Source organism: Nostoc sp. (assembly GCF_036917275.1).
Lineage (GTDB): Bacteria > Cyanobacteriota > Cyanobacteriia > Cyanobacteriales > Nostocaceae > Nostoc.
Window position 1 is genome coordinate 1 of record NZ_JBALDF010000042.1, and the last position, 57,671, is coordinate 57,671.

Genomic DNA, 57,671 nt, shown 5'->3' on the forward strand with positions numbered 1-57,671 from the left:
CTTATGGGTTTAGAAACTTTAATAATTTTAGAGTAAGATGCTTATTAAATTGGCATTTTTATTATTAGTTTGGCATAACAAGTACTGAAGAACCATCATTGTTAACCAGAGGGAAGCCGCGAAATTTTAAAATTGGCTTTGCTAATCTCCCCCTTGCGATTGGAATAAATGGTTGAGCGCATCTCATAATAAATTAATTCAAGTTTTCCATAAACCGTTGTGAGCAAGTTCTAAAGTCTCTAAAGCAACAGTGTTGACGTCAGCTTTCAAATCAGGGCCAGCCCATTTAACTGGATAGGCATTAGAGAAATTCCAACGCCACCTTTCAGTGCAGGTATTGTCCAAGAGAACGACAGAACCGTTTTGTCGCTGAAATTGTCCAGCAATGACATTTTGATGCCACGTCCAAAGCTCAAATGAGTACGGTGATGCCGCGTTTGAGGACTAAATTCGGAAATTTTGTCCCCTTTGGTAGCCGATGTACAAAATTATTCACACCGCCTTCGTGATAGTCTTCTGTTTCTGCTTGCAAACCAGAGACTTCAGAAAAGCCTCCGATTACTAGACCCTGAATTTCAACCAAAAAGTTAAAGGCTGCATACGGGTTTATTGTTTGTCCTACAACCATGAATTTTCCCTTGACTACAAACTTTATTGATTGTTTACATTACTATTTAACTTACGATTTATCTTGGATATTTCCTCACACCAAATTTGGCGATCGCGATGTTCCATTTGCATGATGTCGTCATAAGACCACGGAAAATGATATGCAATAAAAGCTACCTCTTCATACAACTTGTCTAAGGGGTAGCCAACTATACTTCCCCCAGGTTGTTGTCCTCCACTTCATACTCATGTCCGCACTTCGGGCAGACTGTCTTAATATTTCCTGTGCCATCTTCGTTAATCCGACGGTAGAAGTCTTGCAGAAAAGCCATATCAGTCGCAAAAATCCCTTCAACAATTTTCGGATTGATTTGCTCCACCGAACCCAAACGGGTAATCACCCTAGATAAAAGGATGATAACTAAATAATTAGGGTTGCTCTGCACGCGGGGATCTTTCGTTGGTGCAATCTCGTCTAAGGCAGTTGCTAAACGCATCACCCCATCTCGGTGGAGATTGCCATCCGAGTCTACATAGCCACGAGGCAGAGAAAAAGCAAACTCTGTTTGTAGCATTAGCCTTTAGCTACTCCCTCGTGAGCAATTTCTAAAGTTTCAATTGCGACTTCGTTCGCTGTAGCATTGAAGCTAGCACCAGTCCATTTAGTGGGCCAAGCTTCCCGAAAATTCCAGCGCATCTTTTCTTCTCCGACATCATCTAAAAGAACAATCGACCCGTTTTTGCGCTCTACAGTGCCCTCTACAGCTTTAGTTCGCCATTGCCAGAGTTCTTGGTCATCAGTAATCCCATATTTTAGGGAAATATTTGAATACTTTACCAAACCAGTCAACTTGCGGACTGTGAGAAATTTCTCGTTACCTTCACGATATTCGATTGGATCTTGGGCAGAATCCAACCCGGAACATTCGCGAAAACCAGCACGAGTAATACCATCAATTTCAACTAAAAAGTTATATCCCTTCAATGGATCTTTGCGAACACCAGTTGCCATAATCAAACTTCCTTAATCTGTGATAGTGATGCCGTTAGCACTTTGGATAATCCGAACAATGATGAATTCACCCGGAACGGCTGGAGCTAAAGCAATTTCAATTGCCACGTTTCCTAAATCTCTACTTTCTGGGGGGTTAGTTTCTTCGTCGCACTTGACGTAAAAAGCTTCTGTAGGTGAACCACCCTTCAGCACCCCCTTTTGAAACAAGTCATAGAAATAAGCGGTCAATTCCCGCTCTATATTTGCCCATAACCTGGTATCGTTGGGTTCAAATACCACATCTGCCATATTCATCTCTAACCATCGCTCGACTGTCACGAACAGTCTACGCACGTTGACGTAGACCCACTTCTGCTTTGAACTCAGTGTCCTGGCTCCCCAAACTCGAATGCCGCGTCCAGGAAATGCCCGCAGACAGTTGATATTTTGGGGATTGAGTTTATCCTGCTGGGTATTGGTCAAGGTAATTTCTAGGTCGAGTACACCTGCTAAAATTTCGTTTGCAGGTGCCTTGTGAACGCCAATGCGCTCATCACTACGGGCATACACACCAGCGATATGGCCGCAAGGCGGAACAAAACAACCGCTCTCTTGGGGACCGTCGGCGATGCGAATCCAAGGGTAGTACAAAGCACCGTAGTCTCCAGTTAATCTTTGCCGTTGTGCCTGAACTTGTTCGAGGTTCGCTCTCGGTAGGGAGTCCAGAATCGCAAAGCGATCGCCTAAACGACTACAATGACTCAAAATGGCTGACTGCATAACCCGTACCCGATTAGGGTCAATTTTTTCCGGAGGCTCAACCATAATATCCGGCGCACATACCAAATCAATGGTCTTGAGAGTTTCCAGGGCAGCTAGTCCCTCAGAGAGTGCATTTAAATCAGCGTCTTTGAGCCGCACCAGATAACACAAGCTACCCCCATTTTGGAAAAATCCCCGCACGACATAAGCCAAATAACTATTGGGCAAAGGTTTCTCAAATAACTGCTCGAACTCAGACCAATGCGTTAAAGGCTGAGGCTGATTAACGGCAATTTCAGTATTTTCACAGAGTCCCAAAAACGCTGGTACACCTGTAGGTAATCTAACCTTCGGCTCTGATAAAATATATTTATAGACACCTGGGGCTTTGTACATAGTTACCTTGCCATCTGATGTGGGGTTGCGATCGCATAGTGTGCCTTCTCTACGAGACGCTTCGCGAACGGCATCGCCTGCTCAAGCGCTGCTTTTTATTTGTCAGTCCCTTATTAGCCATTAGCTTTTGGGCCAGCCCACTGACTGATCCGGAAGATGACAAACTCGGCTGGTTTGACAACTGCCACACCAATTTCTGTCACAACCTGACCTAAATCTCTAACTTCCGGCGGATTAGTTTCTTCGTCACACTTGACATAGAAAGCTTCTTGTGGAGTCTTGCCAAATAAAGCTCCATCATGCCAAACATTAGTCAGAAAGGCTGAAACATTGCGTCGGATTTTAGCCCACAGTTTAAAATCGTTAGGCTCAAAGACTGCCCACTGAGTACCTTCGTCAATGGATTCACGCAGGTAAAGAAACAAACGGCGAACGTTGATGTACTGCCACTCTGGGTCTTCTTTGCTTGCGAGAGTCCGGGCACCCCAAATTAGGATATTGTTGCCGCTGAATTTGCGAATCACATTGATCCCATCTGGATTTAGCCCTGCCTGATCTGCCTTGGTGACATCAATTTCAACTCCTTCGGCACCGCGAATTACCTCGTTAGCTGGTGCTTTATGTACTCCGCGCTCGGTGTCCACACGGGAATAGACTCCAGCAATGTAACCACTGGGAGGGACATAAATATTCTTGTCAGTGATCGGGTCGAAAACCTCGATCCAGGGAAAATAGATAGCACCATAGCTACTATCTCTAGTTCCTCCTTGAATAGCCTCTTTAGTGAGATTAAAATTAGTAACTTCTTCATGCCGACCATCTAAAATTGCAAAGCGGTCTTGCAAATATGTGTCTTCGCAATGATCCAAAATAGCATTCTGGACTTCATCACTAACCGCACCAGGTACGACAACTATGGCAATTTCATCAATAGGCTTGAGAGTTTCTAAGGCTACTCTGACATTTTCAGGATTGATTTCATCAGCGATGCGAGTTACCCAACAACGGGTGCCACCATTGTTGAAAAAGCCGAATAGAGCATGAGCTAAGGTTGCATTACCTTCTTGAAAGTCGCCAAACCCCGTCTTGAACCTTTCCCAACTAGTAATCAATTGTGACTATTTTTCAATCCTAATAATATTTCTTCGTATTCAGTTTTTTGTGCTGCTAATTTTGTTGTTTTAATTAAATTTTCTATATTTCGTTTTTCGGTTTTTCTTCGTGCATCTAATTCTTTATTTATCTGTGTCATTACATGAAATCTATCTGCTACTACCTGAGCATTCGGCATTAATTCTTCTATTAAGCTTTTATACCCACGCCACAAATCTATACTTACTTCTTTTATTTGCTCTAATAGCTCAAGTTCCCATCCTAAAAGGGTTTGTTTGATGATTTCTTGTCTGCGTAGGCGTAGCCCGTCGTAGACATCGCTTAAAATCGCAATTAGTTTAGATGTATCTAAATTTACTAGTACCGCACAGTAATTACCCTTTCGTTTAATCAGAGCTATCTCATCAAGCCCAAGTCTTTTTAAATTTAAAGGTTTTAAATTGGGTAATTCCTCAGATGCATCTTTTAACATCCGTTCTATCTCTTCCGTTGTAACGATTATGTCTGGAATTTGAAACAGGCTACGAGTTTTGACAAGTTGCGTCCTTTGCGGGTCAAGGAAAACAAGTATCGCTGAAATGCTTTTGTGATATGGGTTTCAGCCTTAGCGTACAATTTTCCCGTTTTGGCACGGTGATGCCTAGTGCCATTCGTCCTGAAACCCTGAAACCTACGGAGGTGGGTTTTGCCTGTGTAGTCGAAGTTTCTAACCGCCCTTTTAACTTAAGTTCATTCATAACGTGTAGATCGTAGCTGGTAAAGATGGGTCAGAAGCAAAATAATATGAAACATACAATTTCTCTTATTTAATGCCACATACTACAATGAGGAGGCAAAAAAAGTGCGTAGGCGTAGCCCGTCGTAGACATCGCACAGCATCTGATAGAAAGCATTTTGATTCTGACTCACATTATTCAAATTTGATTGCTAAGTGCGTATGCAAAAATATTTATGTCATTGCGAGCGGAATGAAATGTAGCGAAGCAATCCCAAGACCTTGCGATTGCTTCATTCCGCTTTGCTCCATTCACAATGACAAATGTATATTTAATTTTGCATTACTACTTATAGATGTAAAAACTATTGTCCTTGCATGAATACTTTCACCAATTGGAAAACCCTAAACTGGCCTGAATATGGTGCAGAATTGCTGGGAACTGCTTTCAATCTATTGGTTGGATTCAGTATAATCACCTTCAATTTTGGCAAAGGCTTGCCGATGGAGCATCTTATCCCTGCTGTGAGTCCTCGTTTATTAATTAATGGTCTAATTTTCGCTGGCAGTGGCGCAATTTATAGTATTTCACCTTTGGGAAAGCTGAGTGGTTCGCACCTCAATCCCTGCTTATCATTGGCATTTTGGGTGCAAGGCAAAATGCATAAACGTGACTTAATTGGATATATTATTAGTCAATTTATTGGCGCAATTATTGGCACATGTTTAGCCTTAGCTTTGTGGAAAAATTATTTTATTGGCGTCAATTATTGTATTACTTTACCTGGAATAGGTTATCCTTTATGGTATGTATTTCTGGCTGAGGTTTTTATGACCTTTCTGCTAGTATTATCTATCTTTATCTTCTTAAGTCATCATCACCTATTGCGCTGGACACCTTTAATGGTGTGGCTTTTAGTAGCAACTATGGTATGGTTGGGAGCGCCAATTTCGGGTACTAGTATGAATACAGCACGCAGTATTAGCCCTGCTTTCTTAGCATGGTCTTGGCAATACCAGTGGATTTATTGTATTGCGTCCCCATTAGGAGCATTAATTGCTGTCAAAGTTTTTCAACTTCTAGCTATGGGTGAACGCGAAGTTTTGACAGGCAAACTTTTTCATGTTCCCAACTATCGTTGTATTTTTAAAAATGTGAAAGTATCACATATTCAAAAACATCAATAGATTGACTATTTTAGCATCTACCTAAACCTAAAAATTTCCTTGAGTCCTTTTTTAATCTAATAGATAGATCAGTGTCAGAAAACAATGTGCGTTTAATTGAGAGCCATTTATCAAATTCAAAAAATATCAAAATACTCTAGAAGGATAAAATCAATGAAGAAACTAGAAGGTAAAATAGCTTTAGTCACTGGTAGCAGTGGAGGAATAGGTCAAGCGATCGCTGTACGTCTTGCTGAGGAAGGTGCAGATGTTGTGATAGACTACCGTTCTCATCCCGAAGGCGCTCAAGAAACTTTGTCGAAAGTGGAAGCTGTGGGATGCAAAGGCTTAACTGTTAAAGCTGATTTAAGTATAATCAGCGACATTCGCCATTTAATAGACCAAGGTATTCAACACTTTGGAAAGCTAGACATTCTGGTAAATAATGCTGGAATCGACGGTAGAAATGCTGACTTCTGGAACCTCACCGAAGCCGACTATGATGCCGTGATGAATCTAAACCTCAAAGGTACATTTTTCGCAACTCAAGCGATCGCCCAGCACCTAATCGAAACCAAGCGAACTGGTAAAATCATCAATATTAGCTCTACCCATGAGGAAATAGCATTCCCCCACTTCACTCACTATTGTGCCAGCAAGGGTGGTGTAAAAATGATGATGCGTAACCTTGCAGTTGAGTTTGGCCCTCTGGGAATTACAATTAACAATGTTGCCCCAGGAGCGATCGAGACACCAATCAATACTAAACTATTAAATGACCCAGAAAAATTGGGAGCGCTATTGAAAAATATTCCCTTGGGTCGTTTAGGCAAAACGACAGATATTGCCCCCATAGTTGCCTTTTTAGCTTCATCAGATGCCGACTACATCACAGGCGCAACTTTCTATGTAGATGGAGGATTAAGCCGAAATTATCACGAACAGTAGATAGATTGTGTTGGCTCTACCATTCAAATAATAAACCAGTGTTTCCAATTTGCGAGATCCACGACAAAAGTACTACAGCAACAGTCAAAAGACGAAACAGTACTTTGTGCAACAATACCGGACAAGGTGTGGTGTACAACTCACTTGTATGGATGCCAAGGTTGGTGATTGGGATGGTGCTTATCATCAAGGAACAGTTTGGGGCTGGCTGATTGGGCCATTTGTTTTAGCCCATTTGCGTGTTTTCAATTATCCAGCCCAAGCTCGGAGTTTCCTTGAGCCAATGGCTAATCATCTATGCGCTCACGGGGTTGGTAGCCTCAGTGAAATTTTTAATGGCGATGAACCATTCACCCCACGCGGTTGTATTGCTCAAGCTTGGATAGCAACATCCTAAATGCATACTCTGACTAATTTGTATAGTCCGTAAGTCCTAATTTAATCCCAAATCGCTATGACTCAAGAAGAAGTAAGATTAGCAGCAGACCGTGATCGCACAGCCTACTGGAAACGATGGGGTTCCTATCTGAGTGAACGCCAGTGGGGAACAGTGCGCGAAGACTATAGCCCTGATAGTACTGCCTGGGAATTCTTTCCCCACGACCATGCTCGCTCTCGCGCCTATCGCTGGGGAGAAGATGGGATTGCGGGAATATCCGACAATCATCAGCGACTATGTTTTGCGATCGCTCTCTGGAATGGTGAGGATGCTATTCTCAAAGAAAGGCTTTTCGGTCTGACCGGAAAGCAGGGAAATCACGGAGAAGATGTTAAAGAATACTACTTCTACCTGGATAACACCCCGACTCATTCCTACATGAAATATCTTTATAAATATCCCCAAGCAGCTTTCCCATATAACCAACTAGTAGAAGAAAATCGCCGCAGAGATCGCCAAAGTCCAGAGTTTGAATTAATCAACACAGGTATATTTGACCAAGACCGCTATTTTGATGTATTCGTTGAATACGCTAAGGCTTCACCCGAGGATATTTTAATTGAAATTAGTGTAATTAACCGAGGCCCAGAAGCAAAAACGCTGCATTTATTACCAACACTCTGGTTCCGCAACACTTGGTCTTGGACTGATAGTCAAGAAGAAAAACCGTGGTTGAAAATTAGCCAATCTAACTCTCAACTCAGCACCATCGAAGCTTATCACCCCTCCTTAGAAACCCGATGGTTGTACTGTAATGAAACTCCAGAACTACTATTTACCGAAAACGACACTAATAATCAAAGATTGTTTGGAGTTAATAATGCTTCCCCATACGTTAAAGATGGAATTAACAATTATCTGGTAAATGGGCAAAAAACAGATGTCAATCCAAATCGCATTGGTACTAAGTTTGCTGCTTGTTATGAATTAAACATTGGTGCAGGTGAAACCAAAAAAATCCGATTGCGATTAAGTAACGCGCAAGATTTAACTGCACCATTCGGGGCTGAATTTGATACAGTTTGGCAACAACGCCAGCGCGAAGCAGATGAATTTTATCAACGAATTTGCCCGTTGCCAATGTCAGAAGATAAGCGAAATGTGCAGCGACAGGCATTTGCTGGGATGTTATGGAGCAAACAATTTTACTATTATGTAATTCAAGAATGGCTAAAAGGCGATCCGGCTAGCCCAATGCCGCCAGCATCCCGACTTAGTGGTAGAAACCATGAATGGTTTCATGTATTTAACGACGATATAATTTCCATGCCCGACAAATGGGAATATCCTTGGTTTGCGGCTTGGGATTTAGCTTTTCATGTAATTCCTCTCTCAATGATTGACCCCGAATTTGCCAAGCTGCAACTGAGTCGCTTGACACGGGAGTGGTATATGCATCCCAACGGTCAGCTACCCGCTTATGAATGGGCTTTTGGTGATGTCAATCCGCCTGTACACGCTTGGGCTGCATGGCAAGTTTATCAGATTGAGCAAAAAATCTATGGTCGTGCAGATAAAAAATTTCTGGAAAGTGTTTTTCAGAAATTATTACTAAACTTTACTTGGTGGGTTAATCGGAAAGATTTAGAAGGTAGAAATATCTTTCAGGGTGGCTTTTTGGGTATGGATAATATTGGTGTTTTCGACCGTAGCGTTCAACTACCAACGGGGGGATATTTACAACAAGCAGATGGCACAAGTTGGATGGCGATGTATTGTTTAAATATGCTGACCATCGCCTTAGAGTTAGCAAAAGATAATTCTACCTACGAAGACATTGCCAGCAAGTTTTTCGAGCATTTTTTATATATAGCTGATGCGATGAACGGCGTAGGCGATGCCGAAATAGCATTATGGGATGAAGACGATGGTTTTTACTACGATGCCCTACATTCACCAAATGGCCATCAATTCCCGATGAAAGTGCGATCGCTCGTGGGGTTAATCCCATTATGTGCCGTAAGCATTTTAGAATCAAAAACCTTAGATCAACTTCCAGGCTTTCACCAACGCACGCAATGGTTTTTGCAAAATCGTCACGATTTGACTAGAAATATCGCTTGCATGCACACACAAGGTATGGGTGAAAAGCGACTTTTAGCGATCGTTTATCCAGATAAACTCCGTCGTATCTTAGAAAAGATGTTAGATGCAACCGAATTTTTTAGTCCTTATGGTATTCGCTCTGTTTCTAAAGTTCATGCATCCCATCCTTACGTTTTAAAAGTTGATGGACAAGAACATCGAGTCGATTACGAACCTGCTGAGTCTACCACCGGAATGTTTGGCGGTAATTCTAACTGGCGCGGGCCAATTTGGTTTCCGATTAATTATCTCCTCCTAGAATCGCTGGAAAAGTTCTATAGCTACTTCGGCGACGATTTCAAAGTTGAATGTCCCACTGGTTCAGGTCAAATGATGACCCTCAAGGAGGTATCAATTGCATTAGGTGAAAGACTGATCGAAATTTTTCTGACTGATGCTTCTGGTCAGCGACCCTTTTATGGCGGAACAGAAAAATTCCAAACAGATCCAAATTGGCGCAATCTGATTCTGTTCAATGAATACTTTCACGGAGATAACGGCGCTGGTATTGGTGCTAGTCATCAAACTGGATGGACAGGTTTAATCGCAAAATTAATTCAGGAATGTTCAGAACAGGCGTTATCAGACGATATCTGAAAAGTTTTTTGTATATACCAAGCCTAAAAAAAAATAGGTATTGTATGTCAATACCTTCGCCAATTTCCGAGGCTGAGTTGATGTATTAACGTCCTGTTCTCCAGGGTTTGACAAAAACAATAAGTCCTAAAAATTCCTTCAAGGTTTCCCTTAAGCGTTTTTTAACGTATTGACCGCAGTATCAGGGGTTTTAGCTTCCAAGCTACCCTGTAAGCTAAACCCTTATTTATGAATTATTTTGCCGTTTTTGCCAAAATTTTTGTAGGCTCTTATTTTGGTAAAGGTATTGATTAAGACTACTTAATTATGGAACATTCCAGCACACATAAATACTTCATAAGCATAAGAAAAATCACTTCGTTCGTATTCATCTGTGGAAAACTACTACTGCTGACCTCTTGTAGTTCTACTAAATTGGACATGTCATCTAACTTGTCCCATACAGCAAGCGCGATCGCAGATGTGTCTGGTGCAGCTAACTTGTCTAATACAACACTGCCACCAGCAGATATTATTAAGCCAATAGAGGTTTTGAGAAGCCAAAAATACTCTGAAGGAGTTGTTGTAGACGGTGAAGGCAACCTCTACTTCTCTCAAACCAAAGCCGGAACCATCACCATTTTACCTCCTAATGGCACTCCTCGACTTTGGGCTAAAGTTGAAGGCGCTAATGGACACAAGATTATGTCTCAAGGTATTCATATTGTCGCAGCCAAAAACTCGGTTGTGAAACTAGATGCCAATGGTCAGATTATAAAAGTGGTTGCAAAAAAATTTAATGGCAAAACTCTACAGTATCCCAACGACATCACCATTGATCAGCAAGGAGGATTTTACTTTACTGACTCCGGCAACTCAAATTCTCAGACCCCCAATGGTGCAGTTTACTACGTGTCTCCAACAGAGAAAATCAGCCAGGTTGTTAACGGATTAGCCTTTGCCAACGGGATCGTCCTTACCCCAGATCGCAAGCATCTCTTTGTGGCCGAGAGCAATAAAAATCGGATTTTAGAGTATGATGTGCGATCGCCAGGAAAGGTAGAATCTCAGAAAGTGTTTGCTGAACTCCCTCTCAAACAGGGAAAACAAATCGACAATAAGCCTGACGGAATGAGCATAGACGCACAGGGAAATCTATACGTGGCTCACTATGGCATGGGTCAAGTACAAGTACTCAATACTAAGGGACAACTGCTCCGTCGATATTCCAGCGGCAACCTGACTACCAGCAATTGTGCTTTTGGCGGTTCAGATATGAAGCATCTGTTCGTCACTGGTGGCGTGGAAACGGAAGAAGGTCAAGGAGGAATCTTCCGTCTAGACTTGGGCGTGCGTGGGTTGGACATTCGCCCCAATTAGCTTGTATTACCTTCAGTTTTGATATAGCAGTTCTCGCTTTAGTGAGGTATTCAAGTTACCAACCCCTACCCGCAAGCGAGGATGGAACTGTGATGTACCTCATGTAATTAGGAAGCGCTGTAAACCAATGCTTGATAACAAGTCCAAATGTTTCAACAACAATATTAGTGTAGTTTATGAACTTGTATTCCAAAAAGATAGTGAGGAAATTGTAGTTATCAAGGGAGCTATACCAAAAGCTTTAAAGCTTCAATTTAAAGTTATTTGTGTAAAAAAACACCTGGAAATGAGTGAAGTATTGGATAATTTAATTAGAGAATGGATACAAGCAGATGCACCTCTTACCAAATTATCTCTAGATTGCTTAAACGAAGAGACTGAAGATGTTAAAGCGTATGTCCCAAAACCCTTAAAGCATGAATTTAAATTGATTTGCACTCAGAAACGAGTCACTATCCGTTCTATTTTATATCTACTCATTAAGCAATGGGTAGATATAGAATATCCATATTAATTATTCCACACTATGAAGAAAAAAGATCGTTGGAAAATTGGAATTGCTAATTATTTCCTCTCTTTTTTGCATAACATTAATATGTCACACTGATTGCGGGTTGGAAAAAATTACTGAAGCAGCGATTAACGACCATTAGACATCTCCATAAATTAAATATCCTTTATGCAGAACCCTTGTAGAGACGCGATATATCGCGTCTCTACATTCTTTTTCACCAGATGTCTATTAGTTCAAGCGTTCGTGTAGCGTCTTGTAGAGAGGGGATTTATAGTGAAATTCCTAGCTGGTAATGACCTTAAATTTCTGGATTTACCAAGCGGGTAGTAGGACGACTCTGATACAAGTCCTGAATGACTTGGAAAACAGAAACTACAGCTACAAGCGTAATGACTACAACAGGTAACAAACCTTTGCCTAAGATAGCGATCGCTAGCAGCACAACTGCACCCCAAAGTCGATACCGGGAACGGATTTTACAATAGCGGATCACTCCATATCTATGAAGAATACTGATTCCCAAAGAGCATAATCCTACTGAACCACAGATCAGCCATCGCTGTGAATCGGATAGTACTTCGGTTGGCTGGCTCAACAAGATTGTTTCTACACCAACTCCAGCAGCAGCAATCCCAATCATTAACGGTAAATGGGTGTAGAGCCAGATATTGACGACACCAATTCTTCCATGTGTGCGCGCTATCTCAATAGGCGCACCACCCAGGTTGTCAAAATAGACCCACCACCAACTAAAAGCGATAAGTAGACCAAACACGGCAGCAATCACGGTTAAAGTTTCCCATTTCTGCTGAGAAACACCATTTACCACGGCCGTAATTGCTTCGCCTAAGACAATGATGGTAAACAGTCCGAAACGTTCTGGTAAGTGGGAGGCGTGGGGAAGTAACCCAATCTGGAATTTAGATCCTGTTAATGGTGTAACAAAGTCAATAATGATTCCTAATGTCCAGAGTGCGAACCGCCAAGGAATAGGTACAAATGCCGAAACCAACCAACAAAAGGCTGCGATCGCAAAACCAATAGCGTAGCGACTCGTCAAAGGACGGGCTGAAGGAATATGTATTCCAGCCCGGACGTATTCTATAACCAGCACAGCCCTACCAAGAGCATAGGAAAGGGCAAAACCAGGCGAACTCTCACCTAAACCGTGGTGGATGTTGATCGCCATTGCTGCTGCTGTCAGCATTTGCAAACCAATCAGTAACCGATGTCCAATATCATCGCTATCAAAGCGGTTGGCATACAGTGTGGTACCAATCCATGAGAACCAAATAGGTATAAATAAAACTACAAAGTTAAAGTAGCCAGATAGCGATATATCTTCTTTGAGGTTGTGAGCCATTTGAGAAATAGCAACCACAAATACCAAATCGTAAAAAAGTTCTAGCCAAGTGGCGCGCCGCTCTTCTTCCATGTCTTGACCAACGCGTAACCTTGGCGGTTGGAGAAAATTAGTCGTCATATCCGTAATTATTGCTAAGTAACGTGGATTAAATATAAAGGAGGCTAGAGGCTAGAGACGATGTCGAGCTATGGAAAGATGATTTTTCTGCCAAAATCTAATCAATATTTCCGGTTTAGTGTTAATTTCTGTACAATTACTCATCCTTATCCTTACTATCATCTCTGATGTTTATTCTTTAGCAACTAAATTATTTGGCGCATATAATTTGCTACTTTATAAACCTAGTTTACCTGCATGAACTAACAAAAAATTAAGGTTTTAAAATTAGCACAGAGTGTCTTTATATCCGAGAAACCGCTATGTATCTAGTCTGTGTAGCCACGACTTGCGATCGCTAAGTTAAGTATGAAATAAGATTTATTTAACATTCTCTAAATTTTAAGTCTTTAAGGCTTTAAGGACTTTTTGTGATATATTCTTACTTGCGTGTGTTTGCTGCTCTTATGTTAAATATCCTTAGCTAGAGGAGAGAATAAGTAACAAATTTATAATTCCAAAATAGTTTTCTTCAAGATGCATAAATCACAAAGCCAAGCCAGTTATGTTTTATAGCTACAAAGGTAATAGGTTTTATGAAACTTTCAAAGCAGAAGCGTAAACGTGGTCTTATTCTTACTCCAGAAGGATTACAAAAACTTCAGTCTGCTAGACTTACTGCCGAATTAAACGAAAACTATGGCAACAGATATACCTTTGAAGATTTAAGTGAGCGCATTGGCATCAACACAGCAACAATTTCTAAGGTGCTGTCTCGTGAAGACGGAGTTGATAAACGAACAATTGAACTTTTCTTCCAAGCTTTTAATATCCAGCTGGATAAGGATTGTTATACCAATTCTGACCAATCTCAGCGTCAAGATTGGGGAGAAGCGACTAATGTATCAGTATTTTATGGGCGGGCAGAAGAAACGTCCACATTAGAACAATTGCTCCTTGAAGATCGGTGTAAGTTAGTGGCTGTTTTGGGAATGGGAGGAATTGGTAAATCGGCTCTGGTTATAAAGCTGACAGAGCGCATTAAAGATAATTTTGAGTATATCATATGGCGATCGCTGCGAGAAGCCCCGCCCATCAAAAATATTTTAGCTAGCCTGATCCAGTTCTTATCCGACGAGCAAGAAACAGAAGTTTCTTTACCAGAAAGCGTAGGCGAAAGAATATCCAGACTTATTGATTATCTACGGCAGCATCGATGTCTATTGATACTAGATAATATCGAGTCAATTCTGCAAAGTGGTAGTCGAGCCGGACTTTACCGAGAAGGATATCAGGGATACGGGGATTTGCTCAAACGAGTCGGGGAAGTAACTCATCAAAGCTGCTTGCTGCTCACAGGTCGGGAAAAACCTCAAGAAGTGGCATCCTTAGAAGGAGAAACACTATGTGTCCGTTCGTTTATTCTTGGTGGTTTACACGCGCCCGATGGACAGGAAATTTTGAAAGTCAAAGGAGTCTTAGCTTCCGAGTCAGAATCTAGCAGACTGGTAAAGCGTTATGCAGGTAACGCCTTAGCTTTGAAGGTCGTTGCTACTACTATTCAAGATGTATTTTGTGGTGACATATCTAAGTTTTTACAACAAGAGACAACTGTTTTTGGTGATATTCATGAGCTTTTAGAGCAGCAGTTCTTACGCTTATCAAATTTAGAAAAGGATGCAATGTACTGGCTAGCCATCAATCGCGAGCCAGTTTCACTATCAGAAATCCGCAATGATATTGTATCACCAATCCCACCACAAAAAGTATTAGAGTCTTTAGAGTCTCTGGTGAGGCGATCGCTAATCGAAAAAAGTGAAGCACTATTCACACTCCAACCTGTAGTGATAGAGTATGTAACTCAGAAGTTGATAGATCGAGTTTGTCAAGAAATTGCCACTGAGAATATAGATTTATTCAGGTGTCATGCTTTAATGAAGGCAATGGCGAAAGACTACGTCAGGGATATTCAAATTCGGCTGATTGTCCAACCAGTTATAGATGGATTACTTGGTATTTTTAGAAGCAAAAAAAACCTAGAAAATCAGCTAACCAAAATCTTGGTAAATCTCCGAGAAACATCACCTCTAGAACAAAGTTATACAGCTGGAAATATCCTGAATCTGCTTTGTCATCTGGGGACTGACCTCAGCAACTATGATTTTTCTTCTCAAACTCTTTGGCAAGTAGACCTGCGGTGTATGAAATTGCGCGATGTAAATTTTCAAAACGCTGATTTTGATCGGTCTGTCTTTGCTGAAACCTTTGGCGGTGTTTTCTCAGTAGCTTTTAGCCCTGATGGAAAACTTTTGGCTTTAGGTGATACCAATAGTGAGATTCGCTTATACCAAGTCTCAGATTGGAAACAAATTTTTACTTGTAAGGGACATACGAACTGGGTTGTATCACTTGCTTTTAGTCCAGATGGTAGAACTCTTGCAAGCGGAAGTGCTGACTCTACTGTAAAACTGTGGAATACCAGTACAGGTCAAGGCATCCAAACCTTTCGGGAACATAATAATACTGAGGTTTGGTCGGTTGCTTTTAGTCCCGATGGAAACACCCTAATAAGTGGCAGTAATGACCATCTGGTGAGGCTATGGAATGTTAGCACCGGTAAATGCCTGAGAATTTTTCAAGGGCATACAAGTTGGGTAATCTGTGTGATTTTCCATCCGAATGGTCAAATGTTACTGAGCGGCAGTGATGACGATACTATTAGATTGTGGGATGTCAGCACTGGTGAATGCCTGAAAATTTTCCAGGGTCATCGTGATGGCATCCGGTCAATCAGTATCAGTTCTGATGGTCAGACAATAGCGAGTAGCAGTGATGACCAAACAGTGAAGTTGTGGTGCTTGAACACTAGTGAATGTATCGCAACTCTTCAGGGGCATGATAGTGCGATCTGGTCAGTTGCTTTTAGTCCTCAAGGTAATGTTATCGCTACAGGCAGTCACGATCAAACAGTGAAGGTATGGAGTGTTAGCACAGGTGAATGTCTTAAAACTCTTCAGGGTCATTCTGGTTGGGTATTATCCGTCGCTTTTAACCAGCAAGGGGATCTTCTTGCCAGTGGCGGTGATGACCAAACAGTGAAGATATGGAATGTCACTAATGGTCAATGTCTCAAAACCCTTAGCGGATATACCAGTCAGATCTGGTCAGTTGATTATAATTCCGATGGTCAGATATTAGCAAGTGGTAGCCATGACTGCATGGTGAGGTTGTGGAATGTTAATACAGGTGAATGTCTCAAAACTCTCCAGAGCCATCATGCCGCAGTTCGAGCGGTTGCCTTTAGTCCAAATGGACAAATAGTGGCAAGTGGTAGCGACGATCGAACAGTGAAGCTGTGGAATGTCAATACAGGTCAAGTCTTGCAAACTTTTCAAGGACATCATGCTCTAGTCTGGTCAGTTGCTTTTAGTCCAGATGGTCAAATACTAGCAAGTGGTAGTGGCGATCAAACAGTGAGATTGTGGAATGTCAATACGGGTCAAGCTTTGCAAACTTTCCAGGGACATTGTGCTGTAGTTCAATCAGTCGCTTTCAGTCCTCAAGGAAGAATCTTAGCAAGTGGCGCTTGGGATCAGACAGTCAAGCTGTGGGATATTAGTACTGGTGAGTGCAAAGAAACATTAGAGGGTCATAAGAATTGGGTTTGGTCAATTGCTTTTAGTCCAGATGGTCAACTATTAGCCAGTGCCGGTTACGATGGAAAAATCCGGTTGTGGAATATTAGGACTGGTAGCTGTCTTAAAACTTTCGAGGTTTGTGCAAATGGTATCGTTAAAGCAGTTATTTTTAGTCCCGATGGTCAGACTCTAGCCAGTAGCAGTCCCGATTACACAGTAAAATTATGGGATGTGAATACAGGCGAATGCAAAAAAACACTGCGTGGACATTCAGCTTGGATCTGGTCAGTTACCTTTAGCCCAGATAATCAAACTTTAGCTAGCAGTGGCGCTGATGAAACAATTCGACTTTGGGATTTGACGACAAGTGAGTGCTTAAAAACCTTAAAAGCTGAAAAATTCTATCAGGGAATGAACATCAGGGGGATTACAGGCTTAACGACAGCAATGATTGCGACGCTGAAAGCATTGGGTGCTTGTGAAAAATAACTTCTTCGCGTCTCTACAAAGATTTCAGGTGACGTATATTTACAGCTATTTTTAGGTAAATAGACCATAGACCACACCTGTCGTAGGGGCAATTCATGAATTGCCCCTACGACAGATGTGGTTCAAATACTTGAATTCTGCTGTAATTTCTGGAGATGTCTATTATATAAGTAAGTCAGGGTGAAAATTTCAATGTATGTCATTGCGAATGTAACGAAGTGGAATGTTCGCGGAGCGTCTCCAAGAATTGCAATCGCAAAGGTCTTGTGGTTTTTACATTCTGTTACATGGTTATGTTTATTTATAGCGACTTACTTAGTTTTCTTGTGTTGCCTTGTTCCCAGCCTCCAAGCTGGGAACAAGTAAGGTCAAAAGTTGAGGGAAAAATTAAAAATCAGCACTGTCGAGATCGCTTGGCAATCCTTGTGGAAATTCCTTGTTCATAATGTTCTCTAACTCAAAGTCGGGATCGTTTAAGACATCTAAGCTGTTCTCAAAGAGGCTGGTAGGAAAATAGTCAGAGCTTAAAGATTGTTCGTCGATAGCGATAGTTGCGATAGTATTCATTGTTATGTCCTTGTAGTTGTTCTGAATTGGATAGTTGAGGCTGTATCGGATGAGTTAGTCTTAGTTGTTGGGTTACTGCATGAACAGTTAATAACCAAGTCTCACCTTTAGTTGTTTATAGGTTCTAGTAGTTTGAACGGTTTCAAGACATTTTGAATTTCCTCATCTGATATGTAGTCTTTTATCGGTGGGCTAAAGCGCAACAATGCGGCTTGGTAACAGGCTTTTGCCACACGGGTCTGCTCATTCGGAGTAAGTTCTGCAATCATCTCAACTGCCTCCTCTACATGCTCTACGTCAGTACCAATAGCACTGTGTACGCGTAGGCAGCGAGTGGCATTTTTACCTGATGGTAGCAATATTTCTATCCTCTGAATGTATTCTAATCCTCTGCATATTGCTAGGCGTTCGGCCGTATAGGAATAACCTACACAATCAATGGGATCTGAGTTTTGCACAGTTCGGGTGAAGTGATCCACTAAAGCCTTTGCAGATGGAGGAACAAGTGCTTCCACAACTGCTTGAGCTTCATATCCCATCGACTGAATATCAAGGAGAGCGAGTTGATCGTGACCTGCTTCCTCTTTAGCTTTTTTTAAAGCCCACTGTGCCAAACTTTGGCGATTTGCTGAAGCAAAATGTTGAGCAGCTTCTTCCATTAACTGGGGGGTGGAGTGGCACAGATGGTAAAGACCTGCAAGCCGCCATATCCATCGGATGGGAGTCAAGGCTGGTGGTCTGCGATCGCTCTTGACTGTGTACCAAGCAGATGCGATCGCTCGATCTAAAAGCTTTTGAGTTTGAGCTACCCTATCTGCATGATTCATATTTGAATCGGTGCGATCGTCACTCCCCGCAGAATCGGCTTGCTCTACCCTATTGCGGTTGGCAGTTTTCACCACTACTTCATCAAGCACAATACCCGCTGATTTAGTATTAATTAAAAACTTGTTACGCATGGTTTTTTCCTCGGTTGTAGTTATGACAAACAGAATGAGAAAAAGTCATTTGTGGCAATGATGAAACTTGTTAAGAACAACCTCAAAATCACTAAAATTGACGATATTTTCTTGACAACATGTGTTTGCCTTAGAATCAAAACTAACCTTACATCGCAAATAAAGAAGCTAAAGCAATACAGCATACAGACATATCAGAGGTTGGCTAGGGAATTATGCAAGTTCAAAATTAATTTATTTTTCATAATTTTGCTACATAATTCACCAACAGTAAATTAAAGTTTCAGTTTCTAAGTAAGTAGGCGCAAAGAAATTAAAGTTTGTAGTCGGAAATTTAGTCCTGATAATCCTTGTTTTGAGAGATGAATCGCTCAATACGAACTAGGATATTATTTTATGTTTAATTATACCTACCTAGCTACCTACCTAAAGCTATTAAAAAAGTACTTTGGTTTTTTCTTCAAGCCTTTAGGTCAAAAGTCAGAAAAACCATAAAGAAAGACTTGAGTCGAAAAGGACTTTTTTAACCTTTTTAGTCAAAAAGCAATTTTGCGGTTACTACAAACCTTTACTGGCAAGTAAAAGATATTAATCTCAATAAAATTTTGCCAATATCTAAAGGTTGCACATCGCTTTTCAGGTTTTGCCAATAAGGTCTATTTCCAATACTTACAAAACCTCTAAACAATTTCAGGCATTGTTAAGCTTCATCAAGTTTACTAACGCTCCCTAAGTGTTGTATTATATAATGATATTCTTCGTAATTGTAGTAGCGAACTGAATAAAGTCTGTTGATACTGAGTTTTGCAGCACTATGAATTTTTGTAAAATGAAGATCGATAACTTAAGGACAAACTTAACAACTTAACTGTATAAGAAAAGCGCTGAAGCACTTAGTTTATCTGTGCATTCTTCAGATTAAACTACTACATCCGATATTTTTACGACTTTTGGGGCGTTGCTGAATTTAGGTATGAAAATGATTCTGCATGATTTCAAAATCCTTGTAGAGACGCGAAACTGCTTTGGGATTCTCTTCAAGACACTGCGCGAACGCAAATCAAAGCGGATTCCTATATAGCGGTTTTCATTTATGTGAGTTACACCCGTAAGGGCAATTCATGAATTGCCCCTACACCTTACGAGATGATGTTGTACCACATTTGAATAGAACCGCTATATAACCCAATTATAATCAAATGCAGTTCTGTTAAGGTTAGCAGTCTTTGTAAGAGTCATTTATTAACGTAGACGCGAACGCGAACAGCGTCTCGTAGAGAAGCGAGTTCCCCGACTTGTAGCAACTGGCGCAACACACAGAGAGAAGAAAGAGAAGGAAAAATTTTCTTCCACGGTATCGACTTTAAGAAGATATTTTTTGTAAAACTTATACCGTAATAGTATAAAAGCTTAAATTTAGTCTTAACTCAAAGATTTTACCTGGTTCATACTTGGCAAAATTGTTAAAAATAAATTAAAGAAACGAGGTTGATAAAGCTATCAAAATACATTGCAAAAAATAATTATTGCAATGATTGCCCAATCATTTTGATGGAAAAGCAAAGCAAGTCATTCATCAAAGATTTTAGTCGATTACACAAGCAAAGCACTTAGTAACTTTTTCTTTCAAAACAATTTGGGCATTATAAAAGTTAATTCTATGTAAGAATTGGAGAAAATCCATGATTCAGCAAGATTATGCTACAATCAAGCAAAATTCCCAGACAACAGTATATAAAAATGCTGTTTTAGATGATGTAAAACTTCAAGATGCTTTAAAAAGTATCAATCCGAAATTTGGGGATTTTTGTACTCGCGTAGCGGGTGAAGCATGGGGTCTTCCGTTAATTGACCAAAAGACTAAGGCTTTAATCACAATTGCTATTGATGTTGTCAATCAAGATCAAGTTGGCACTGGTAGTCCTTTTGCTGCACATATAAATATGGCTATGCAACAAGGTGCTACCCGTGCAGAAATAGAGGAGCTTTTGTTGTTCATGTGCGTTTACGCAGGATTTAATAAAGCTGCGGGGTGCTTTGGTACTCTGAATGACATTTTCAATTCAAATGAATAGCCGACTGATAGACTGCAAAATTGAAGATGAATAAAAGCCTGTTGTAAATAGGCATAGGAGAAAAAACATGGTAACTAATGCTAAAAATCAGGGTAAAATAGCTGTACTAATCGAAGAACACTTTGACGAAATTGAATTTCGAGCATTTAATAGATTTTTCCCAAAAAATGGATACGAAATAGAGTATGTTTCTCATCTTTGGAACCAAGATAAACTGACATTTAAGGGAATTGATCTAATACAAGAAGTGACTGTCACAGTAGAAGTAAATGATGTTGAACCTACCGATTATCAAGGTATTATCCTCATTGGTGCTTATGCAATGGATCGTCTTCGTTATGAAGAGTATCCTAAACAAGGTCAACCAAATCAATCTCCTGCTGTCAGATTTCTCCGAAAAGCTGTTAAGGCTATGGATGCTGGAAAATTAAATATTGGAACTATCTGTCATAGCCTTTGGTTGTTTTGCGCCGATGCTGAACTCCTGAAGAATCGGGAAGTGACTTGTGCTCATAACATTCTTTGTGATGTACAAAATGCTGGAGGGATCGTTATCTTTGATGGTGATGGAACTAAAAATTTACACATTGATGGTAATCTGATCACAGCAAAACATCCTAATGTAGTCGCCGAATTTATGGAGGTTTTCTTAAAGGCGATTAATGAGCAGAAATTGCAGATAGCAACCAGATAAGAAAGTAGGATCATAAATTGAGTCTGTCATGTGGGAAAGAAAAACGCTGCTACTTTCTGAGCAATCTGGTTGGATTGTTTGTAACTATCTTAACTCTACTAGCCAGATTCAGGTACTTCGGATCGCAAATATTCCTAATTGGTACTTTGAGCGAATTATTTTCCCAAGACAACGCTTTCGGTTTGAAGCACCTCCTGATGCCGATCTAGAAATTCACACAAGCATGATAGCTAGTGCAATTCTTTCAGATAAAATTCAGTGCAACCGTTTACGCATTAACTAGAAACCAATTTCAGTATTAAAATAATACAAAAAAACTGGGTTTTTCTCTGCTATCCAACCCAAGTTTATTTTGCCAATATTTCAACAAAATTGGTTGAGCTAATTGTGGAATTGATGTTTCCAAAAATATGCTTGTTCCTGATCAAGCCTTGCGGAATTGTTCAGCAAATTATCAATTAACGCTCTAGGTGAGAAGAAAGGCAAAATGATTGCAACACCACTTCAATATCAAGCAGAAGCTACAACAAAGTACCAAGTAGAGTTGGGGCGCACATATCCTTTGGGTGCAAAGCCTGATAAACATGGAGTCAACTTTTCAATCTTTTCTGAATATGCGACATCTGTCGAGTTGTTGTTGTTTGAGACACCGAATGACTTAGAACCTATAGAAATCATTCAGTTAGATCCCAAGCTGAATAAAACCTTTTTCTTATGGCATATCTATATCAGAGGTTTAAAACCCGGTGCTGCTTATGCTTATCGCATTGATGGCCCTCAAGATTTGCATGGAAAAGGACACCGCTTTAACAAAAACAAAATATTGATCGATCCTTACTCCAAGGGAAACAGTACCACGCTGTGGAAACGCACTGATGCTTTAGGGTCGAAAGATAACTTGGCTACTTCAATGCGTAGTGTAGTCATAGATATATCAGATTATGACTGGGAAGGCGATCGCCCCATTAACCGACCCATGAATGAAACCATCATTTATGAGTTGCACGTCCGGGGATTTACTAAATCACCTTCTTCTGGCTGCAAACATCCCGGTACTTTTTCTGGAGTCATCGAAAAAATTCCTTACCTGCAAGAGTTAGGGATAACATCTGTTGAATTGTTACCAGTATTTGACTTTGATGAAACGGAAGTTCTTCGAGAAGTCAACGGTAAACAACTGAAAGATTATTGGGGATACAACCCACACAGTTTTTTCGCCCCGGAAACTTCATATTGTACTTCTCCCGATGAGAAAAACCCAATTAGAGAGTTTCGGGATATGGTGAAAGCCCTACATCAGGCAGGAATTGAGGTCATCCTAGATGTAGTCTTTAACCACACTAGCGAAGGAAACCATGAAGGCCCAACTATTAACTTTAAAGGGTTCTTTAATAGTATATTTTATCACCTTGTACCCTTTGATAAACAGTACTACATGGATTACTCAGGGTGTGGAAACACGATTAACTGTAACCATCCCTTAGTGCAGAAGCTAATTGTTGATTGCTTAGAGTTTTGGGTGCAAGAGATGCACGTTGATGGCTTCCGATTTGATGAAGCGTCTATCTTATCCCGTGACCAAAACGGCAGTCCGATGGTTCATCCACCTGTAGTTTGGCAAATTGAAACATCAGAAGTTCTAGCAGATACAAAAATTATTGCTGAAGCGTGGGATGCAGCTGGATTGTATCAGATTGGCTACTTTCCGGGATATCGTTGGGCAGAATGGAACGGACGCTTCCGAGACGATGTTCGGCGCTTTGTCAAGGGAGATTCAGGACTAGCAGGGGCAGTAGCTTGGCGGATTTCTGGAAGTGCCGACCTCTATCAAGCAAGCGGACACTTACCAATTAACAGCGTTAACTTTATCACTTGCCACGATGGGTTTACTCTCAATGATTTAGTTTCTTACAACCACAAGCACAATGAAGCCAACGGCGAGGGCAGTCAAGATGGAATAAATAACAATTTGAGTTGGAATTGTGGTGTTGAAGGAGAAACTGACAATCCCGAAATTGATACATTACGGCAACGACAAATTAAGAATTTTACAGCGATTCTTTTTTTGTCGCAGGGTGTACCAATGATTACATTTGGGGATGAAGTTAGACGTACTCAACATGGCAATAATAATGCTTACTGCCAAGATAATGAAATCAGTTGGTTTGATTGGAATCTTGTCGAGAAGAATACTGATATATACAGATTCTTCAAAATGTTAATTAATTTCCGTAAATGCTATTGTCATGAAGCATTACACCGCCGTCACTTCTTCAATGGCGAAGTTAATGAACGAGGTTTAGCAGATATATCTTGGCATAGCTTACATTTGTTTAAACCAGATTGGAACGACTCTCATAGCAGAATTATTGCCTTTACATTAGCAGGATTTCAAGGGGCATCAGATATTCACGTCATGATGAATATGTACTGGGATAGTCTCAAATTTGAAATTCCGGATCTTTCATCTAGGAAATGGTACAAAGTCGTGGATACTGCCCAACCTTCACCTATGGATATTGTGGAATCGGGGGAAGAAACTTTAATTCCAGAGGATTTCTGCTTAGTTCAAGGTCGTAGCATTGTCGTTCTCATTTCCAAATAGTTTGGCATTCAACGAATAATTACTAATTCGTAATTCGTAAACTATAAAATGTAAGGGCAATTCAGGAATTGCCCTTATTACGGAAAAAAATGCTTTCACTGCTTTTTTTGTAAGCCCTAATATTAAAAACTCGACGTTGCATTTTGGGAGATAATTTAATGAACACAGTAACTTTCCCATTCTCAGATTTAATTGCTGGATATGTTACTAACTTTAATTCTCAAAACGGAGCTTTTGGGACATTCAACCTGAAAACGACCGATGAAAGAGAGTTTGAAGTAGCGTTATCTGCAACAACCTATGCTGAACTTGTGCGTAATTTGGGTGAACCTTATTATGATTGCACTCTGCAAATGAGAGCAATGTTAGTTTCAAATTGTTATCTTTTTGTATACGGTACTTTTTTTCCTGAAGATAATCAGAATAAGTTTGAAGCTAAACATATTGTATTTCTTGGCAAAACCGAAAGTGAATATACATTTGAAAAGCAGGATTGGTGGGTTAACCAAGTCCGAAGCTTGGCTAATTTCTACTTAAAAATGCAGTTTGAAGATGGAGAAGTTGACTATCGAAAATATCGCACTAATTTAGGCTTAGTTGGTGCAAAAGAAATCAGCAATCGTCAAGAAACCGACACAATTTCACGTCTAGTTTACGGTTTTGCCACAGCCTACATGATGACTGGGGATGACCGTTATTTAGAAGCTGCCGAAAAAGGCACTGAATATTTACGCAATCACATGCGTTTTCTGGATGAGGGTGAAGGAATTTGCTATTGGTATCATGCAATTGACGTTAAACCAGATGGTAGAGAGCAAAAAATATTCTCCTCAGAATTTGGCGATGACTATGATGCTATACCAGCTTACGAGCAGATTTATGCCTTAGCAGGTCTGACCCAAACTTATCGGGTGACGGGCGACCCAGGTATCATGAATGATATCGAATTGACTATGAATCTGTTCAAACGCTATTTTCTCGACAAAACGGATAAAGGAGGTTTTTTCTCACACATCGATCCGATTAATCTCAGCCCTTACAATAGCACTTTGGGACATAACCGAGCGAAAAAGAATTGGAACTCAGTAGGCGATCATGCCCCAGCATACTTAATCAATCTTTGGCTAGCGACTGGTAAGAATGAATATGCTGACTTACTTGAGTATACCTTTGACATAATTGAAAAGCATTTTCCCAATTACGACTCTAGTCCATTTGTTCAAGAACGTTTTCATGAAGATTGGAGTCATGATACAACATGGGGATGGCAACAGAACCGAGCAGTTATAGGTCACAACCTCAAAATCTCTTGGAACCTGATGCGGATGCATCACCTAAAACCAAAAGAGAAGTATGTTGCCTTAGCAGAGAAAATTGCAGATATCATGCCCGCAGTTGGTAGCGACCAACAGCGTGGAGGGTGGTACGATGTCGTAGAGCGGATTCTAGAACCAAACCAAAAGACACATCGCTTTGTTTGGCACGATCGCAAAGCTTGGTGGCAACAAGAACAAGCTATACTTGCCTACCTCATCTTAGCTGGCTCACTTAACAATGCTCAGTACCAAAAACTAGCGCGTGAATCAGCAGCTTTTTATAACGCTTGGTTCCTTGATTACGCAGATGGGGGTATCTACTTCAACGTTTTAGCTAATGGAGTTCCCTACCTACTAGGAACTGAAAGGGGCAAGGGTAGTCACTCCATGAGCGGTTATCACTCCTTTGAACTGGCATACTTGTCTTGTGTTTATACTAATCTATTGCTGACTAAGAAGCCGATGGATTTGTATTTCAAGCCAAAACAAGGAGGATTCCAAGATAATATTTTACGAGTTCAGCCCGATATCTTACCACCTGGTAGTGTCCAAATTGGCGAAGTTTGGATTAATGGCCAGCCTTATTCTGACTTTGATGCTGAAAACTTGACGATCAAGCTACCATCAACTCCAGACGAACTAAAAGTTAGAGTTAGACTTCTTCCCACTCAAGTATTTTTCAATGCAACTTTGTTAGAAGTAACCGGAGGTGTTGCCAAAATATCTTTAAGTGGTTTACTTGATGCCAATGCTGTGGGACTGCTTGAGGAAGAATTGCAAAAAGCAACAGCTAAGTCAATCAAACGCTTGGTCTTGCTGGTAAAAGATTTGAAATGTATAAGTTCGGCTGGTCTCAGATATCTGATTTACACTAAGCAAAAGTTGGGTAGCGATATTGATATCTATATCGTTGGTGCAACTGATAATGTATTAGATTTCTTGAAGAAAGGTGCATTTTGTGAGGGTGTCACTGTTTTAGAGCATTATGACACTGTAGAACTAGCGATCGTGTAATCAAATTGATAGCATTTCATCTGGTAGTGAGGAATGGCTAGACGTGAGATTTGAGGAAGAATTCAGAATAAAGATGCTCCCCACGAAACGTTATTGCTAGCAAGATCCCCGCAGGGGTAGGAAGACTCGCTATCCCTGCACTATCTGCTTTTTAAGTCAGAGTTCATTCTAATCTGTGATACCAATTAATGATTGCAACATATCCTTGGGTGAAGAGAAGACGCGATGAATCGCGTCTCTACAAAAATGGTCTATTTGTCGCATTCTTTTTTTTAATTGGTATAATTTCTGAATTCTGTTTGATGAGCTTTTGAGTTTTAACGATATACCTCATTTAGTTGTGGTAAGGGGTTATTTAGCAAGGCTTTTAGAGAATTTAGATTGTGTTTTTTCGACCGATGTAGCTTGTGTTTTAGCGTTAGTTAGAGACTTAGATATAACACTTGTGAGAAGACTGAATACACACTGACTACAAAAAATTGTGTTGTTTGCTGGATGTTGCTTCAAGCAGCATTTTTTAAGAAACTTATGGCTAAACCTGTAATATTGACATTAGATGATGACTCGGAAGTTTTGCGAGCGATTGAGCATGACTTACGCAGCGAGTATGGCGATCGCTTCCGAGTGGTGCGAGCCAGTTCAGCTAAGATAGCTCTGGAGGTGCTGCAAAAGTTGAAGTTACGTAACGAGTCAGCAGCCCTGTTTATTGTAGACCAGCGAATGCCACAAATGACCGGTGTGGAATTCCTAGAACAGGCAATGGAAATTTTTCCCATGACCAAACGTGTCTTACTCACAGCTTATGCAGACACTAACGCGGCTATCCATGCCATCAACAAGGCAAAAATTGATTATTACCTCTTGAAGCCTTGGAACCCTCCTCAAGAACGTTTATATCCGATGCTGAACGATTTACTTGAGGTTTGGCAAGCTTCTTTCCGTCCACCTTTTGAAGGTGTTCGCGTCATTGGTTGCCGTTGGTCGCCAAGATTGCATCAAGTCAAAGATTTTTTAGCGCGGAATCATGTTCCCTATCAATGGTTAAACATTGAGTCAGATGAGGCTCACCGCCTTGTTAACTGCGTTAATAGCTCTGATACTAAACGCCAGCCGATAGTCCTCTTCCCCGATGGATCGAATCTTGTAGAGCCAACAAATATCCAAATTGCTGAGAAAGTCGGATTAAAAACACGTCCCAAAATGCCCTTTTATGACTTAATTATTGTCGGTGCTGGCCCTGCTGGTTTGGCAGCAGCTGTTTATGGGGCATCTGAGGGACTTCGTACAGTATTAATTGAACGAGAGGCTCCAGGAGGACAAGCTGGTACAAGTTCCCGGATCGAAAATTATCTTGGTTTTCCGGGTGGGATTCATGGCGGAGATTTAGCTAAACGTGCTGTCACCCAGGCTCAAAAGTTCGGAACAGAAATTCTTTCACCACAAGAAGTCACCGATATTCGTCTGGATAATCAATATCGCTTGATTACCTTAGCAGACGGTTCGCAACTCAGTACACACACTTTGATTATTGCAACCGGCGTATCTTATCGCAAGTTTAAAGCGCCTGGAAGTGAAAAATTAACAGGTGCAGGTGTATACTATGGTGCTGCAATGACCGAAGCACTGACTTGTAAAGGGGAAGAAGTATTTATTGTTGGTGCAGGTAACTCGGCTGGACAAGCAGCTGTATATCTTTCTAAGTTTGCCCACTCCGTTACCCTTGTAGTCCGAGGAGACTCCCTCAAGAAAAGTATGTCTCAATATCTGATTGAACAGATTGAGGAGATTAATAATATTCACGTCAAGCTATTGAGCGAGGTAACTGAATTTTTCGGAGAAGATAAGCTGGAAGCAATCACCCTTTTGAATTCAACAACTGGTAAAGTCGAAACTATTCCCACCAATGCCCTGTTTAGCTTCATTGGGGCAAAGCCGCGTACCGATTGGTTGCAAGATGTTGTAGAACGTGATGAGAATGGCTTTATTCTTACCGGTGCTAACACAATGCGAAATGGGATGTCACCGAAAGGATGGGCATTAGAGCGCGATCCGGCTTTTCTGGAGACTAACGTCCCAGGGATTTTTGCGATCGGTGATGTGCGTTGTAATTCAGTGAAACGTGTCGCTTCGGCGGTAGGCGAAGGTGCGATCGCAGTTCAATTAATCCACCAATATCTTGCATGTTTGTAGCGATATTCTAGGTAATTAACATGCTGGAAAAATTGCGTAAAATGTCAGTTTTTGAGCACTTGACTGAAAATGAACTTAAGTGCTTTCTCAATGGGACTGAATTATGGCTGAAGTCAGGAGACATACTGTTTCAGCAAGACGATCCTGTAGACTACTTCTATGTGGTATTTGAAGGAGCAATCCAGCTTTCACGAGAAATAGGCAACCAAAATATCGTGTTAGCAACATACGGTACTGGTACATTCTTTGGTGAAGTGCCTCTTTTGGCTGGTACTGTTCATCTTGCAAGCGGACAAGCAGTCCGTGAAAGTCACATGTATTGTCTACACGAGAATAATTTTTGGCAAATGATCACCATTTGTCCAACAATTAGAAAAATTGTTCTTGGTAACATGGCTTATCGAATGCAAGAGTTGCAATTGTTATCTCAGCAACACGAAAAGCTCGTCGCCTTGGGTACGTTGTCTGCTGGTCTGGCTCATGAACTAAATAATCCAGTATCCGCAGCACATCGGGCTGCTGGTCAGTTGCAGGATACAATCAAGTCCTTAGATGCTGTTACTCTGAAATTTATTGAGCAATATCTCTCACCAACTCAAGTCAAACACCTCTTGAGGTTCAGGCAAGATGCGATCGAATATGCTGCATACGCTGCAACGCAAAATTCTGTCGATCCTTTGGTTCAGATTGATTGGGAAGATGAATTAGTACATTGGTTAGAGTTACATGATGTTACTGATGGCTGGAAAATTGCTCCTGTCCTAGTTGCTGCTGGGCTAAACAATGAAAAGTTAGAGGCAATTAGCGAGTATTTACCTGCTAATATCTTTACCGATGTGCTAATTTGGCTCGAAGCAACCCTATCTACAATTGGGCTGTTAAAGATACTAGAACAAGGTACTACTCGTGTTTCAGAAATAGTCAAGGCGATTAAAGACTACTCCTACATGGATCGGGCTTCTTTATTGAAGATAGATGTACATGAGGGTTTAGAAAATACTCTGACAATTCTGCGCTACAAGCTGAGAAAGCACAATATTGTGGTGACACGCGAGTATGAAAAAAGTCTCCCATGCATTCAAGCTCACGGAAGTGCATTAAATCAAGTGTGGACTAATCTTATAGATAATGCGATCGATGCATTAGGTGAACAAGGTAATATTTGGATACGGACTTCCCAAGAGAAGGATTATATTATTGTTGAGATTGTAGACAATGGGCCAGGAATTCCCCTAAAAATTAAATCTCGAATTTTTGAACCGTTTTTTACAACTAAGGAAGTCGGTTCAGGTACGGGTTTAGGTTTGGAAATTTCCTATCGAATTGTCGTGACTCAGCATAACGGAGACATTCGCTGCTTTTCTCAACCTGGTAAGACGTGTTTTCAAATTCGTTTACCTATCTGTCCTTCCTGAAGCTACCGGATGTGGTTTTGCATAAATCCTAAACCAGTTAAGTTTTTCTCTAACGTTAGGATCTTATCTGGTCAAAAATTTCTTGAAAGTGAAAACTATATTCAAAATCAAAAATGCTTCGATTTGAACAGGTTTTATTATTAAACCAAATTAGAGAATTTTGTAAAGGTAATTATTTGTTTATCAGAGCCAATAAAATCTAACTGAAGCGATCGCAATTTTTTATCCTTCTATGTATACACCCAAAAAAAAGGCAGCAATTTTCACAAGAAGGCAGTTCATCTTTGCAAGTGCAGGTAGTGGAGCCGGATTGCTTGCTACAGCAATGTTTAAAGCAAATAGAATTAATGCAAACTCACAGGTGGATATAACGAAGTTTACAGAGTCTCTACCCACCCCATTTGCAGGTTCGCCACCCAGCACTTTGATGATTGCCAAGAATTCGCATTCGTTCCACCGCAACTTAGGGGCAAGCCCAACGTTGAGTTATGGTGGTTTATCAATTCTGGGGCCAACTATCGAAGTTACAAGGGGCACACCTCTGAGTATCAATGTAGTCAACAATATTGTTGGCAACCATCCCTTCTTGGGAGCAGTTGATACAGGGTTGCATGGTACTTTAGAATCTGATAAGAATAGCCCACGGGTATCGTTGCATTTGCATGGTAGCAACACCGAAGCTAAAAGTGACGGCTACCCAATGGATACCTTTAGACCAGGGCAGAATTACTTATACAACTTCAACAACAATCAGGAAGCAGCCACTTTGTGGTATCACGACCATGCGATGGGAATTACTGGTTTAAATGTGTTGGCCGGACTCGCAGGGTTTTACCTAATCAGGGATGTTGACGATCCTGTGGGTGGTCATGGACCACTCGGTCTGCCATCTGGGGCTCCCTATGAAGTACCCCTAGTAATACAAGACCGTTCTTTCAATAGCGATGGCTCGATGTCTCACTCCAATCAGCCACCCTGGTTAGTAGAATATGTTGTTGGCGTTGCAACTGTAAACGGCAAGGCGTGGCCGAACCTCAATGTAGACCGTACCTTGTACCGATTCCGAATTATCAATGGTTCAAGCGCCCGGACTTACAACCTGAAACTGTCGTCGAAACAGCCAATTATTCAAATTGGCACTGACCAGGGGATGCTCAACGCCCCGGTGTATTTGTCTCATTTATTGCTTTCTCCTGGCGAGCGGGCTGACGTGCTGATCGATTTCTCCGGTAGTTTGCCAGGAGATAAGATCGTCTTGGAAAATGACGCAATTTCTCCATATCCCAATGGCAGGGCTAACTTAATCATATTTAATCCCGAACTGCCTGAAATCATGCAATTCACAGTCAATGCGACTGCTGCAGCTTCTAAGCCAATTCCCAAGATGTTGCGACTGCATAAACCACAGATCAAACCGATAGCTGTTAAACCGATACGGCAACGGTTTCTGACACTCGTGGAGATAACTGGGCCAACTGGCCCGATTGTGCTGCTACTTAACAACGTCTATTGGGATGAGACATTCAAAAACCCCGAATTGATGGAGCGGCCAAAAGTTGACACCGTGGAGCAGTGGAACATTATCAATCTTCAGCCCGTCGCCCACCCGATGCACTTGCATCTGGTTCCGTTCCAAATTCTCAACCGACAAAAGATTAATCCGGCCAAGTATTTAAAGGCATACCTAGCTACAGGGCCTCGGACAGTTCTTATAGAACATGCAATGGGTGGGCCGACAGTGCCAACTGGTTATCCACCACCCGATCCTACTCCCTTTGCGATCGGGCCAGCAAGACCGCCAGCCCCAAATGAGGCCGGATGGAAGGATACAGTATTAGCTAATCCTTATGAAGTCACCCGTCTGATTGTTCCATTTGGAGCTAAAGCAGCAGAAAATCTCCCCTTCAGCAATTCATTTATCGGAACCTACGTCTGGCACTGCCACATGCTGGGACATGAGGACAATGAAATGATGTTGCCCTATGAAATAACAGCATAATTCCTAGTATGAAAAGGGTATCCCCTACTAGTCTGTCAGGCTAGTAATGAAAAGTTTGTAGTAAGCACTTTAGTGATTATAAAATAAGAACTTAAGTCCTTACTACGAATTTTCTTCCCCATCAATTTAAACTTGACACACTACTACGATGGTGGTCTATTTACCATCAATGAAATGACGTATTTATGTTGTTACACAACATATTTGTTTTGTTCAGTGCGTAAACCTTATAAATAAATTGCATTAAAAATTAAACCGTATTTAAATCTTATGAAAGTATCCTCAACTCTAGCTATTAGTAGTTATTCAATTTTACTTAGTTTTATCGCTATATCTCCACCCGCTCATGCGGTATCTGCAAGCGAGACTAATAACTCTTTTGCTACCAGAAAGATTCTACCATTTGGTGTTAGTAGTGTAGATGGACAGTTAGAAACTGAGAACGTTGACTTTTACACTTTCTCAAGTTTGGATACCGGAAATTTATTTACTGTAGAGGTAAATTCACAGTCATTTGATCCACTACTAGGGCAGTTGAGTGATTTTGGTAAAATTCAAGAAATAAATGACGATCAATCTGACAATAATGTTTTACCCATACTAACGGGAGAGATACCCACAAGTGGTAATCTCAACTTAGCTGTGTCTGGCTTGAGAGACATTAATCTTCTTGGCGACCACTTTGAATCTGGTCAATATACATTGTCATTAAAAACATTTACTTTTCCCCGTTCTTCTACTAATGCAACACTCGTAAACGGTAGTTTTGAAACTGGCAATTTTACCGGATGGTCAACACTAGGCTCTACCAGTATAGAAACTGCAATATTTGGTAGCGATCCAACAGATGGAACTTCGCAAGCTTTCTTATCAACTGGAGGGGGTACATTTGATGATTCAATTACAGAAAAATTTTTAGGATTAAAAGCTGGAAGTCTAAATAATCTTGGGAAAGGACAAGTTAGTAAAGGCTCTAATATTCAACAAATATTCACAGGGAAAGCTGGAGACATTTTAAGCTTTGATTATAATTTTATGAGCGATGAAATATTAACACCAATTATTTTTCCAGATTTCTCCTTTGTCTCAATCAATTCTTCTTCAGACAGTTCAACCAGTTCCCTATTAAAACTAGCTGATGTTACAGATGCCACATCAAAAAGTTCCTTAACCGAGTTTGCTGAAGAGACTGGATTTAAGACTTTTTCTTTTAAGTTGCCGACCACAGGAACATATACTTTAGGAATTGGAGTTATAAATGTGGGAGATATCGCTTTTGATTCTGGACTATTGATTGATAATGTTAAAGTAACCTCTGTTCCTGAACCTAGTTTTGGTTTATTGGAATTTAGTGCTTTAGCACTCTTAGGATTATGGAAAAAAATCTATCCTAAATAAGTAGTTAAACAAAATTAATTACACAATGTAATTGCGAATGGAGCGTTCGCGGTAGCGTCTCGTAGAGATAGCGAAATGAAGCATAAGTCCTTCGGACACGCTTCGCGAACGCAGGGACTAGGATTGCTTATCTTCAAGATCCCCTACGGGTACGCTTTGCTCGCAATGACTGTAATTAATTCTGCATGGTTACTTACAATACTTTTCAAAAAAATATCGGTAAACATTACTAAGCTTCTAAATAGCAATAAATTAAAACCAAAAAATCGACACCATACACAAATAATAGTCGTGATATTTAGCGTCAAAAATTGGGTTTATTGGAAATCATCCAAAAACCCAATTTTTTTATATTCTCTTTATTTGATTATTTGCACGGAGTATTAAAGTACTTAAGTGTAAGCTCAGGGGAGCAAGCTATGTTTTTAGCAAAGTTTTGTACTTTCTTAAATTTATCCTTAATTTATCGATCTTATCTACTAAAAAATTGAGAAAAATTAAATAATTGTTTGTTGAATGAAGTAATTCAACCCACTAGGAAAACACGGTGTAAACAGAGACATGATTTAACATCTAGAGGAAGTTTTGACTGCACATAGCATTTATTATGTTAGTGAAATATATCTAAAGCTTAGATATAAAGCTGGAAGGCTTTATATGTGTACCTCATCTGAACCATAAGCGGCATTACACCTTACTTAATCAGGAGAAAACAATGAGTGAAACAATATTAGTCAATCAACAACCAAATGAACCTATCATAGTTGCCAAGAAGCCAACAGTAATGGAAGTGGAGCCTGGCACATATTACTGGTGTAGCTGCGGTCACTCCAGCAATCAACCTTTCTGCAATGGCGCTCATAAAGGGACTGGGTTTAAACCAATTGCATTTGAGATTACTGAGAAGAAGCGCGTTGCTCTTTGTCAGTGCAAATACACGAAACAGGCTCCATTTTGTGATGGTTATCACAATAATCTCTAAACGGTAGATGTGGATAAACAAAAGCAGTAATGATAGCAACAATTAGAAAATTTGATTATGCAATTCGCGATCAAAAAGGTCAATTATCCTTCTATGTTCTTTTGTGGAAACGGAAAGGAATTTCTCTAGACCTTTTTGATGACTACTGGAGAGACGTTCATGGCCCAGTTTGTGCTAGGCTACCAAGTCAACACCAATACTGGCAGTTTCATCTGGCTCAAAATGACGGTGGTCTATGGCCAACTATTAATGGTATTGAGTACATCTGTACAGACGAAGATCAATTTAATGGTATTGCCGAATTAACCTTTGAGACAGTAGCTGAACGGGATATCTGGTTTAAATCTGCTGCAATCCTTATGGATGACGAGCATAACGTATTCAGCAAAGCAATTGGCTACAACACGAGTTTTGGTAATTCTCAAACCTATTTCGATCGCATCCCCGTAGGAGATCCCAACGGCAAACTAGGTATAATTAAGTTTCACATCATGGTAAAGAAGTCTGATGCCGTGAGTGTAGAAGCTTTTCGCCGATATCTGACAGATAGTTTTGCACCAGCTGTTATTCAAAGCAATTCTGTCCTCAAGTTTCGATTGCATTTGTTTGAGCAAGTAGATAATTCTCGCCCTGATGCTGCTGGGGTTTCTCATTATGAATTGCCAGAAAAACAGTATCAAGCTGCCTTTGAAATTGCTTTTGCTAATCCTCTAGAAATGGAAACATTCTTTGCCTCTAAAGAATACGCTATTGCTACCAAAGACCAAGCTCAATACGTCCAGAGACTTTTACCATTTCCCGAACGAACTGCTTACACCTTCGTTTATGACGGCAAAATGACACTAGCAGGTCAGCGGAGTTCTACAGTAGCAGAACTAATTGCAAACATTGGCGCAACGAATCAACTCAAGGAGGATGTAGTTAGTCTTATGTTGGAACATAAACTTATCTCTAACTCAAATGATCACTCGAACGGCTCGCAAAACACTGCTAGCACATTTACTAACAAACGAACTAACTACTACACAGATTTATCAGCAGATTATTCTCGACCAGGACTTGTGACTTCTTATGTAGCGAAAAAACTCATAGAAGATGCTGAGAAGATTGTGGCAATGAAAGAAAGAACTTTGCCACAAATTAGTTCTAGTTATACTTTAGAACAAATTGAAAAAGAGAATAAAGAATGGTGGCCTACCCATTGTGAGGCATTGAGACAGGGAAGAGGCGATATATTAACTGGTGAATATCGAGATGATTTAGTTTATTTCTGCCAGGATGGACCTTATCAAGGTGTAGAACAACAAAAAGAACGGGAACAACATTGGTGGGCATTAATTGCTCAACCAGGTGTCACAATGTGCTGGCCAATCGTCATGTTTCATGGTGAAGTTACCTTCTTTGAATGGAAGTGTGTAGATGACGAAACCAACGAAACACTCGCCAAGGGAAATGTTACTTGGATTCGACGTGGACATAGAGGTGGATGTTATCTCAAAACAGAACAGTTAACCTTTTACCGAGATGTTTTTGCTCCAAGTGGGCTACTAAAATTGATCACAACGGCTTAATACATTGCTTGAAATTAGTTCAATAAACCTGACTTTTTACGGTATGTAGAAAAGTTCGTTTTTATGATTTTAGCAATCCTAATTTGATAGCTTATCGTGAAAAGTCAGTTCAAAAAACTAGTTATGTACAAAAAAGTCCTTACATGACTTATATCATATGATCAAAAACCGCTATATCACCTTAAAAAGAATCAAAAGATGTTCAATTGATATCATTGGGCTGACGAAAAAACTAGCAGTTAGTAACTTCTGGTTGATATTTTTAATATCGCTGAGTTTAGCAGTTGTAGTACCTGCGCTGTTTTTTAGAGTGCTAATACCAACAGTCAATGCACAGGAAAGTTTCGTGTCTACTAACTCACGAATCAGGATGAGCGTAGTCGCAAGAAACCTTAATAATCCACGTGGACTTGCCTTCAGATCTGATGGCGCACTTTACATTACGGAAGCAGGTGTAAATGGACAAGGAACACAAATTCCTGGACCAGCGCCGGGTGTGATTTTAGACTTCGGCTTGAATGGCTCAGTGACTCGCGTTTGTGAAGGAGTACAAGAACGGATCATCACTAATTTGCCATCCATGACAGTAGATCCGAAAGGTACGCAATTAACCCCATCTATTAATGGCAGTAGCCAAACTTTCGGTGCTGCTGATATAGCATTTGACCGAAAGGGAGATGCTTATATCATCATTGGTTACGCTACTAATCCAATTTACAGAGGCAATCTTGGTTATGATGGGGCAAATTTAGCGTCACTTCTCAAGATAAATTTAACCCCTAAGGGTAAAGTCGTATCGATCAAAAAAATCGCCGATTTTGCAGACTATGAATCAGCAAAAAATCCATCTAATGACGATCTCGTTAGCGATCCCTATTCTTTTTTAATTAAGGGTAACCATAGTTTGGTTGTTGATGGAGGTGCTAACGATCTTCTCCGAGTCAATAAACAGGGGGATATCTCAACAGAGGGTATTTTCAATGCGCGTTACTTTCCAAACGCACAATTTCCTGTGCAATCAGTACCTACAGCGATCGCAATTGGTTCAGATGGAGCCTACTACATAGGCGAATTTTCTGGATTTCCTTTCTTAGAAGGTGTTGCGCGTATCTTCCGCTTAGTGCCAGGTCAAGCGCCACAAGTCTATGCAGATCGTTTCACTCAAATTATAGATATCGCTCCCGCCCCTGACGGTGGTCTATATGTTCTTGAATATGCCTCCCACTCTCTGTTATCAGGTGACGGTTCTGGGGCACTAATCCATCTGTCACCTTCTGGACAACGTACAACTTTGGTTAGTGATGGACTGGTTTTACCAACTGCTATGACAATTGGGCCAGATGGAGCTATCTATGTTTCAAATTACGGCTCATACGTTGGAGTTGGACAAGTAGTTCGGATTAAGATTGCGAGTTAAATTTTGTGATTTATTGAAGGAGATTACATGAATATTGGAATTATCGGTTCGGGAAATATGGGCACTGCTTTAGGAAGAATCTGGAGCAACAATGGTCACAAAGTACTATTCAGCTATTCGCGTGACCTAAACAATCTCCGTGTTCTGATCCAGTCTATTGCTCCAAATGCTTCAGTCGGTACACCTGCCGAAGCAGCCCAGTTCGGTGAAGTAATTTTTCTTGCAGTGCCCTGGGTAGCATTAGAAGATGCACTTAGCGCTGCGGGTTCACTTGATGGCAAAGTACTGATCACATGTGTTAGTCCTTTGAAGCCGGACTTTGAGGGACTGACGACAGGTTTACAAGCATCCTCGGAAATTTCTGCTGCGGAAAGAATTGCTCAGTTAGCCCCAAAAGCCAAAGTAGTAGAAGCGTTCAACTTGACATTTGCAGAGATTTTGCAATCTGAATCGCGACAGTTCGGTTCTGAGCAAGCGAGTATTTTCTACTGTGGTGACGATCAAGAGGCTAAACAGTTGACCGCAGAACTAATTAAGGAGAGCGGTTACGAGGCTATTGATGTCGGGCCACTCGCGATCGCACGTTCTTTAGAGTCTTTGGCAACTATCTGGGTGCAGATGGCTGTTGTGTCAGGCTTGTTTCCAAAGGTTGGGTTAAAGGTGTTACGCTCTTAAGTAATTCGTAATGACTATAGCGGTTCCCATTCAAATGTGGTACAACATCATCTCGTAAGGTGTAGGGGCAATTCATGAATTGCCCCTACGGGTGTACCTCATATAAATGAGAACCGCTATAACGTTTTAGGGTTTAATTCCCCAACTCCAGTTAGAGGCTCACTCACATTTATCTATATGTGGCTTTGTTTCAGCTGGGGTCTAATACCGTTTCTTTGTGAAGCTGCATATATTTACCCCCCGGCTACGCCGTCCCCCCAACACATCGGGGGGACTTATTATGTGCATCTTCATAAAGAATTGGTAGAAATACCTTTATGTTACAGTCTTTAATTACGAATTATCAATTACAAACAAATTGTTTTAATAGTTGCCTTTTATACTCCTTGCCAAAAAATCTCAGTCAATAATTAATACTGTCTGAGATTATTGGGAAATATGAGTTATGCATACTTAAGAATTGGCTAGAATTAGGATTAAGCAATTAGTAAGATGCAGAAGGGATGAAACTGATGAAGTTAGCACCCTATTTTTATTTTAACCTTTTCATTCTTTCCTAATACCAATTTAGGTAAATACTGGATTGATATCCATAAAAATTTGTAGTTCTTCAATTAAATCACCTTTAAATTGAAAGAAATCCATTACAGGAAGTGTCACGCTAACACCATCAAGGCGGTAGTAAGTAACTTCCATATCCAAGAACACCACGTCTCCAATTTCCCACTCTCGCTTGATGTCGTGATATATACTTTTTACCTGTTGGCAAAAATTCACTAGAGAGTCTTTGATAGCTTTATGCCCAACTAAAGCATCAAAGTTACCAAATCTAAATTTGGCGCTTTCCGTGAGGAAATCAACATATTTTTCTGCTGATTGGATGGGAGTAACTGTCCCAGATTCAAATGTTTCAAATAGGTCTTTAATGATTTGTGTTTTGGTGGATTTTGCTACTAAGTTAGACATTTTAATTTTCGTAATGAAGAAGCAAGTTTAGTTTGCCTATTTCCTAACTATTCTACAAGCTAAGTTCATAGTTTTAAGAAATAAGTTAGGTTTTTGTGTTTAATAAAAATGAGAATATATTATTTTTTTGGGAAATTATTTAAAGATGTGTTTTCATACAGAGATAAATTTACTTTTCTTGGTAAAAACTATTGCCGCCTTCTAAGTGACTGGAATCAAAATTATGTTTGAAAAGTATTTTATCTGGATTAAATTTAAAATCCTTTTAATCTAATTTTTAGAAGTATGAGTTAGCAAAGGATAGAGCAGGATTTGAAACTTCTTTTTAAAATTTGATAATAGAATATTATAAGTTTATTCTTAAAATACTGAACTTTGCTGGTCTGATTCTAAAAAAATAGACAAACTGAGTGTATGTGAAATTTGCAAAGTACACAAAAAATACAACCATGAGGTCAGTTCATGGATTTACATTTACGTAATAAGCGAGTTCTTGTTACTGGTAGCAGTAGTGGGATTGGTGCTGCGATCGCAAAGGCTTTAGCAAAAGAAGGTGCGATCGTTGTCATCCACGGACGAAGACAAGAGCAAGCCAATAAAGTGGCTCAAGAGATTAGCAACGATGGCGGACAAGCTTTTGTTGCTATTGGAGATTTGGGAACCAATGAAGGTGCAAATCAAGTTGCGGAAAAAATACTATCAACTCTTGATGGTGTTGATATATTGGTCAATAATGCTGGCTCATACGAAGATCGCAACTGGATTACTAGCAAACCAGAGGAATGGGCTGAAGTCTATAACGCTAATGTGATTTCTATGGTGCGCGTGATTCAGCTGCTTCTACCCCGTATGAAGCAGCTAGGTTGGGGACGGATTATTCAGATTGCTAGCGGATTAGCCACTCAGCCCAATGCATCTTTGCCTGACTATCAAGCGACAAAAGCCGCAACTTTAAATCTAACTGTGAGTCTTGCAAAGGACTTATTTCAAACAGGGATTACAGTCAATACAGTGAGTCCTGGCCTGATTGCAACTGAAGGGGCAAAGAATATTTTTCATCAAATTGCTCTTCATAAAGGATGGGGCAAAGAGTGGCCAGAGATTGAAAAGCACGCTATGGAAGAGTATTGGCCTAATCCAACTGGTCGTCTAGGACGGCCCGAGGAAATAGCAAATATGATTGCATACTTGGCAAGTCCCCTTGCAGATTACATTAACGGCGCAAATATTCGGGTTGATGGTGGAGGTGTAGCAGCAATCAACTAATTTGCTTGCTTACCTACATTTCTGACAGAAGCCGATAAGTGAGAGTGGCTGTATCAATTAGAGCAACCAAAAAAACTCAGGAAGTTCCAAAAGGTGCTTACCAGAGTCTCGTGAACAAGACATCAACGCACTTTTACACGAAGGTACAAAGATGACAAGTTATTTAGCAGATATCAAAACGACTCTCGAAGAAAAATTTACCCATCAATATGCTTTTGTTAACGGCATACGTCTGCACTACGTAATCGGTGGCAAAGGCGATCCTATAGTTCTGTTACATGGTTGGCCGCATACTTGGTATCAGTGGCACAAAGTTATGCCAGCCTTAGCCGAACACTATACAGTGATCGCAGTTGACATCCGTGGCTTTGGTGACTCTTCTAAGCCAGCTGTTGGCTACGATAGCCGTACCGAAGCTGAAGATATTTACCAATTAGTTCATTCTCTCGGTTTTGAGCGGGTTTTCTTAGTTGGGTCTGATTGGGGTGCGCCAGTAAACTACGCCTATGCGTCTGCTCATCCAGAAGATGTACGTAGATTTGTGAATCTTGATGCAACGCTTCCGGGGTTCGGCTGGGAAGACTTAGCTGGATATTCTTCAGAAACCTCTCGACAAGGTGGCGGAATTTGGCATTTTAACTTTAATGCTGTACCCGATCTGCCAGAGGCACTGATTGCAGGTAGAGAAAGGATATTCATTTCTTACTTTTTCAATAAATTTTCTTACAACCCGTCTGGAATCTCTGAGGCTGAGATCGACGAGTATGTTCGTTGGTATTCTGCACCAGGAGCGGTACGCAGTTCTCTGGGACTTTACCGCGCTATTTATGAGTCAGTGCAACAAAATAAAGAAAATGCCAAGACGAAACTTAAAATGCCTGTACTCGCTCTAGGAGCCTCTCATGGTTTAGGCGATCGCCCAATTAAGGCGATGCAGTCTGTAGCCGAGGATGTTCGCGGTACAGTCATTGAAGGCTGCGGACATTTTATTCCTGAAGAACGTCCAGAGTTCCTGGTTGAACAGCTACTCCAGTTCTTTGGCGAAGATTACAAATCTTAATTCTAGGTTTCTTACCCCTGCACAGTGCGGGGGTTTAAAAACTACTTGTGAATACGTAATATGCCTAGCACTTGCGAGTAATTTACATTTTAAAGAATTTTAGCAGATATAAGGAGAAATACATTGGTAAGCAGTACTAACCCAGTAGTGTCACCAGCAGGTGAAGGTCTTGTTTACTCGGTTGTGGGAGACACATATACTTTTAAAGCAGTTAGTGAAGATACTGGCGGAGCTTATTCAACATTTGAGTTTTTCATTCCACCCCAACATGGATCTCCACCTCACATTCATCATCGGGAAGATGAAACTTTCTATATTCTGGAAGGGGAATTATTATTCCAGGTTGGAGATCAAAATATAGTTTTGTCAGCTGGTAGCTTTGTTCATGCACCTAAAGGCATTCCTCATTCTTTTAAAAATGTAGGTACGACACCGGCAAGAACTTTCACAACAGCTATTCCTGCGGGGCTGGAAAACTTTTTTGAGGAAGTAGGCTATCTCGTGAAAGACAAAGATACGCCCGTACCTATACCTCTCGAAGAGCAAATTAGAAAGATGCGTGAAGTAGGCCCTAAATATGGCGTGGAAATCCTCTAGTTCTCATCGGGCAACTACAGTAACAGCATGGCGGGTTTTTTAGTAAGTGAAGAAGAATTGTAGGTTGGATAGAGCGATCGCTAAACTCAACTAAGTAAGCAAGTGGGAAAATTTATAACTATGTCATTGCGAATGCAGCAAAGCGAAGTGAATCAATCGTAAGGGCTTTGGGCTTTCTAGATTTTGTTACATAGTTAGGTTTATTTAAGCCAACCTACTTAATTAGTTTTCTTACTTAAGCCAACCTTGCCAACAAAACTGGAGATTACAGCCTGTATGCAAACGTAGAGACGTAGCAGCGCTACGTCTCTACAAGGGTTCTGGATAATGCATATTTAATTTCGCCAGCTAGTGGTTTGAGAACTTATTGTGAAAAGTCAGCTGCTTCGGCAAGCTAAATGAGATTTTTAATCAGAGTAGTGTTGAATCAAGGAAGGATATCTGCAATGAACGCAGCAACAGAAAAAGCTAATTATGCAATCCGAGATCAAGGTGGCAAAGTAGCCTTCTATGTTCTCTTATGGAAAAGAAAAGGAATTTCCTTAGAGCTTTTTGACGATTACTGGAGAAATGTACATGGGCCTCTCTGTGCTAGATTACCAGGTCAGCACCAATATTGGCAATTTCACCTGGCTAATAATCATAATGGTAGTTTGTGGCCAAGGGTTCCAGGGATTGATTATACATATCAGCCAGAAGATAAATGTGATGGCATTGCAGAGTTAACCTTTGAGACAGAAAGCGATCGCCAAGCTTTTTTTCAATCGTCAGATCCTCTGATTGCTGACGAGCATAACTTATTTAATAAAGCAGTTGGCTACAACACCAACTATGGCAATTCCCAAACCTTTATTGATGGCATCCCCACAGGAGAACCAAACGGTAAGGTGGACGGGTTAAAATTCCATGTCATGGTCAAAAAAGCTGATGATGTAAATCTAGCAGCCTTTTGCCAACATTTGACGGGTTATTTTACTCCAGCAATTCTTCAAAGTGATGCAGTCCTCAAATTTCGACTGCATTTGTTTGATGAAATAGATAATTCCCGCCCAAATATTACTGGGGTATCCCATTTAGAACCATTAGAAAAACAGTATCAAGCGGCGTTTGAAATTGCCTTTAAGAATCCTCTCAAAATGGAAGCATTCTTTGCTTCTCCAGAGTACGCTGCTGCTTTCAAAGACTTAGCTAAATATGTGAAGCAGATTTTCCCATTGCTAGAACGCAGTGCTTACACTTTTGTCTATAACGGCAAATTGACTCTAGCAGGTCAATGGAGTTCTAATGTTGCAGATTTGATTGTGAAAGTAGGAGCAACCAATCAATTAAAGTTAGATATAGTTTCTCTCATGAACGGTAAAGAGGCTGTTAAGCCTGGATTAGGTCATTACCTCCAAGGGGTGCAACACATCGGGGTTACGGTTCAAGACATGGAAAAATCCCTTGAATTTTACACAGAGGTGTTAGGAGGGAAGATAGTTGTTGTAGAAAATAATCTCATGGGTGATGCAATGCAAAACACTCTTTTTCAAAAAGAAGAGTTGGATGCATTAGCCCAAGGAGTTGACCTCAAAAGTTTTGGTATTCCCAGTCTTAGGGATGCGAAAGAAGCCCTAGATATTAAATTTATCTCCTTTGGTAATACCTGTATTGAACTGATTTATTTTCGAAATGCAGCAACACAAAATCCCCATAATTCATCTGTTGCACGCATTCCTTCTCACATTGGTCATGTAAATGCTATGCATCTATCTTTTCACGTAAAAGATGATGTAGACTTGAATGTTTTCGCCAATATGTTGGAAGATGAGTGCCAAATTCGCGGGATGAAAAATGTTGTTTGTAATCGCGTCATTCGAGTAAAATCCGAAGAGGAAAGAAGAAAAGTTGCCCTCAAATATAATTCTTCTAAATTTTGGCAAGAGCCAGATTCATTGAATGCAGATCGTCAACCAGAAGAAGACTTTGGTGAATTAGAAGGTTGGGCATTGTTCTACTGTAAAGGGCCAAATGGAGAACAATTAGAATTCAACCAAGCTACTCGCACAGTTAAACAACATTTTGCTAACGCACAAAAGGAATACAATATAGCAAACAATACACATTTTGCTGTTTTAAATTCTCAATATTCTCAACAGATAGAGATATCAGGAAGAGTTTATGCTACATTTAGCAGTGCTGTAAATGCTTCATTATCAACTGTTTGGAATGTTTTGCTGGACAACATTGAAAACCCAGGCAGCTACAATCCAGAGGCTCACAATTACAAAATTCTTGAGAGATATGATAATGGTCTACTGCGGGAAATAAAAGTTCTCAATATCACAGTTGAGGAAAAAATAACTTGGAATGAAAAAACTGGAAAAATCCGACACACCTTAGTCAATAATCCTTTGTTTATTGGTCAGGGAGTGAATGCAGTTGTCCGGCCTGCTAGTAATAATCCTCATGAACCTTTAGTAATTAGCTATACTTGGGACTGGGAACCTTATAATGAAGAGGGTCATAAGGTTGCTCAAAAAATTCAAGAAAACATTGCCGAAGCAGTTAAGCAGATTGTTTTGAACTTAAAAACTGTTGCCGAACAGCAAGAAAATAGATTACAAACTTCAGTTTTTAATGACCAAATAGCAGCTAATGCCAGTAAATCTACTTCCGAAAAATTTCCAGGTGCGACAACAGACTTGGTGAAGCGCTTATTCTCCAGAGGTGAGGCGTTTGATTCGGAAGGATTTATAACCTTTTTTACCGACACACCAGTTTATCAGTTTGGTAACTTTGATGTGTGTTTTGATAAAGCAGCAATTAAGAAATCTGCAGACGCGTTCTTTAGTGGTATTTCTGCTGTTTATCATGACATCAAAATGATCTGGGAAGTTGGTGATGTAGTATTTGTAGAAATGGATGTTACCTACTGGCGTAAAGATGGCTCGGTTATTACACTTCCTTGTTTTGATATCTTTCGTGTAGAAGGGGATAAATTCTCAGAACTGCGGATTTTTATGGATGTAAATCCTGTATTTAATCCTACAATTGCTGTTCCCTACTCCGCCTCCGTGTTTACTGTTAGTGAAAATAAAAGACTAATTCCACCCAATACTATGAGGAAGCACTTTGCTGAACATCCTGAAGCTAGACAAAGGGTAAAAACTGGATTTGCCCCTAAATGGTCAATAGCTAACCCACCTAAGTGGTCAATAAGCTAACCATCAGGAGCCATATCAAGATAAGTAGAGCAGCGTAAATAATTAAAGGTTTATAGTGAAGACTAAAGTCTTCACTATAAACTAATGTCGTCTACTTATACCATTTCTTTGTAAGGCTGCGCTAAATTCTCTTGGCTTCTTTCTTCGTGTCCTTTACGCCCTTTGCGGTTCCAATAGGGTTCGCTTAAGGTTATTTGATGAAAATAATAGATCCCAAATCCGCGATAAACCGCCGTCAGGACGAAGGACTGATTATTGTAAAGACTGCGATTTATCGCGTCTCTTGCCTTAACCAAACAGTATTGTTTGCGGTTCGGTTCGTTACTTATAAAATTTAGCGGATCTTCTAGGAGTTTAGAGATTAAAACCCAGATAATCTAAAGTAATTTGTAATAATAACCAAACATTTAACCCAACGATAATAATAGTAATTCCCCAAGCTAAAAATTTGAGCCATAACGGATTTACAAACTCACCCATTAAACGGCGATCGCTTGTAAATACCACCAAAGGAATCACTGCAAATGGTAACTGCAAACTGAGGATAACTTGACTTAAAACTATAAGGCTGCTTGTGCTACGTTCCCCAAAGATAATAATTGTAATCAACGCGGGAATGATGGCAAGCAAACGGGTAATTAAACGCCGTAACCAGGATGGAAAACGAAATTGTAAAAAGCCTTCCATGACAATCTGTCCAGCGAGGGTGGCAGTCAGTGTTGAACTTTGACCGGAAGCAAGTAAGGCAATGCCAAAAATAGCACTAGCAGCACTAACTCCTAATAATGGTGAAAGCAGTTTGTAAGCATCTTGAATTTCTGCTATATTCTGATTTCCCGAAAAATGAAATGTCGCCGCAGATATAATTAAAATTGCTGAATTAATAAACAGTGCTAAGGATAGAGCGAAAGTTGAATCAAATCTGCCAAACTTAATTGCTTCCCATCTTTTTTGAGAAGTTAGTTGCCAATCGCGTGTTTGTACAATAGATGAATGTAAATATAAGTTATGAGGCATCACTGTTGCGCCTAAAATACCAATAGCAATGTAGAGCATTTCTGGATTCTGTAAAATTTCTCCCTTGGGCAGATATCCAAAAATGATGCCTCCCATATCGGGATGGGAGAAGATAATTTCTGTTATAAAACAGAAGCCTACAGTTGCTACCAACATTATTACCAAGGCTTCTGTAGAACGAAAGCCTTTGCGTTGCAAAAATAGCAATACCAGAACATCCAGGGCTGTGATGCAAACACCGCATATTAAGGGAATACCGAATAAAAGTTGTAATGCGATCGCACTACCTAATAATTCTGCCAGATCGCAAGCTGCGATCGCAATCTCACACAATACCCACAAACAAAAGCTCACCCTTTGACTGAAATAGTCTCGACAAGCCTGTGCTAAATCTTGTCCTGTAGCAACACCTAAACGCACACACAGGGATTGCAACAATATCGCCATCAGGTTTGACAACAAAATTGCTGTCAACAAAGTATAGCCAAACTTCGACCCCCCAGCGATATCTGTTGCCCAGTTTCCAGGGTCAATAATATCCGACTGAAACCAGATACTCTGGACCTGCATAAGCTAGCATCTTGCGCCAAAAGCTTTTACTATTAGGAATTCTAATACTGCGGTGAACTTCAGGGAGAGTAGGGCGGTTTTCGGGGCGAGTCATTTGTTTTTTGGGGTAATATTTTCATAAATTCATATCAACTAGAAAGAAAAAACTGTTCGGAGAGTGCCTGTAACGATCGTACCATTGGTATTCTGATTGGCAGAATTACTAATTACCTGAATTGAAGGACTAACTTGGATGTTGTCGCTCACTCTAAAGTTGTAGAATCCTTCAAAGTTAGTTTGAGTACTATTACCAATCTCATTAGCAATAAAGGGTTGACCAACTGCAATACCAGCTAAAGCCCCTGGGTAAAACAAGTCTGGAAATGCCACCCCCGCCATCCAATAATTAGGTTTTATATCACCAAAGTTAGTGTTATTGTAATTACCATAGCCGTAGCGACCAAATATAGCGATTTTCGGTGAAAAAGCAAACTCAAAATTTGCACCGAAGGCATCATAGTGGTTATTAAATAATTCTCCGCCACTATATTGGAGGCGGACAGCAAAAGCTCTTGATGGTGCATACTCTAGTTCAACAGTACCTTGATAGGTATCCCCAAATAAACCTTGTTCGCCACCAGCATTAGGATACAACAACTGAGTAAACGGCGCTGCACCTCTGATAATTCCCTGATTACCTGGATTGGCTGCTTCTGCTGCTGCATATAAAGCCCGTATAGTCAATGCTCCTGCTCCTGGGTTCCAATCAACTGCTGCACCTGCACTAGGGCCGTTGACAGGGAAAAGAATATAGTTGTTTACAAATGCCAAAGTACTAAAGTCTCGAAAGCTTAGGTAAGCGTAGCTGTTGCGATCAACATAATCTGTAGTCCGAATCTCTGGTCCCACAGACACCACCAAGTCTGATAATGGCTTAAAAGTGTAGTATAGCCGTGCTAGCCCCAAGTTGTTATTAGTGGGTGGTTTAACTGAGTAGTCTAGAACACTACCAAAGGTCGGCTCTAACAATCCTGCCGCATTATCGTTACCATTATAGCTGCCCGTATCAATGCGGATTTTTAACTGGTCTGTGCCAAAAAAGCTTGTATCTAAATCTAAAGCAACTCGATAAAGCACCGTAGTATTGGGGTTAGAACGAGCAATTTCTTGACCTGTAGCGCTAATGATGCGTTCTCCAGAAAATGTTCCTGAGTTCGCGGCAATGATTACTTGACCGCTGAGTTTGGTAGTTGTGGAGAACTGATTTGCCTCTAGTTGTGCCGTATGGCTTTCTAAACTATCTACACGACCCCGCAGTGTGGTTAGTTCTGTCGCAAATTCCTTTTGCAGACGCTTAATCGTGACTAAATCTTCTGTATGAACTAAGTCAGAAGTTGCCGTGGCAATCAGTTCGTTAACTCGCTGCAAACAAGCATTTAACCCAGCTGCAAACTCATATCTTGTCAAAGCCCCATTACCCTGGTAGAAGTTTCCTGGATATCCGGCAATGCAACCGTATCGCTCAACTAAAGACTGTAATGCAGCAAAAGCCCAATCTGTTGGTTGAACATCTTTTAGCTGAGATACAGAAGTGACTTGTCCCATTGGGGTATCAGTCCGTTCAACCCGGACATTCGTAGGTTCTGATATTTCAGCTAAAGCAGGAACACCTAGTACAATGAAATTGAGAATACTCATCCCAGTGACTAGATTGAAACGCATCTTTAAGGTTGGCATGGTGAGATTTAAGTCGGAAATACCAAGTTATTTTCGGATCTTGAATTAGATTTAAATATAGTTTTCACTTTCAAAAAGCTTTTGACCAGATAAGATCCTGATGTTAGGAACAAACTTAGGTCTATTAGACCTGCGCTAAAGTTTAAAAACCAGTGTGTATCTGACTTAAAGATGGTTTAAGTGTAATACAATGTTTTAAAAGCATACGAATAACTAAGTTCGTATTGTGAGTACATTGATGCTATAAACTGCTGCGAATCGGTGATTTCATTAACAAGATTAACTTCAGCAATAACATGTAGATATTTGCTGGTGAAAATAGGCTTTAAATAAAATAATATTGAAGAATAATTCTGAATTCACCAATATTGACCGAAAAATAAAAGATACAAGACCTTTACTCGGTTTTTAATCTATAAAAAAATTATCATATTCACCTTGCTACTTAACGATCTGTGCATCCAATGGTCAAATCTAGGCCAACCTTTGAGGTAAAAAATTGTCCTTGCTGCTCTCATAGAATGCTGCGACATATTCGGAATAAACAGATGTACTTCTTCTGCCGCAGATGTTGGGAAGAAATACCATTGCTGAATGTATAAACCTATAATTCATTCGCAGCTTCTCTTTTCAACAGATAGTTAATTATAGGACTTACACAATAGCTTTCTATAAAATATTATTCCTCTGCGTTTTTTGGTATTCGCTTTTTAATGATTTTGTATAAATCCTGAATTAAAAGAAGAAACTGATTTATTTTGGACAATTAAAATGACCTAATAAGTCAAATTAATTTTTATTTGGTACGTCAGCGATAATCCAGGAACGCATTACTATTACTAGGAGATGGACTATGACAAAGATTAATTACTCAGAAGATAATCAAGATGTGACGACAGTATTATACATACTTATTCAAAAGAAAAAAGAAATAGATTATCAAACATTTTATAGCTACTGGAAAAATGTTCATGGCCCAGTAAGTGCAAGGCTACCAGGTCAATACCAGTACTGGCAGTATCATTTAACTTATAATTGGGATGATATTTGGCCAGGTATTGATGGCATAGAATACACAATTTCCGAAGAAGAACAGTTTGATGGAATAGCAGAATTGACCTTTACCTCAGATGAGAACTTTCAAACCTGGGTTAATACTATCGCCATTCTCGATTCTGATCAGCAGAACTTTGTTAATAAAGCTGTTATGTATAGAACGAATCGTGGTAATTCTAAAACCTATGTTAACAGCATACAAAATAGTTCTGCGATCGGCAAATTAGATGTAATCAAATTCCATGTTATGCTCAAGAAAGCAAATGCTATAACCGTTGATGAGTTTCGGAAATATATGGTAGATATATTTCCTGAATCTTTTATAAAAAGTGATTTAATTCTTAAGTTCAGATTGCATTTACTTGAAGATCATGACAATTCACTTCCACCAGCACCGGGAGTTTCTAATTACGAACCATTAGAAAAGCAATATCAAGCAGCATTTGAAATTGCCTTTAAAAATTCGATAGATATGGCAACTTTCTTTGATTCAGAAGCATATACTTCTGTAGTAAAAGACTACAGAAACTATATAAAGCAATTTGTTACTTTTGGAGAACAGGGTACTTACACGTTTATTGATGATGGTAAGTTAACCCTCGCTGGACAAAGAACTTCTACTGTCGCAGAACTTATCACAAGTCTGGGTGCAACCAATCAAACAGAGGACAAGATACTTAATCTGATGCTTGGTAAGGATAAATCAACGCTTGTCGTCTGAATAGTGGAAACAGTTTTTAGGATTTGACAAAAAAGAATTCAGGAGTCAGAATTCAGAATTCAGAATTAAATTCTGAGCGAAAAAGTGAATACAGCAGAGGTAGTGGCTCTGAAATGAGTGTCAACTTAACCCCAAATCCATTTATCTCGTTTCCAGACTCTAGCTGGAAAGGAGATAATCTCTTATTTGGGGTAGTGTTACGGAAGCTGTTACCAGGGGCAAAGTAGTACAGCAGTATTAAACTGGAAACTTTCCCATCACCCCGTCGTATTCTTTTTGAGCTTTCCCTATTGACAACCGTGAGTACACTTCCAGCGATTGACGAGACGAATGTCCTGAGTAAGGTTGGATCAGTGCATCATCAATTCCTTGTTTAACTCTTACTTCTGTATAAAGTAGAGTTTTTATCATTACCATATCTTGCATATTACGAGTGTGCCAAACGGCTTCATAGTACCGCTGAATTTCTTCTTCAGTTGGCACATCAGGTAATAAGTCTGTTGAGGTTTTGGGGGATTGAATCTCTAACTCAGTTCGCAAGTAGCGAAAAACGCTTTTTAAATAAGTGTAATCGGGATGTTCGTCACGCAGATATTTAGATAATTCATCTGCTTTCTTTTTAGCTGGAGCCCGTTGAACATTCACATTTACGCAATTACCTCCACGGCAGAAGTGTTGAACACTAATATAAAACTTTACATTGCTAGTCACACTAACTCTCAAAAGCTTAAATTAGTCAACAAAATATCATCTCCTCAAACCAATGAACATAACTGATTTTCTGACACATACAAGATTGTAAATAGCGGAATTTATCTAATAGTGTATGTCCTCATTGTGCGGGAATAGATACAATCTGTAAAATCAGATAAGCTATCAAGCTGACATAAATTTGTATGGTGATACCATTGACGTTTTTGGTAATTAACTTGTCAAGCTTTAAGTGCATCTTTAAAAACTTCCATAACAGTTCAACTCCCCAACGTAATCGATAAATGTCCCTAATTTCATCATCAGTGACTGCTGCATCTCCTGACTCTGGTAAATTAGCTACTAAGCGAAATTCAGTTTTCGTTTCTAAATCATAGAAATTAATCACTCTATAAGCTTGAGCATGATCAGATGCACCAATTTTGATTAATCCAGTCGCATTCTCAAATTCTAGTTTCCAATTGTTTTTAATCCGCAAAACAAAGTATTTGTTTTCTTGTACCAATTCTTGGATAAACTTTAATCCTGCGAAGCACGGCAGTTGCTTCAAGTCGGGAAACCCGCCCAACGCACTGCCTCCTCTATCCATTACTCCAACAGCATTAGTTGGTAGACTAGACATCATTTGTGAACCAAATTTATAATCATGGTCATGCCCAAAGTTGATGAAGTTCTCTTCTGGACTTCCAGTAGCTAGATTTAGAGAACTAAAAAGTTTAACTTGATGATGACCTAGCACCCATAATAACTTACTGGTGAGAGTGATAATTGTGGAATCAATTGTGCAAATTGCGTATTTATCGTGTAACTTTTTGTGAGTTTTCTTCTGTACTAACTCATTCAATTTCTGATAAATTTCTTGAAAGGGTTTTTGACTACGGTGAGAACTTGCCTTAGAAAATGTAGAAATATCTACTTCAAATCCGGTGTTATTTAATCTTTGAAATAAATCTCGCATACTTGTTAAACTGTTATCCCGGACATAGGATAGCCAGCATTCAAAAAATAGACGACTATTTAATACTGGATAATCGTTTTTTGGCAGGCTTTTCAGGATATCTTTGACAATTTTGGGAAATGAATTTATAATCACGTTCAAACTAATATATTTTAAGACTTCGCCCAAAAATACCATATTTTGGGCTATTTTTATCGGATTTTTCTTAACATTCAACACTTCTGGTAGTATTACTATTTTCTTTAGTTTTCTTATTTACTTTTTTTTACTTAAGCAACATTCTTGTTCTGCTGTTATATTTTGCGCTCTTTATTTACCTTTTGCGGGTTTATCTGGTTAGGTGCAAGATGTGAGAAAAGGGTCACAATCTTCTATTTCTTTGGCTTCAGCCGCTTTGTCACCCCGTCAGGTCTAAAAGTATACTAAAAAACCCCACTTCCATTCTTCTCCCCGAAAGGTCGAGAAGTTTTGAAACCCCTATTCCCTTGTATGGAATGGGGGAATAGGGTTAGGGGGTTAGGTTTGGGAGCTTTTAGTGTTAGCAATAATACCTTTCAAACATCCTCTCAGGGCAGTCTTGTGTTTACCAGGACTTACGCACAGGTAACGGAAAATCGAACCACAGAGGACGCAGAGAAGCCAGTGCGCCCTTGCGGTTCCCCGACTTAAAGCAACTGGCGCGACACGGTGAGACAGCGCTGTAGGAGGGTTTCCCTCCGTAGGCGACTGCGAACCCGAAGGGAGGAATAAGAGTTTGAGAGGTTTTTTGCATAAGTCCTATTTAATAATCATTCCTCGGTTCAATAACGTCTTTTTCCTTTGCTATGTGTTAGCAGGCATATATTGTGGGCATCATAATCCCAAGCAGAATACATCAGCTAGCAGCCATAAAACTTTTTGGCAGCAAGTTTTTCATTTATAACTATAGTATCGATTTATGGCAGGTAGTTTTAGACGTTATATCTTTGTTTGTCAATATAGTTTATACACTGAGTTGATTTTGGGATGCCTACAGATTCAATTAGGAGTAATCTGTAGTGTAGGTATTCTGACATTATCAGAGGCTAAGTTACAAGCTGCCCAAGCACATCAGACCTGGAAATCACTTTCAGGATTGACCGAGCGAGTCACTATAGTAAATCCTTCTTCAGCAGAGCAATACTCAGAACTTGGAATTCATAGAGAAGTCAGGGCGGCAGATTGGGCTGATAACACAACCTCTACTCTACAAGGGATTGCACCAGCTAGTAAGAGCGATCGCACCAGAGCATCTGGCTTTGCTAAGGGTGAACTGAACTTCGGTCATTTACAATTTTCGATACCGTTCCCCTATCAATTAGAGTCAACACCTATTTTGATGGCAGCGCCGGAAAACTTTAATCCTTCACTGCGATTACCAGCAGTGTTACCTGAACCACCGCAGAATTCTAGTCCACCAACAACTTCCACTAAACCAGGAACGCCGGATGCAGTTTTGGAAAGTATTGATACGGACTATCGCTATGACACAGACAACTTTGGCCAAACCAATTTTTTCCTGGAACCAACGGTTAAATTTCGATTGAGTAATGGCAATAGAATATTTTTCAAAACAGGTTTTAACTTCTTTAAGCAACGCGGTGTTGAATCAATTACCAACTTTCCCTTACAGGTTGGATGGCAAGGAAAAATTGGGCAAGTAACTCTACAAACAGCAGCCGGAGTCGATGTGTTCAATCGTTTACCCACAGCTATTAATCTCAATGCTAAGGTGGAGGCTTCCATTTCGCCGCCGCGAGTTTCGTCATCAGGTCGATTGCTATCGGCAGTAATACTATCAGGTAATTTAGAACAAGGACCTTATAAATCCAATGCCCGAACTTTAGACAATCAAATTACTGCTTGGCGATTTGGACCTGATTTATACTGGCAGATTGACCGTAATACTAGCTTGTTTTCGTCATTACGTTTGGGTACTTACAACGATGGTAATTCCGAGGTGCAGTCATTTAGTAGATTAGAGCGCAAGTTCGGACAATTTTCTTTGGCGGCTAACTTATTCACTTGGAGTTACGATCGCGATTTAGAACGCACAAGTGGCTATTTTTCCCCACCAGATTTTCTGGTTTATAACGGTGAGGTGGCTTGGGAAGGAGATATTACTAATTTCTTACGCTGTCGCCTCGCTGCCAATTTAGGACGACAACGACTTAAAGGAGAATTTGACAATGCCAATACCTATCAAACGCGCTGTACCGTCAAGGTTTCACCAAATATAGAGCTAGACCTTGGCTATAGCTTTAGTAATGTCCGAAATCAAGAAACCGGGGGAAGTGCCTATAGTGGTAATTCCTTGACAGGACAATTGCGGGTCAAATTTTAAGAGTTACTGATAAGGCTTAAGAATGAAAGCACCATTACCTGATAACGAAACACAGCGAATCGAATCTCTTTTGGAGTATAAAATCCTCGATACTCATTCGGAAGCTGCCTTTGACGACCTCACCCGTTTAGCCTCATATATTTGTGGAACTCCCATTGCCTTAATCAGTTTAGTTGATAGCGATCGCCAGTGGTTCAAGTCAAAAGTTGGCTTGGATGCCCTAGAAACACCGCGAGATATATCATTCTGCGGCCATGCTATTATGCAACCTGAAGTTTTTGTTGTGCCTGATGCAACCGAAGACGAAAGGTTTGCTACAAACCCACTAGTCACCTCTGACCCGAATGTTCAGTTTTATGCTGGTGTACCACTGATTAACGCTGAAGGATATGCACTAGGAACACTTTGTGTAATTGACCATGTACCAAAAGACCTTTCTCCAGAACAAATTGAAGCATTACGAATTCTAGGTAGCCAGGTAATCAAGCAGCTAGAAATGCGGCGCAACTTAGCAAATTTGGTGTTGGCGAGTGACACACGCAAACAGGCACAAAAGGGACGTAAACAATTTTTTAAAAGAGTAGCCGGAGGATTTGGGTTAGCATCAGCAATTTTAGTTTTGATTGGCGTGATTTCTTATCAAAACACACGCTTATTGATTGATAGTAAAAATCAGGTGCAAGAAACCCAAGAAAAAATCAATAAGCTGGAAGAACTACTGTCCGATATGAAGGATGCTGAGACTGGACAACGCGGTTATATCCTCACTGGACAAGAAAGTTATCTGGAACCTTATCAAGCAGTAGTTGGAAACATCGATCAAAAAGTTGCAGAACTGAAGGATTTAATTGTAGATCAACCTAGCCAACAAAAGCAGTTTGCAACCCTTGAATCTTTGATAGCTGCAAAACTTGCCATACTCAAGCAGACTATATACCTGCGTCAAAATCAGGGATTCGATGCAGCTTTGCAGGTAATCCAAACAAATCAAGGAAAATATCTCATGGATAATATCCGTAAGGTCATACATGAGATAGAGAATCAGGATAAAAGGTTGCTCCAACAGCAATCACAAGCTGCAAAAGCCAGTGCTAACAAAACGCTTTTGACACTTGCGATCGCTATTTTTCTAAGTTTTCTTATTTTGGGTATAGTTTACTACTTAATTTCTCGTGAGGTAAAAGAGCGTAAATTAACAGAGGAAACACTGAACCAAGAACGCAACTTTATCTCAGCAGTCCTTGATACAGCCAGCGCTTTGGTAATAGTTCTTGACACACAAGGGCAAATCGTTCGCTTCAATCAAGCTTGTGAGCAAACAACTGGTTACTCATTTGATGAGGTGAGAGGAAGGTATTTCTGGAACCTGTTTTTACTTCCTGAACAGGTAGAGGAAGTTAAAGCAGTTTTTGAGCAGTTACGATCTGGTGAAGGGCCCAAAGAGTACGAAAACTATTGGGTAGCTAAGGATGGCAGTCGGCGGCTCATTGCCTGGGCTAACACTACCTTGCAAGATTATCAGGGCCATGTTGAATACATTGTCACCACAGGTATCGACATCACCGATGTATTCGAGGATCTGCGCTTACGCAAACTAGCTGAACAGCATCTCAAAGCAGAGTATGCTACAACCCGGGTCTTAGCAGAGTCAGCTACAATCAACGAAGCTATGCCCCAAATTCTGCAAGGAATCTGCGAAAGTTTGGGATGGGATTTAAGTGAATTTTGGCTGGTAGATCAACGAGCAAATCTACTGTCATTGCTAAATTCATGGTATAAAATGTCCTCAAAGATGCAAGAATTTGACATCTTAAGTCGGCAGATCACGTTTGCACCAGGAATTGGGCTGCCTGGTCGTGTCTGGACTAGTGTTGAACCTGTTTGGATCGCTGATGTCATTAAAGAGCAGAATTTCATGCGCTCTCAAATCGCTGCTGAAGTAGAACTGCATGGAGCTTTCGGTTTTCCAATCCGTAGTGGTAAAAAAATCATCGGTGTTATTACCTGCTTTAGCCATGAGATCCAGCAACATGACCCGGATTTGGCAACAGTAATGAATTCGATTGGTGAGCAAGTAGGGCAGTTTATTGAGCGCAAGCAGGCAGAAGAAGAACTTCAACGCCAAAACTTGCGATCGCAATTATTTACTGAAATCACCCTCAAGATTCGTCAGTCTTTGCAAATCAAAGAAATTCTCCAAATCACTGTTACAGAAGTACAGAAAATTATCTATAGCGATCGAGTTTTGATTTATCAACCTTTGGCAGATGGATCTGAAACCACTGTAGTTGAAGCAGTAGTTTCTGGCTGGCTAGCAATTAAAGATAAAAAGCTCACTGATGCTTACTTTCAAGCGGAATATACACAGCAGTACTATTTACAGCAGTATCGTCAAGGACGGGATATCGAGCTTGCTGAATTCGATATAGCTGAAGTCCAAAAAAACCAGATGGAATTACTGCAAGAATTTGGGGTCAAGTCCAATTTGGTCATACCCATTCTTGTTAAAGAAGAACTTTGCGGTTTGCTAATTGTCCATCAGTGTAGCAGTTCCCGCCAATGGTCTAGCTTTGAAACTCATCTTTTACGGCAGATAGCTGACCAAGTAGGTATTGCCTTAGCCCAAGCCCAAATGTTAAACGCAGAAACTCAACAGCGACGAGAACTCGAAATTGCCCGTCAGCAAGCTGAATTAGCTTCTCAAACCAAAAGTGCCTTTTTGGCCAATATGAGCCATGAAATTCGGACTCCGATGAATGCTGTGTTAGGCATGACAGGCTTAATGTTAGAAACTCCCCTCAACTCAGAGCAACGGGATTTTATTGAAACAATTCGCATTAGTGGAGACGCTCTTTTAAGCCTGATCAACGAAATTTTGGATCTGTCCAAACTTGAGGCTGGGGAAATGGCACTAGAAACTCTAGATTTTAACTTATCTAGCTGTGTGGAAGAGGTATTGGAATTATTGGCTCCCCCAGCCCATAATAAGGGATTAGAAATTGCAGCGTTGATCTATCCCAACGTCCCCACCCACCTCCAAGGCGATGCTGGCCGCCTACGGCAAATTCTGATGAACCTGATCAGCAATGCGGTCAAGTTCACCAGCAATGGAGAGGTAATATTACGAGCAGAATTGCGATCGCAAACCTCTACTACAGCCACCATTTATTTTGCCATCATAGATACCGGTCTTGGCATTACCTCTGAAGACCAATCCAAACTTTTCACACCATTTACTCAAGTAGATGCTTCCACTACCCGCAAATATGGTGGTACAGGTTTGGGATTAGCCATTTGTAAG

At 40.3% G+C, this 57,671-nt stretch carries 39 protein-coding genes and 4 pseudogenes (1 of these 43 running past the window's edge); 27 read left to right on the forward strand and 16 right to left on the reverse strand.

Annotated elements, in window-relative coordinates; all coding sequences use genetic code 11:
- Window positions 1–198: 198 nt before the first annotated feature.
- From V7K35_RS29745 to V7K35_RS16435, 8 genes and pseudogenes are all read right to left on the reverse strand, one after another.
- The gene (locus V7K35_RS29745; RefSeq protein ID WP_442939736.1) at window positions 199–387 is read right to left on the reverse strand and encodes a phage tail protein; all 189 of its coding nucleotides are present in this window, start codon (window positions 385–387) and stop codon (window positions 199–201) included.
- A gap of 25 nt (window positions 388–412) precedes the next feature.
- Window positions 413–628 (reverse strand): phage tail protein, encoded by a 216-nt coding sequence (locus tag V7K35_RS16405; RefSeq protein WP_335080310.1) that lies wholly within the window; start codon window positions 626–628, stop codon window positions 413–415.
- Window positions 629–651: 23 nt separating this feature from the next.
- Window positions 652–798 carry a DUF6760 family protein gene (locus tag V7K35_RS16410; RefSeq protein ID WP_334726583.1) on the reverse strand — a complete coding sequence of 49 codons (147 nt, stop codon included), beginning with the start codon at window positions 796–798 and terminating at the stop codon, window positions 652–654.
- Window positions 799–818: 20 nt separating this feature from the next.
- On the reverse strand, window positions 819–1,184 hold the full coding sequence (locus tag V7K35_RS16415; protein WP_335080311.1) for a phage tail assembly protein: 366 nt from the start codon (window positions 1,182–1,184) through the stop codon (window positions 819–821).
- A complete protein-coding gene (locus tag V7K35_RS16420; RefSeq protein ID WP_273770280.1) occupies window positions 1,184–1,621 on the reverse strand; it encodes a phage tail protein in 438 nt (145 codons plus the stop codon). Before V7K35_RS16420 ends, V7K35_RS16415 begins: the two co-directional genes overlap by 1 nt.
- A 12-nt stretch (window positions 1,622–1,633) precedes the next feature.
- On the reverse strand, window positions 1,634–2,761 hold the full coding sequence (locus tag V7K35_RS16425; RefSeq protein ID WP_335080312.1) for a phage tail sheath family protein: 1,128 nt from the start codon (window positions 2,759–2,761) through the stop codon (window positions 1,634–1,636).
- A 113-nt stretch (window positions 2,762–2,874) separates the two neighbouring features.
- On the reverse strand, window positions 2,875–3,873 hold the full coding sequence (locus tag V7K35_RS16430; RefSeq protein ID WP_335080313.1) for a phage tail sheath family protein: 999 nt from the start codon (window positions 3,871–3,873) through the stop codon (window positions 2,875–2,877).
- Window positions 3,874–3,878: 5 nt separating this feature from the next.
- Window positions 3,879–4,370: pseudogene (locus V7K35_RS16435) on the reverse strand (ISL3 family transposase); the annotation flags it as partial.
- A gap of 597 nt (window positions 4,371–4,967) precedes the next feature.
- Between V7K35_RS16435 and V7K35_RS16440 the strand changes: the two are divergent.
- From V7K35_RS16440 to V7K35_RS16465, 6 genes and pseudogenes are all read left to right on the forward strand, one after another.
- Window positions 4,968–5,777, forward strand: coding sequence for an MIP/aquaporin family protein (locus V7K35_RS16440; RefSeq protein WP_335080314.1), 810 nt, complete (start codon window positions 4,968–4,970; stop codon window positions 5,775–5,777).
- A 153-nt stretch (window positions 5,778–5,930) separates the two neighbouring features.
- Window positions 5,931–6,704, forward strand: coding sequence for a glucose 1-dehydrogenase (locus V7K35_RS16445; protein WP_334796965.1), 774 nt, complete (start codon window positions 5,931–5,933; stop codon window positions 6,702–6,704).
- Between the two features lie 172 nt (window positions 6,705–6,876).
- Window positions 6,877–7,101: pseudogene (locus V7K35_RS16450) on the forward strand (amylo-alpha-1,6-glucosidase); the annotation flags it as partial.
- A 57-nt stretch (window positions 7,102–7,158) separates the two neighbouring features.
- Entirely contained in the window at window positions 7,159–9,825 is a 2,667-nt protein-coding gene (locus V7K35_RS16455; RefSeq protein ID WP_335080315.1) for an MGH1-like glycoside hydrolase domain-containing protein, read from the forward strand.
- Between the two features lie 420 nt (window positions 9,826–10,245).
- The gene (locus tag V7K35_RS16460) at window positions 10,246–11,184 is read left to right on the forward strand and encodes an SMP-30/gluconolactonase/LRE family protein (RefSeq protein ID WP_335080316.1); all 939 of its coding nucleotides are present in this window, start codon (window positions 10,246–10,248) and stop codon (window positions 11,182–11,184) included.
- Between the two features lie 127 nt (window positions 11,185–11,311).
- Window positions 11,312–11,698: a hypothetical protein gene (locus tag V7K35_RS16465; RefSeq protein ID WP_335080317.1), complete on the forward strand. Its 387-nt coding sequence runs from the start codon at window positions 11,312–11,314 to the stop codon at window positions 11,696–11,698.
- Between the two features lie 298 nt (window positions 11,699–11,996).
- On the opposite strand, the gene V7K35_RS16470 is transcribed toward V7K35_RS16465, so the two are convergent.
- Window positions 11,997–13,181: a low temperature requirement protein A gene (locus tag V7K35_RS16470; RefSeq protein ID WP_335080318.1), complete on the reverse strand. Its 1,185-nt coding sequence runs from the start codon at window positions 13,179–13,181 to the stop codon at window positions 11,997–11,999.
- Window positions 13,182–13,756: 575 nt separating this feature from the next.
- Between V7K35_RS16470 and V7K35_RS16475 the strand changes: the two genes are divergently transcribed.
- The gene (locus tag V7K35_RS16475; RefSeq protein ID WP_335080319.1) at window positions 13,757–17,287 is read left to right on the forward strand and encodes an NB-ARC domain-containing protein; all 3,531 of its coding nucleotides are present in this window, start codon (window positions 13,757–13,759) and stop codon (window positions 17,285–17,287) included.
- A gap of 387 nt (window positions 17,288–17,674) precedes the next feature.
- On the opposite strand, the gene V7K35_RS16480 is transcribed toward V7K35_RS16475, so the two are convergent.
- Complete coding sequence (locus V7K35_RS16480) at window positions 17,675–17,854, reverse strand: hypothetical protein (protein ID WP_334796959.1); 180 nt, start codon at window positions 17,852–17,854, stop codon at window positions 17,675–17,677.
- Between the two features lie 107 nt (window positions 17,855–17,961).
- Window positions 17,962–18,813 carry a hypothetical protein gene (locus V7K35_RS16485; protein WP_335080320.1) on the reverse strand — a complete coding sequence of 284 codons (852 nt, stop codon included), beginning with the start codon at window positions 18,811–18,813 and terminating at the stop codon, window positions 17,962–17,964.
- A gap of 1,682 nt (window positions 18,814–20,495) precedes the next feature.
- Here V7K35_RS16485 and V7K35_RS16490 point away from each other — a divergent pair.
- The 13 genes and pseudogenes from V7K35_RS16490 to V7K35_RS16550 all read left to right on the forward strand — a co-directional run bounded on the left by V7K35_RS16490 (window position 20,496) and on the right by V7K35_RS16550 (window position 38,164).
- Window positions 20,496–20,888 carry a carboxymuconolactone decarboxylase family protein gene (locus V7K35_RS16490; RefSeq protein WP_335080321.1) on the forward strand — a complete coding sequence of 131 codons (393 nt, stop codon included), beginning with the start codon at window positions 20,496–20,498 and terminating at the stop codon, window positions 20,886–20,888.
- Between the two features lie 67 nt (window positions 20,889–20,955).
- Window positions 20,956–21,582 (forward strand): DJ-1/PfpI family protein, encoded by a 627-nt coding sequence (locus V7K35_RS16495; RefSeq protein WP_335080322.1) that lies wholly within the window; start codon window positions 20,956–20,958, stop codon window positions 21,580–21,582.
- Window positions 21,583–21,610: 28 nt separating this feature from the next.
- Window positions 21,611–21,862 (forward strand): annotated as a pseudogene (locus tag V7K35_RS16500) (DUF1830 domain-containing protein); the annotation flags it as partial.
- A 207-nt stretch (window positions 21,863–22,069) separates the two neighbouring features.
- On the forward strand, window positions 22,070–24,187 hold the full coding sequence (gene glgX / locus V7K35_RS16505; protein WP_335080323.1) for a glycogen debranching protein GlgX: 2,118 nt from the start codon (window positions 22,070–22,072) through the stop codon (window positions 24,185–24,187).
- Between the two features lie 158 nt (window positions 24,188–24,345).
- Complete coding sequence (locus tag V7K35_RS16510; protein WP_335080324.1) at window positions 24,346–26,517, forward strand: AGE family epimerase/isomerase; 2,172 nt, start codon at window positions 24,346–24,348, stop codon at window positions 26,515–26,517.
- A gap of 528 nt (window positions 26,518–27,045) precedes the next feature.
- Window positions 27,046–28,707 (forward strand): FAD-dependent oxidoreductase, encoded by a 1,662-nt coding sequence (locus V7K35_RS16515; protein WP_335080325.1) that lies wholly within the window; start codon window positions 27,046–27,048, stop codon window positions 28,705–28,707.
- A gap of 41 nt (window positions 28,708–28,748) precedes the next feature.
- Entirely contained in the window at window positions 28,749–30,122 is a 1,374-nt protein-coding gene (locus V7K35_RS16520) for an ATP-binding protein (RefSeq protein WP_335080326.1), read from the forward strand.
- A 232-nt stretch (window positions 30,123–30,354) separates the two neighbouring features.
- Window positions 30,355–32,121: a multicopper oxidase family protein gene (locus V7K35_RS16525; RefSeq protein ID WP_335080327.1), complete on the forward strand. Its 1,767-nt coding sequence runs from the start codon at window positions 30,355–30,357 to the stop codon at window positions 32,119–32,121.
- Window positions 32,122–32,391: 270 nt separating this feature from the next.
- A complete protein-coding gene (locus tag V7K35_RS16530; RefSeq protein ID WP_335080328.1) occupies window positions 32,392–33,519 on the forward strand; it encodes a hypothetical protein in 1,128 nt (375 codons plus the stop codon).
- A gap of 715 nt (window positions 33,520–34,234) precedes the next feature.
- Window positions 34,235–34,501, forward strand: a complete 267-nt coding sequence (locus V7K35_RS16535; RefSeq protein WP_335080329.1) for a CDGSH iron-sulfur domain-containing protein — start codon at window positions 34,235–34,237, stop codon at window positions 34,499–34,501.
- Between the two features lie 29 nt (window positions 34,502–34,530).
- Window positions 34,531–36,072: an EthD domain-containing protein gene (locus tag V7K35_RS16540; protein WP_335080330.1), complete on the forward strand. Its 1,542-nt coding sequence runs from the start codon at window positions 34,531–34,533 to the stop codon at window positions 36,070–36,072.
- A 346-nt stretch (window positions 36,073–36,418) separates the two neighbouring features.
- On the forward strand, window positions 36,419–37,489 hold the full coding sequence (locus V7K35_RS16545) for a ScyD/ScyE family protein (protein WP_335080331.1): 1,071 nt from the start codon (window positions 36,419–36,421) through the stop codon (window positions 37,487–37,489).
- A gap of 27 nt (window positions 37,490–37,516) precedes the next feature.
- Entirely contained in the window at window positions 37,517–38,164 is a 648-nt protein-coding gene (locus V7K35_RS16550) for an NADPH-dependent F420 reductase (protein WP_335080332.1), read from the forward strand.
- Window positions 38,165–38,731: 567 nt separating this feature from the next.
- On the opposite strand, the gene V7K35_RS16555 is transcribed toward V7K35_RS16550, so the two are convergent.
- On the reverse strand, window positions 38,732–39,130 hold the full coding sequence (locus tag V7K35_RS16555; RefSeq protein ID WP_335080333.1) for a nuclear transport factor 2 family protein: 399 nt from the start codon (window positions 39,128–39,130) through the stop codon (window positions 38,732–38,734).
- 462 nt (window positions 39,131–39,592) lie between these two features.
- Between V7K35_RS16555 and V7K35_RS16560 the strand changes: the two genes are divergently transcribed.
- The 4 genes from V7K35_RS16560 (at window position 39,593) to V7K35_RS16575 (ending at window position 45,259) form a co-directional block, all read left to right on the forward strand.
- Entirely contained in the window at window positions 39,593–40,396 is an 804-nt protein-coding gene (locus V7K35_RS16560; protein ID WP_335080334.1) for an SDR family NAD(P)-dependent oxidoreductase, read from the forward strand.
- A 151-nt stretch (window positions 40,397–40,547) separates the two neighbouring features.
- Entirely contained in the window at window positions 40,548–41,456 is a 909-nt protein-coding gene (locus V7K35_RS16565) for an alpha/beta fold hydrolase (RefSeq protein ID WP_265274600.1), read from the forward strand.
- A 123-nt stretch (window positions 41,457–41,579) separates the two neighbouring features.
- Complete coding sequence (locus tag V7K35_RS16570) at window positions 41,580–42,053, forward strand: quercetin 2,3-dioxygenase (protein WP_265274599.1); 474 nt, start codon at window positions 41,580–41,582, stop codon at window positions 42,051–42,053.
- 446 nt (window positions 42,054–42,499) lie between these two features.
- Window positions 42,500–45,259: an AtaL-like protein gene (locus V7K35_RS16575; RefSeq protein ID WP_335080335.1), complete on the forward strand. Its 2,760-nt coding sequence runs from the start codon at window positions 42,500–42,502 to the stop codon at window positions 45,257–45,259.
- Between the two features lie 354 nt (window positions 45,260–45,613).
- Here the strand turns inward: V7K35_RS16575 and V7K35_RS16580 are convergent, their stop codons facing one another.
- Both V7K35_RS16580 and V7K35_RS16585 read right to left on the reverse strand, forming a co-directional pair.
- Window positions 45,614–46,846 (reverse strand): Nramp family divalent metal transporter, encoded by a 1,233-nt coding sequence (locus V7K35_RS16580; protein ID WP_335080336.1) that lies wholly within the window; start codon window positions 46,844–46,846, stop codon window positions 45,614–45,616.
- A 132-nt stretch (window positions 46,847–46,978) separates the two neighbouring features.
- Complete coding sequence (locus V7K35_RS16585) at window positions 46,979–48,547, reverse strand: iron uptake porin (RefSeq protein WP_335080337.1); 1,569 nt, start codon at window positions 48,545–48,547, stop codon at window positions 46,979–46,981.
- 868 nt (window positions 48,548–49,415) lie between these two features.
- Between V7K35_RS16585 and V7K35_RS16590 the strand changes: the two genes are divergently transcribed.
- Entirely contained in the window at window positions 49,416–50,339 is a 924-nt protein-coding gene (locus tag V7K35_RS16590) for an EthD domain-containing protein (protein ID WP_335080338.1), read from the forward strand.
- A gap of 237 nt (window positions 50,340–50,576) precedes the next feature.
- On the opposite strand, the gene V7K35_RS16595 is transcribed toward V7K35_RS16590, so the two are convergent.
- Window positions 50,577–50,984, reverse strand: coding sequence for a hypothetical protein (locus V7K35_RS16595; protein ID WP_335080339.1), 408 nt, complete (start codon window positions 50,982–50,984; stop codon window positions 50,577–50,579).
- Between the two features lie 91 nt (window positions 50,985–51,075).
- Window positions 51,076–52,143, reverse strand: a pseudogene (locus tag V7K35_RS16600) (IS4 family transposase).
- A gap of 802 nt (window positions 52,144–52,945) precedes the next feature.
- Here V7K35_RS16600 and V7K35_RS16605 point away from each other — a divergent pair.
- Both V7K35_RS16605 and V7K35_RS16610 read left to right on the forward strand, forming a co-directional pair.
- The gene (locus V7K35_RS16605; RefSeq protein ID WP_335080340.1) at window positions 52,946–54,370 is read left to right on the forward strand and encodes a hypothetical protein; all 1,425 of its coding nucleotides are present in this window, start codon (window positions 52,946–52,948) and stop codon (window positions 54,368–54,370) included.
- A gap of 22 nt (window positions 54,371–54,392) precedes the next feature.
- A protein-coding gene (locus tag V7K35_RS16610; protein WP_335080341.1) for a response regulator crosses the window boundary here: on the forward strand, window positions 54,393–57,671 show its 5' portion. The gene runs 1,419 nt beyond the window's last position; 3,279 of the gene's 4,698 nt are visible here — the first part of the coding sequence; its start codon is at window positions 54,393–54,395; its stop codon lies off the right edge, out of view.

What these genes read in the sequence shown, in the direction of transcription:
- V7K35_RS16405 (WP_335080310.1), bottom strand. Translation starts at nt 628, where the DNA reads ATGGTTGTAGGACAAACAATAAACCCGTATGCAGCCTTTAACTTTTTG.
- V7K35_RS16415 (WP_335080311.1), bottom strand. Translation starts at nt 1,184, where the DNA reads ATGCTACAAACAGAGTTTGCTTTTTCTCTGCCTCGTGGCTATGTAGAC.
- V7K35_RS16420 (WP_273770280.1), bottom strand. Translation starts at nt 1,621, where the DNA reads ATGGCAACTGGTGTTCGCAAAGATCCATTGAAGGGATATAACTTTTTA.
- V7K35_RS16425 (WP_335080312.1), bottom strand. Translation starts at nt 2,761, where the DNA reads ATGTACAAAGCCCCAGGTGTCTATAAATATATTTTATCAGAGCCGAAG.
- V7K35_RS16440 (WP_335080314.1), top strand. Translation starts at nt 4,968, where the DNA reads ATGAATACTTTCACCAATTGGAAAACCCTAAACTGGCCTGAATATGGT.
- V7K35_RS16445 (WP_334796965.1), top strand. Translation starts at nt 5,931, where the DNA reads ATGAAGAAACTAGAAGGTAAAATAGCTTTAGTCACTGGTAGCAGTGGA.
- V7K35_RS16455 (WP_335080315.1), top strand. Translation starts at nt 7,159, where the DNA reads ATGACTCAAGAAGAAGTAAGATTAGCAGCAGACCGTGATCGCACAGCC.
- V7K35_RS16460 (WP_335080316.1), top strand. Translation starts at nt 10,246, where the DNA reads ATGTCATCTAACTTGTCCCATACAGCAAGCGCGATCGCAGATGTGTCT.
- V7K35_RS16465 (WP_335080317.1), top strand. Translation starts at nt 11,312, where the DNA reads ATGCTTGATAACAAGTCCAAATGTTTCAACAACAATATTAGTGTAGTT.
- V7K35_RS16470 (WP_335080318.1), bottom strand. Translation starts at nt 13,181, where the DNA reads ATGACGACTAATTTTCTCCAACCGCCAAGGTTACGCGTTGGTCAAGAC.
- V7K35_RS16475 (WP_335080319.1), top strand. Translation starts at nt 13,757, where the DNA reads ATGAAACTTTCAAAGCAGAAGCGTAAACGTGGTCTTATTCTTACTCCA.
- V7K35_RS16480 (WP_334796959.1), bottom strand. Translation starts at nt 17,854, where the DNA reads ATGAATACTATCGCAACTATCGCTATCGACGAACAATCTTTAAGCTCT.
- V7K35_RS16485 (WP_335080320.1), bottom strand. Translation starts at nt 18,813, where the DNA reads ATGCGTAACAAGTTTTTAATTAATACTAAATCAGCGGGTATTGTGCTT.
- V7K35_RS16490 (WP_335080321.1), top strand. Translation starts at nt 20,496, where the DNA reads ATGATTCAGCAAGATTATGCTACAATCAAGCAAAATTCCCAGACAACA.
- V7K35_RS16495 (WP_335080322.1), top strand. Translation starts at nt 20,956, where the DNA reads ATGGTAACTAATGCTAAAAATCAGGGTAAAATAGCTGTACTAATCGAA.
- glgX (WP_335080323.1), top strand. Translation starts at nt 22,070, where the DNA reads ATGATTGCAACACCACTTCAATATCAAGCAGAAGCTACAACAAAGTAC.
- V7K35_RS16510 (WP_335080324.1), top strand. Translation starts at nt 24,346, where the DNA reads ATGAACACAGTAACTTTCCCATTCTCAGATTTAATTGCTGGATATGTT.
- V7K35_RS16515 (WP_335080325.1), top strand. Translation starts at nt 27,046, where the DNA reads ATGGCTAAACCTGTAATATTGACATTAGATGATGACTCGGAAGTTTTG.
- V7K35_RS16520 (WP_335080326.1), top strand. Translation starts at nt 28,749, where the DNA reads ATGTCAGTTTTTGAGCACTTGACTGAAAATGAACTTAAGTGCTTTCTC.
- V7K35_RS16525 (WP_335080327.1), top strand. Translation starts at nt 30,355, where the DNA reads ATGTATACACCCAAAAAAAAGGCAGCAATTTTCACAAGAAGGCAGTTC.
- V7K35_RS16530 (WP_335080328.1), top strand. Translation starts at nt 32,392, where the DNA reads ATGAAAGTATCCTCAACTCTAGCTATTAGTAGTTATTCAATTTTACTT.
- V7K35_RS16535 (WP_335080329.1), top strand. Translation starts at nt 34,235, where the DNA reads ATGAGTGAAACAATATTAGTCAATCAACAACCAAATGAACCTATCATA.
- V7K35_RS16540 (WP_335080330.1), top strand. Translation starts at nt 34,531, where the DNA reads ATGATAGCAACAATTAGAAAATTTGATTATGCAATTCGCGATCAAAAA.
- V7K35_RS16550 (WP_335080332.1), top strand. Translation starts at nt 37,517, where the DNA reads ATGAATATTGGAATTATCGGTTCGGGAAATATGGGCACTGCTTTAGGA.
- V7K35_RS16555 (WP_335080333.1), bottom strand. Translation starts at nt 39,130, where the DNA reads ATGTCTAACTTAGTAGCAAAATCCACCAAAACACAAATCATTAAAGAC.
- V7K35_RS16560 (WP_335080334.1), top strand. Translation starts at nt 39,593, where the DNA reads ATGGATTTACATTTACGTAATAAGCGAGTTCTTGTTACTGGTAGCAGT.
- V7K35_RS16565 (WP_265274600.1), top strand. Translation starts at nt 40,548, where the DNA reads ATGACAAGTTATTTAGCAGATATCAAAACGACTCTCGAAGAAAAATTT.
- V7K35_RS16575 (WP_335080335.1), top strand. Translation starts at nt 42,500, where the DNA reads ATGAACGCAGCAACAGAAAAAGCTAATTATGCAATCCGAGATCAAGGT.
- V7K35_RS16580 (WP_335080336.1), bottom strand. Translation starts at nt 46,846, where the DNA reads ATGCAGGTCCAGAGTATCTGGTTTCAGTCGGATATTATTGACCCTGGA.
- V7K35_RS16585 (WP_335080337.1), bottom strand. Translation starts at nt 48,547, where the DNA reads ATGCGTTTCAATCTAGTCACTGGGATGAGTATTCTCAATTTCATTGTA.
- V7K35_RS16590 (WP_335080338.1), top strand. Translation starts at nt 49,416, where the DNA reads ATGACAAAGATTAATTACTCAGAAGATAATCAAGATGTGACGACAGTA.
- V7K35_RS16605 (WP_335080340.1), top strand. Translation starts at nt 52,946, where the DNA reads ATGGCAGGTAGTTTTAGACGTTATATCTTTGTTTGTCAATATAGTTTA.